The sequence below is a fragment of the Sphaerisporangium siamense genome (genome assembly GCF_014205275.1).
Classification (GTDB): Bacteria; Actinomycetota; Actinomycetes; order Streptosporangiales; family Streptosporangiaceae; genus Sphaerisporangium; species Sphaerisporangium siamense.
On the sequence record NZ_JACHND010000001.1, the window covers coordinates 2,441,178 to 2,498,469 of the forward strand.

48 protein-coding genes and 1 tRNA gene (2 of these 49 only partly in view) are annotated in these 57,292 nt (G+C 72.9%); 24 read left to right on the forward strand and 25 right to left on the reverse strand.

Going from position 1 to position 57,292, the window contains the following annotated elements; translation table 11 throughout:
• The 5 genes in view from BJ982_RS39245 to BJ982_RS11440 are tightly spaced (each overlapping or abutting the next) and all read right to left on the reverse strand, a layout consistent with a single transcriptional unit that may run on beyond the window.
• A protein-coding gene (locus tag BJ982_RS39245) for an ABC transporter ATP-binding protein (RefSeq protein WP_184879291.1) crosses the window boundary here: on the reverse strand, positions 1-233 show its start. 589 nt of this gene lie to the left of the window's left edge; only the first 233 of its 822 coding nucleotides appear in the window; its start codon is at positions 231-233; its stop codon lies off the left edge, out of view.
• Positions 230-1,249, reverse strand: coding sequence for a FecCD family ABC transporter permease (locus BJ982_RS39250; RefSeq protein ID WP_184879295.1), 1,020 nt, complete (start codon positions 1,247-1,249; stop codon positions 230-232). Before BJ982_RS39250 ends, BJ982_RS39245 begins: the two co-directional genes overlap by 4 nt.
• Positions 1,246-2,235 (reverse strand): FecCD family ABC transporter permease, encoded by a 990-nt coding sequence (locus BJ982_RS11430; protein WP_184879297.1) that lies wholly within the window; start codon positions 2,233-2,235, stop codon positions 1,246-1,248. The genes BJ982_RS39250 and BJ982_RS11430 overlap by 4 nt, the downstream gene beginning before the upstream one ends.
• Positions 2,225-3,040, reverse strand: a complete 816-nt coding sequence (locus tag BJ982_RS11435) for a siderophore-interacting protein (protein WP_184879300.1) — start codon at positions 3,038-3,040, stop codon at positions 2,225-2,227. The genes BJ982_RS11430 and BJ982_RS11435 overlap by 11 nt, the downstream gene beginning before the upstream one ends.
• Entirely contained in the window at positions 3,037-4,053 is a 1,017-nt protein-coding gene (locus BJ982_RS11440; RefSeq protein ID WP_184879303.1) for an ABC transporter substrate-binding protein, read from the reverse strand. Before BJ982_RS11440 ends, BJ982_RS11435 begins: the two co-directional genes overlap by 4 nt.
• A gap of 142 nt (positions 4,054-4,195) precedes the next feature.
• Between BJ982_RS11440 and BJ982_RS11445 the strand changes: the two genes are divergently transcribed.
• The 6 genes from BJ982_RS11445 to BJ982_RS11470 all read left to right on the forward strand — a co-directional run bounded on the left by BJ982_RS11445 (position 4,196) and on the right by BJ982_RS11470 (position 10,967).
• The gene (locus BJ982_RS11445) at positions 4,196-5,002 is read left to right on the forward strand and encodes a helix-turn-helix transcriptional regulator (RefSeq protein WP_203959422.1); all 807 of its coding nucleotides are present in this window, start codon (positions 4,196-4,198) and stop codon (positions 5,000-5,002) included.
• A 270-nt stretch (positions 5,003-5,272) separates the two neighbouring features.
• Positions 5,273-6,706: a rifampin monooxygenase gene (gene rox, locus BJ982_RS11450; protein ID WP_184879306.1), complete on the forward strand. Its 1,434-nt coding sequence runs from the start codon at positions 5,273-5,275 to the stop codon at positions 6,704-6,706.
• Positions 6,707-6,929: 223 nt separating this feature from the next.
• Positions 6,930-7,892 (forward strand): sulfotransferase, encoded by a 963-nt coding sequence (locus tag BJ982_RS11455; protein WP_239123673.1) that lies wholly within the window; start codon positions 6,930-6,932, stop codon positions 7,890-7,892.
• A gap of 170 nt (positions 7,893-8,062) precedes the next feature.
• Positions 8,063-9,007 carry a glycosyltransferase gene (locus tag BJ982_RS11460; protein WP_239123677.1) on the forward strand — a complete coding sequence of 315 codons (945 nt, stop codon included), beginning with the start codon at positions 8,063-8,065 and terminating at the stop codon, positions 9,005-9,007.
• A complete protein-coding gene (locus tag BJ982_RS11465) occupies positions 9,007-9,804 on the forward strand; it encodes a WecB/TagA/CpsF family glycosyltransferase (protein WP_184879315.1) in 798 nt (265 codons plus the stop codon). Before BJ982_RS11460 ends, BJ982_RS11465 begins: the two co-directional genes overlap by 1 nt.
• A 572-nt stretch (positions 9,805-10,376) precedes the next feature.
• Entirely contained in the window at positions 10,377-10,967 is a 591-nt protein-coding gene (locus BJ982_RS11470) for a DUF2306 domain-containing protein (RefSeq protein ID WP_239123678.1), read from the forward strand.
• Here BJ982_RS11470 and BJ982_RS11475 read toward each other — a convergent pair.
• The 3 genes from BJ982_RS11475 to BJ982_RS11485 form a co-directional block, all read right to left on the reverse strand.
• Positions 10,940-11,596 carry a response regulator gene (locus BJ982_RS11475; protein WP_184879318.1) on the reverse strand — a complete coding sequence of 219 codons (657 nt, stop codon included), beginning with the start codon at positions 11,594-11,596 and terminating at the stop codon, positions 10,940-10,942. The two genes, BJ982_RS11470 and BJ982_RS11475, sit on opposite strands and share 28 nt — an antisense overlap.
• Positions 11,593-12,732 carry a sensor histidine kinase gene (locus BJ982_RS11480; RefSeq protein WP_239123679.1) on the reverse strand — a complete coding sequence of 380 codons (1,140 nt, stop codon included), beginning with the start codon at positions 12,730-12,732 and terminating at the stop codon, positions 11,593-11,595. The genes BJ982_RS11475 and BJ982_RS11480 overlap by 4 nt, the downstream gene beginning before the upstream one ends.
• 262 nt (positions 12,733-12,994) lie before the next feature.
• The gene (locus tag BJ982_RS11485) at positions 12,995-13,873 is read right to left on the reverse strand and encodes an alpha/beta fold hydrolase (RefSeq protein WP_184879324.1); all 879 of its coding nucleotides are present in this window, start codon (positions 13,871-13,873) and stop codon (positions 12,995-12,997) included.
• 324 nt (positions 13,874-14,197) lie between these two features.
• On the opposite strand from BJ982_RS11485, the gene BJ982_RS11490 reads away from it, so the two are divergent.
• Positions 14,198-16,471 carry an AfsR/SARP family transcriptional regulator gene (locus tag BJ982_RS11490; RefSeq protein ID WP_184888695.1) on the forward strand — a complete coding sequence of 758 codons (2,274 nt, stop codon included), beginning with the start codon at positions 14,198-14,200 and terminating at the stop codon, positions 16,469-16,471.
• Here BJ982_RS11490 and BJ982_RS11495 read toward each other — a convergent pair.
• The 6 genes from BJ982_RS11495 to BJ982_RS11520 are packed head-to-tail and all read right to left on the reverse strand — an operon-like array spanning position 16,452 to position 23,619.
• Positions 16,452-17,435, reverse strand: coding sequence for a sulfotransferase (locus tag BJ982_RS11495; RefSeq protein WP_184889967.1), 984 nt, complete (start codon positions 17,433-17,435; stop codon positions 16,452-16,454). The genes BJ982_RS11490 and BJ982_RS11495 overlap by 20 nt on opposite strands.
• Positions 17,432-18,910: a lipopolysaccharide biosynthesis protein gene (locus BJ982_RS11500; RefSeq protein WP_184879326.1), complete on the reverse strand. Its 1,479-nt coding sequence runs from the start codon at positions 18,908-18,910 to the stop codon at positions 17,432-17,434. Before BJ982_RS11500 ends, BJ982_RS11495 begins: the two co-directional genes overlap by 4 nt.
• A 36-nt stretch (positions 18,911-18,946) precedes the next feature.
• Entirely contained in the window at positions 18,947-19,804 is an 858-nt protein-coding gene (locus BJ982_RS11505) for a sulfotransferase domain-containing protein (protein WP_184879329.1), read from the reverse strand.
• Complete coding sequence (locus BJ982_RS11510; RefSeq protein WP_184879331.1) at positions 19,801-20,883, reverse strand: hypothetical protein; 1,083 nt, start codon at positions 20,881-20,883, stop codon at positions 19,801-19,803. The genes BJ982_RS11505 and BJ982_RS11510 overlap by 4 nt, the downstream gene beginning before the upstream one ends.
• Positions 20,880-22,316: a hypothetical protein gene (locus tag BJ982_RS11515; RefSeq protein ID WP_184879334.1), complete on the reverse strand. Its 1,437-nt coding sequence runs from the start codon at positions 22,314-22,316 to the stop codon at positions 20,880-20,882. The genes BJ982_RS11510 and BJ982_RS11515 overlap by 4 nt, the downstream gene beginning before the upstream one ends.
• 7 nt (positions 22,317-22,323) lie before the next feature.
• Positions 22,324-23,619: a YveK family protein gene (locus tag BJ982_RS11520; RefSeq protein WP_184879338.1), complete on the reverse strand. Its 1,296-nt coding sequence runs from the start codon at positions 23,617-23,619 to the stop codon at positions 22,324-22,326.
• Positions 23,620-23,965: 346 nt separating this feature from the next.
• On the opposite strand from BJ982_RS11520, the gene BJ982_RS11525 reads away from it, so the two are divergent.
• Positions 23,966-25,030 carry a glycoside hydrolase family 26 protein gene (locus tag BJ982_RS11525; RefSeq protein WP_239123680.1) on the forward strand — a complete coding sequence of 355 codons (1,065 nt, stop codon included), beginning with the start codon at positions 23,966-23,968 and terminating at the stop codon, positions 25,028-25,030.
• A gap of 21 nt (positions 25,031-25,051) precedes the next feature.
• Here BJ982_RS11525 and cysC read toward each other — a convergent pair whose 3' ends face one another.
• Complete coding sequence (gene cysC, locus BJ982_RS11530) at positions 25,052-26,305, reverse strand: adenylyl-sulfate kinase (RefSeq protein WP_239123681.1); 1,254 nt, start codon at positions 26,303-26,305, stop codon at positions 25,052-25,054.
• Positions 26,306-26,409: 104 nt separating this feature from the next.
• On the opposite strand from cysC, the gene BJ982_RS11535 reads away from it, so the two are divergent.
• A complete protein-coding gene (locus tag BJ982_RS11535) occupies positions 26,410-26,949 on the forward strand; it encodes a SigE family RNA polymerase sigma factor (RefSeq protein WP_184879347.1) in 540 nt (179 codons plus the stop codon).
• A complete protein-coding gene (locus BJ982_RS11540) occupies positions 26,946-28,331 on the forward strand; it encodes a hypothetical protein (RefSeq protein WP_184879350.1) in 1,386 nt (461 codons plus the stop codon). The genes BJ982_RS11535 and BJ982_RS11540 overlap by 4 nt, the downstream gene beginning before the upstream one ends.
• Before the next feature lie 46 nt (positions 28,332-28,377).
• On the opposite strand, the gene BJ982_RS11545 is transcribed toward BJ982_RS11540, so the two are convergent.
• Positions 28,378-29,109 carry a class I SAM-dependent methyltransferase gene (locus BJ982_RS11545; protein WP_184879352.1) on the reverse strand — a complete coding sequence of 244 codons (732 nt, stop codon included), beginning with the start codon at positions 29,107-29,109 and terminating at the stop codon, positions 28,378-28,380.
• A gap of 376 nt (positions 29,110-29,485) precedes the next feature.
• Here BJ982_RS11545 and mfd point away from each other — a divergent pair, with 376 nt between their 5' ends.
• From mfd to BJ982_RS11580, 7 genes are all read left to right on the forward strand, one after another.
• Positions 29,486-33,058, forward strand: a complete 3,573-nt coding sequence (mfd, locus tag BJ982_RS11550) for a transcription-repair coupling factor (protein ID WP_184879354.1) — start codon at positions 29,486-29,488, stop codon at positions 33,056-33,058.
• A gap of 145 nt (positions 33,059-33,203) precedes the next feature.
• Positions 33,204-33,896 (forward strand): SurA N-terminal domain-containing protein, encoded by a 693-nt coding sequence (locus tag BJ982_RS11555; RefSeq protein WP_184879356.1) that lies wholly within the window; start codon positions 33,204-33,206, stop codon positions 33,894-33,896.
• 1 nt (position 33,897) lies between these two features.
• Positions 33,898-34,869 (forward strand): nucleoside triphosphate pyrophosphohydrolase, encoded by a 972-nt coding sequence (locus BJ982_RS11560; RefSeq protein WP_184879358.1) that lies wholly within the window; start codon positions 33,898-33,900, stop codon positions 34,867-34,869.
• Between the two features lie 145 nt (positions 34,870-35,014).
• Complete coding sequence (gene eno, locus BJ982_RS11565) at positions 35,015-36,292, forward strand: phosphopyruvate hydratase (RefSeq protein ID WP_184879360.1); 1,278 nt, start codon at positions 35,015-35,017, stop codon at positions 36,290-36,292.
• 56 nt (positions 36,293-36,348) lie between these two features.
• Positions 36,349-36,765: an FtsB family cell division protein gene (locus BJ982_RS11570; RefSeq protein WP_184879362.1), complete on the forward strand. Its 417-nt coding sequence runs from the start codon at positions 36,349-36,351 to the stop codon at positions 36,763-36,765.
• 53 nt (positions 36,766-36,818) lie between these two features.
• The gene (locus tag BJ982_RS11575; RefSeq protein WP_184888697.1) at positions 36,819-37,358 is read left to right on the forward strand and encodes a DUF501 domain-containing protein; all 540 of its coding nucleotides are present in this window, start codon (positions 36,819-36,821) and stop codon (positions 37,356-37,358) included.
• Complete coding sequence (locus BJ982_RS11580; RefSeq protein ID WP_184879364.1) at positions 37,355-38,278, forward strand: Ppx/GppA phosphatase family protein; 924 nt, start codon at positions 37,355-37,357, stop codon at positions 38,276-38,278. Before BJ982_RS11575 ends, BJ982_RS11580 begins: the two co-directional genes overlap by 4 nt.
• Positions 38,279-38,316: 38 nt before the next feature.
• Here the strand turns inward: BJ982_RS11580 and BJ982_RS11585 are convergent, their stop codons facing one another.
• Entirely contained in the window at positions 38,317-39,573 is a 1,257-nt protein-coding gene (locus tag BJ982_RS11585; RefSeq protein ID WP_184879366.1) for an RNA polymerase sigma factor, read from the reverse strand.
• A gap of 5 nt (positions 39,574-39,578) precedes the next feature.
• Entirely contained in the window at positions 39,579-39,923 is a 345-nt protein-coding gene (locus BJ982_RS11590; protein WP_184879370.1) for a YciI family protein, read from the reverse strand.
• Positions 39,924-40,089: 166 nt separating this feature from the next.
• Here BJ982_RS11590 and BJ982_RS11595 point away from each other — a divergent pair, with 166 nt between their 5' ends.
• Complete coding sequence (locus tag BJ982_RS11595) at positions 40,090-40,884, forward strand: uracil-DNA glycosylase (protein WP_184879373.1); 795 nt, start codon at positions 40,090-40,092, stop codon at positions 40,882-40,884.
• Positions 40,885-40,978: 94 nt separating this feature from the next.
• Here the strand turns inward: BJ982_RS11595 and BJ982_RS11600 are convergent, their stop codons facing one another.
• On the reverse strand, positions 40,979-44,122 hold the full coding sequence (locus BJ982_RS11600; protein ID WP_184879376.1) for an NACHT domain-containing protein: 3,144 nt from the start codon (positions 44,120-44,122) through the stop codon (positions 40,979-40,981).
• Between the two features lie 276 nt (positions 44,123-44,398).
• Here BJ982_RS11600 and BJ982_RS11605 point away from each other — a divergent pair, with 276 nt between their 5' ends.
• Together BJ982_RS11605 and BJ982_RS11610 are read left to right on the forward strand one after the other, a co-directional pair.
• Complete coding sequence (locus BJ982_RS11605) at positions 44,399-45,757, forward strand: NAD(P)/FAD-dependent oxidoreductase (RefSeq protein WP_184879378.1); 1,359 nt, start codon at positions 44,399-44,401, stop codon at positions 45,755-45,757.
• A 284-nt stretch (positions 45,758-46,041) separates the two neighbouring features.
• Positions 46,042-46,114, forward strand: a tRNA-Leu gene (locus tag BJ982_RS11610).
• A 169-nt stretch (positions 46,115-46,283) separates the two neighbouring features.
• On the opposite strand, the gene BJ982_RS11615 is transcribed toward BJ982_RS11610, so the two are convergent.
• Positions 46,284-47,078 carry a helix-turn-helix domain-containing protein gene (locus tag BJ982_RS11615; RefSeq protein ID WP_184879380.1) on the reverse strand — a complete coding sequence of 265 codons (795 nt, stop codon included), beginning with the start codon at positions 47,076-47,078 and terminating at the stop codon, positions 46,284-46,286.
• A gap of 639 nt (positions 47,079-47,717) precedes the next feature.
• Here BJ982_RS11615 and BJ982_RS11620 point away from each other — a divergent pair.
• From BJ982_RS11620 to BJ982_RS11630, 3 genes are all read left to right on the forward strand, one after another.
• Complete coding sequence (locus BJ982_RS11620; protein WP_184879382.1) at positions 47,718-48,509, forward strand: Bax inhibitor-1/YccA family protein; 792 nt, start codon at positions 47,718-47,720, stop codon at positions 48,507-48,509.
• Between the two features lie 198 nt (positions 48,510-48,707).
• Positions 48,708-48,941 (forward strand): DUF4287 domain-containing protein, encoded by a 234-nt coding sequence (locus BJ982_RS11625; RefSeq protein ID WP_184879384.1) that lies wholly within the window; start codon positions 48,708-48,710, stop codon positions 48,939-48,941.
• An 81-nt stretch (positions 48,942-49,022) separates the two neighbouring features.
• On the forward strand, positions 49,023-49,433 hold the full coding sequence (locus tag BJ982_RS11630; RefSeq protein ID WP_184879386.1) for a PPOX class F420-dependent oxidoreductase: 411 nt from the start codon (positions 49,023-49,025) through the stop codon (positions 49,431-49,433).
• Positions 49,434-49,529: 96 nt separating this feature from the next.
• On the opposite strand, the gene BJ982_RS11635 is transcribed toward BJ982_RS11630, so the two are convergent.
• Genes BJ982_RS11635 through BJ982_RS11645 form a run of 3 tightly spaced genes read right to left on the reverse strand, consistent with a single transcriptional unit; the run spans position 49,530 to position 53,219 of the window.
• Entirely contained in the window at positions 49,530-50,750 is a 1,221-nt protein-coding gene (locus BJ982_RS11635) for an acetyl-CoA C-acetyltransferase (protein WP_184879388.1), read from the reverse strand.
• Between the two features lie 56 nt (positions 50,751-50,806).
• The gene (locus BJ982_RS11640; protein WP_184879390.1) at positions 50,807-52,168 is read right to left on the reverse strand and encodes an outer membrane protein assembly factor BamB family protein; all 1,362 of its coding nucleotides are present in this window, start codon (positions 52,166-52,168) and stop codon (positions 50,807-50,809) included.
• Positions 52,169-52,226: 58 nt separating this feature from the next.
• The gene (locus tag BJ982_RS11645; RefSeq protein WP_184879393.1) at positions 52,227-53,219 is read right to left on the reverse strand and encodes an SGNH/GDSL hydrolase family protein; all 993 of its coding nucleotides are present in this window, start codon (positions 53,217-53,219) and stop codon (positions 52,227-52,229) included.
• A gap of 203 nt (positions 53,220-53,422) precedes the next feature.
• Here BJ982_RS11645 and BJ982_RS11650 point away from each other — a divergent pair, with 203 nt between their 5' ends.
• Positions 53,423-54,802: a cystathionine beta-synthase gene (locus BJ982_RS11650; RefSeq protein ID WP_184879396.1), complete on the forward strand. Its 1,380-nt coding sequence runs from the start codon at positions 53,423-53,425 to the stop codon at positions 54,800-54,802.
• A 7-nt stretch (positions 54,803-54,809) separates the two neighbouring features.
• Here BJ982_RS11650 and BJ982_RS11655 read toward each other — a convergent pair whose 3' ends face one another.
• Together BJ982_RS11655 and BJ982_RS11660 are read right to left on the reverse strand one after the other, a co-directional pair.
• On the reverse strand, positions 54,810-55,961 hold the full coding sequence (locus BJ982_RS11655) for a sensor histidine kinase (RefSeq protein ID WP_184879399.1): 1,152 nt from the start codon (positions 55,959-55,961) through the stop codon (positions 54,810-54,812).
• A gap of 159 nt (positions 55,962-56,120) precedes the next feature.
• Positions 56,121-57,292, reverse strand: the 3' portion of a protein-coding gene (locus tag BJ982_RS11660; RefSeq protein WP_184879402.1) for an MMPL family transporter. 271 nt of this gene lie beyond the right edge of the window; the window shows 1,172 of its 1,443 coding nt (coding positions 272-1,443); the start codon falls outside the window, past its right edge; the stop codon is at positions 56,121-56,123.

The window sequence follows — 57,292 nt, forward strand, 5'->3', positions numbered from 1 at the left end:
CGGGCGATCGCCTTCGGCCGGAAGCCGGTCACGTCCCGGCCGTCGAAGAGCACCGATCCGGCCGTCGGTTCGAGCAGGCGGACGAACGCCCGCAGCAGCGTCGACTTCCCGCACCCGTTGGCGCCGACGATGGCGGTGAACGCGCCGTCGGGGATGTCGAGGTTCACGCGCGTCGCCACCACCCGGTCGCCGTAGGCGAGGGTGATGTCCCTGGCGGTCAGGCGCGCTGTCACGGTCGCCTCACTTCCTTGACGAGCAGCCAGATGAGATAGCAGCCGCCGATCGCGGTCGTCACCACGCCGACCGGCAACGCGACCGGGGCCAGCAGGAGTTGCGCGATGAGGTCGGCGGCCAGCAGCAGCACCGCGCCGGTCAGCGCGGCGGCCACCAGCGGCACACCGCCCGCGCCGGCCAGCCTGCGGCCGATCTGGGGCGCGGCGAGCGCGATGAAGACTATGGGCCCCGCGACCGCCGTCACCGTGGCGGTGCAGCCGACGCCGGCCAGCACGAGCAGCAGCCGAAGGCGGTTCAGGGCGACGCCGGAGGTGACGGCGAGTTCGTCGCCGAGCGCCGATTGGTGCATCGCGTACGACAGCGTGACCAGCAGGAGGGTGAGCACGCCGATGACGAGGAACGGCAGGCGTACTCCCGCCCACTCGACGCCGTTCAGCGATCCCGAGCTCCACCCGGTCGCCGCCATGGCGATCTCCAGCTCGGCACGCAGGACGATCCATGAGTTGACCGCGGTCAGGATGGCGTTCATGGCGATGCCGATGACGATCAGCCGCAGGCCGCTGAGCCCGGAGCCGAGCGACAGGAAGTAGACGGCGGCCGCGGCCAGCAGTCCGCCCAGGATCGAGCCCACCGCGAGCTGCACCGCCGTACCGCCGAGCACGGTGATCGAGATCAGCGCGCCGGTGTACGCGCCCGCGTCGAGGCCGATGACGTCGGGGCTGCCGAGCGGGTTGCGGGTGATGTTCTGGAAGATCGCCCCGGCCAGGCCGAGCGAGGCGCCGAAGACCAGGGCGGCGGCGACCCGGGGCGCCCGCCATTCCCGGACCACGAACGCCGAGTCGCCGTGCCCGGCGAGCGCGGACAACGCGTCCGAGGGCGTGGTCCAGGAGGCGCCGTAGCAGAGGCCGAGCAGCGCGAGCAGCAGCGCGACGGCGACCAGCACCAGCGACACCACGGCCGTACGCCGTTCGATCCTGGCCGAGAACCGCCCGGCCCGCAGCACCAGGTCGCTCACAGGGTCGTCGCCCCGTAACGCCGTACCGCCCAGATGAGCACCGGGCCGCCGAGGAACGCGGTGACGACGGCCACCGGCACCTCGCCGGTCGTCAGCAGCACGCGTGCCCCGATGTCGGAGACCAGCAGCAGGATGGGCCCCAGCAGCATCGTGTACGCCATCAGCCACGGAACCGATCCGGCGGCCGGCCTGCGGGCCAGATGCGGGACCATGAGCCCCACGAAGGCGATCGGCCCGGCCACGGCGGTGGCGACCGCGGCGAGCAGGGTGACGAGCACCAGCACGGCCGCCCGGGTCCGTGCCACGTGACCACCGAGCACGTGGGCGACCTGCTCGCCCAGCACCAGGGCGTTCAACGGCCGGGTCACGGCCATGGCGCCGACCAGCGCGAGGACGAGCAGCGACAGAGGGACGCCGAGGGACGTCTGCTCGCGCCCGGCCAGTGATCCGATGGACCAGAACCGGAACCCGTCGAAGACGTCGGGGAGCATCAGGCGTATGCCGAGGGAGACGCCCGCCAGTACCGAGCTGAGAGCGACACCGGCGAGAATCAGCCGCAGCGGAGAGGTCCTGCCGACGGCGTACACCAGGAGGGCCGCGAGCACGGCGCCGGCGAACGCGAGCACGAGCTGCGCGGACTGCGCGTCGGCGAGGTGCAGCGCACCGCCCACGGTGATGGCGAATCCGGCTCCGGCGGTCACCCCGAGGATGCCGGGTTCGGCCAGCGGGTTGCGGGTCAGCGTCTGGATCAGCGTGCCGGAGGCGCCGAGTGCGGCGCCCACGCAGATGCCGAGAATCGTACGCGGGACGCGGATCTCCCGGATGATCACGTGATCGTCGGCGCCGGTGTGTTCCATGAAGGCACGCCAGATCTCGACCGGTGCGATGGTGTGCGCCCCGACGCTCACGCTGGCGCCCGCGGCGACCACGAGCAGCGCGACGCACACCACCAGGTACGCGGCCTTCCTGGGCAGGTCAGTCCTCAAGCCCGGCGACTCCGCGCTTCCAGTACCCGGTGATCAGCGAGTCGAGCCGTCCCGCGCTCCACCGGCGCAGCGGTTTGATGTCCTCCGCCTCCCCGGCCGCGAACAGGAAGATCCCCTCGTCCGGCAGAGTCAGCGCCTGTACCGTCTCCGCGAGGCGGGACCGGGTGTCGTCGCGGACGAGCCGGATCACCTCCACCCCGTCACGTGACGGCAGCGGGTAGGCGTGTTCGGCGGCGTCATCGGTCTCGACCACGATGACGGCGGACACGTCGGGCGGAGACTCCGCCAGCCAGCGTTCCACCGCCGGCAGGCCGGTGGAGTCGACCGCGAACACGTAGTGCCGGTAGTTGTGGGGGAACGCCTTGGCCCCGGGCGGACCGGCGATCGCGACCGGCTCGCCCACCGCGGCGGTGGTGGCCCAGGCCGAGGCGACCCCGCCGTCGTGCACGAAGAAGTCCAGGTCGAGCTCGCGGGCGTCGGCGTCGAACCGCCGCACGGTGTACTTCCGCCCCGTGGGCAGCGGCTTGGGCCAGTCGAGCGTCAGTTCCTCGTTGGCGACGGGGATGCGACGGGTGCCGTCCGGATCGGGAAATACGATCATGACGTGGTCGTCGGCCTGGTAGGTGTGGAACCCTTCCAGCTCCGGGCCCCCGAGGGTGAGCCGCAGCATGCGCGGGGTCACGTACTCACGGGCGAGCACCGAGACGGTGCGGATCCCGATCGGATAACCGATGCGGGTCATGCCGCTGCCGGTGCGGTGATGCCGGGCGACGCGCTCCCGTGGATTCCGCCGGTCCATGCTCATCGGTCCAGCAGCGGTGTGAGCGCCTGGTCGATCGCGTCCAGCGTCGTGAGCGCCGAGCCGTACGTCGCCGCTTCCGTGTACCGCAGCGGGAAGACCTTGCCGGCCTTGACCGCGGGCAGGTTCTTCCACAGCTTGGAGTCCAGCACGTACTGCACGGCGTCGCTCACCGAGCCGTCGGCCTCCAACGTGTACGTGATGGCGTCGGCCTCGCCGAGGCTCTCCGGCAGTTCCTCGATCGAGGGGTACTCGGTGACGTCGCCCGCGCCGCCCTCCTTCTTCTTGACCTCGCCGTAGTAGTTCACGCCGATGTCCTGGGCGATGTTGGTGCCCCACGAACCGGCGAACTCGCGGTGGAACGTTCCTTCCGCGACGTCGCCGTAGGCGCCCACGTGGCCGAACTTCACGCCGTCCAGAGCGGACTTGTACTTGGCGGCGAGCTCGGCCGCCTTCTTCTCGTACGTCGTCTTGGTGGCTTCGAAGTGGTCGAGGCGGCCGGCGGCGTCGGCCTGGAGCCGGGACCGTTCGCGCCACGCGGAGGGAATGGTGGGGCCGATCGCGACGACGGGGGCGATGGACTTCAGCCGGTCCAGGTTGATCTCGGCGAGTACCGGCTTCGGCACGCCGATGATGATCAGATCCGGTTTGGCGGCGGCGATGGCCTCGTAGTTGGTCTCGGCCGCCGTCTCGCCCGCGATCTTGGTGAGGCCGTCGTAGGTGGCGCGCTGCTGCGCGGTCATCATCGGCAGGCCGCGTCGCCACGTGGAGATGCCGGCCAGGGCGGCGCCGGCCTCGATGAGCGCGGGCACCGCGTAGCCGGTCGCGACGACCCGTTTGGGCGCGACCGGGATCGTGACGTCGCCGTTGTCGGCGGTGAACACCCGGGTCTGCGCCGCGCCGGACTGCGCGCCGGCGGAATCGCCGGAGCCCGTGGAGCCGGCGGAACCGCAGCCCACCACCAAGGCGAGTGAGAGAGCGAGAGCGCCGGCCAGGCGCCAGGGCCGTCGAGAAGACATGAACGTGGTCCTTAAACGACATGCTTGGACATACAGGACAGGAGGGCCCCATCCCATACAACAATGGTTAGTTAGGATAGCCTCACCAAACATGGTTGCAGTGTCGGCGAGAGGTCAGTCGATGTCGGCGGGAGGTCACTCGGTGACGGTCGTGCCCCCTTCCGGGACGGATCCGATGTCGTGCGAGGAGTACGGCTACGGTCTCGGCCGGCCCGACGGCATCCTGGTGCTCAAGTACCGCTCGGCGGCCGTGCTCGAATTCGGCCGGAGCCGGGAGGACTTCCTGCACCAGCTCTACTGGTCGCCCGAGGGCATGCTCTCCACCCGGTACGGCGCCGACACGCAGTTCATCGGACCACGGGAGGCGTTCTGGGCCCACCGTGCCGTGAGCCACGAGGTACAGGCCACGGACTGGCACACCGTGTACCGGATCTGCCTGCGCGAGGTGCCGCCGGCGCTCGCCGGGCTCCGGGCCGGACCGGTCTCCATCGACGACGAGGCGGCCCGGCTCGTCCTGGCGATCGCCCGTACCGGTCAGGACGAGGAGGAGGCGCTCGTCGCCCGCCGCCGCATCATGGCCGGACTCGGCGCGTCGACCCGCGAGTTCGTCAGCCACCACGCCACCGGCACCGGTTTCGCGATGCAGGTCGCCCGCGCGCTGTCGCACGACCCGGGCGACCCGGTCCGCCTGGACGAGTGGGCCGAACGGCTGCACATCAGCGTCAAGACCCTGCAACGCGACTTCGAGCGCGAGTTCGGCATGTCGTACTCGCAGTGGCGTACCCGCCTGCGCCTGCGCGCGGCACGGACCCTGCTGGAGATCCACCCGGTGGCCGAGGTCGCGCGGCGCGTCGGATACGCCACCCCGTCGGCCTTCATCGCCGCCTTCACCAAGGAGTACGGCTGCACCCCCGGCCGCTACGCCCTCCGCCGGCCCGAGTCGGCATGACGACCACGCCGACGTGGGACATCACGGGTAAGTCTGGATGAAGCCGGTCCCGCACAGCGGCTGCCGGCTGGGGTAGACGCGGGGCCGCTTCCAGCGAAGATCCCGCCACTTTCAACCTATAGCGCACCGGGGGCCTTGCGGCAAGGCCCCGGGTCTGCCGCAGAATGTCCGGCCGGGGCGCGAGCCCGTGGAATCAGGGATTCGCGACGCACATGTGCGCGCGGGTGCGCGCCGCCGACCCGAAACGGGATCTCATTGAACGGGGGGTTCATGTTCGACGTGGTCATCGCCGGTGCCGGGCCGACAGGCTTGATGCTGGCCAGTGAGCTGCGGCTGCACGGTGTGCACGTGCTCGTGCTGGAGAAGGACGCCGAGCCGGCCGGAATCGTCCGCGCGCTCGGCCTGCACGTGCGCAGCATCGAGGTGATGGACCAGCGCGGCCTGCTGGAGCGGTTCCTCGCCCACGGCCGGAAGTCCAGGCTCGGTGGATACTTCGCCGGCATCGACAAGCCGTGGCCGGACAGGCTGGACACCGCGCATTCGTACATCCTCGGCATCCCCCAGACCGTCACCGATCGCCTGCTGGCCGAGCGTGCCACCGAGCTCGGCGCCGAGATCCGGCGCGGCCATGAGCTGACCGGGCTGAGCCAGGACGACCAGGGAGTGACCGCCGAGCTGGCCGACGGCACGCGGCTGCGCGCGCGCTACCTCGTCGGGTGCGACGGCGGCCGCAGCACGGTGCGCAAGCTGCTCGGCGTCGGCTTCCCCGGTGAGCCCGCCAGGACCGAGTGGCTGCTGGGCGAGATGGAGGTGACCGAGGACTCGGCGACGGTCGCCGCCATCGTCGCGGAAGTCCGCGAGACCCATCGCGGGTTCGGCGCCGGGCCCCTCGGGGACGGGCTGTACCGCGTCGTGGTGCCCGCCGAAGGAGTCGCCGAGGACCGTACGGTCCCGCCGTCCCTTGAGGAGTTCAAGCGGCGGCTGCGGGTGTTCGCCGGCACGGACTTCGGCGTGCACTCGCCGCGCTGGCTGTCGCGGTTCGGCGACGGCACCCGGCAGGCCGAACGCTACCGGGTCGGCCGTGTGCTGATGGCCGGCGACGCGGCGCACGTCCACCCGCCGCTGGGCGGGCAGGGGCTCAACCTCGGCATCCAGGACGCGTTCAACCTCGGCTGGAAACTGGCCGCCGAGGTCGGCGGCTGGGCGCCGGAGGGGCTGCTGGACAGCTACCACGCCGAACGGCACCCGGTGGCCGCCGACGTGCTGAACAACACCCGCGTGCAGTCCGAGCTGATGTCCCTCGAACCAGGCCCCCGGGCGGTGCGCCGGCTGCTGGCGGAACTGATGGACTTCGAGGAGGTGCACCGGCACCTGATCGAGAAGATCACCGCGATCGGGGTCCGCTACGACTTCGGCGAGGGGCACGAACTGCTCGGCCGGAGGATGCGGGACGTGGCGCTGAAGCGGGGGCGCCTCTATGAGCTGACGCGCGACGGCCGTGGACTGCTGCTAGACCAGACCGGCCGGCTTTCGGTGGCGGGGTGGGCGGATCGGGTCGACCACGTCTTCGACGTCAGCGAGGAACTGGACGTGCCCGCCGTGCTGCTGCGCCCGGACGGCCACGTGGCGTGGGCCGGCGACGACCAGCGGGATCTGCTCGGCCACCTGCCTCGGTGGTTCGGCGCCGCCGTCGCCGCCGGCTGATCGATTCGGTCTTCGCGTCGGCGCCGTCGAGGACCGAGAACGGGGGAAGTCCCCGCCGTGGCGCTTCCGCGGGGGGTGAGCACTTCATCGGGCGCCTGGCGAGGAGGTGAACCGGTTCCTATGTAGATCCTTTACCATTCCGGCACCGGACGATTACTCTCCGCGCTAGCGTCGGCACGTTCCGTGTTGGGCGTTCTCGGGGGTCCGGGCCGTGGGTGTTCGAGTGATCTTCATAGGTGGGCTGGGGCGTAGCGGTACGACGCTGCTTGAGCGGTTGCTGGGGGAGGTGCCGGGGGTGGCGCCCCTGGGCGAGGTGATCCATCTGTGGGAACGCGGGATCATCGCCAGGGAGCCGTGCGGGTGCGGGGAGCCGTTCGGGGCGTGCGAGTTCTGGCGGCGGGTCGGCATCCGCGCGTTCGGCGGCTGGTCGTCGGGTCTCGCCGACCGCGTCCTGACGTTGCGACGCCGGGTCGACCGCACCCGGCGTATCCCCGCGCTGGCCTCCCAGCGCCTCCAGGTGGGCCTCAGCGGGTACACCCGGGCATACTCCCGGGTGTACGAGGCGGCGGCCAAGATCTCCGGCCGCCCGGTCGTGGTCGACTCCAGCAAGCACGCCTCCCTCGCCTTCTGCCTGCGCACCTCACCCGTGGTCGATCTCAGCGTCGTGCACGTCGTCCGCGATCCGCGCGCGGTCGCCTACTCCTGGCACAGACAGGTCACCAGGCCCGAGAGCGGCGGCGCCATGACCCGCTGGCCCCCCGTGCGGACGGCCGTCCACTGGCTCGTGCAGAACCTCGCCTACGAGCTGCTCGCCCGGCGCCGCGGCACCGTCATCCGCGTCCGGTACGAAGACCTGCTCGCCGACCCTCCGGCCGTCCTGGCGGCGCTGCTGGGCCGCCTCGGGCTCGGCGGGGTCGCGCTCGGCTTCCTGCGGCCAGGTGTGGCCGAGCTGTCCACCGCCCACACCTGCGCGGGCAACCCCATGCGCTTCACGGTCGGCGCCCTCGAACTCACCACGGACGACACCTGGCGCGAACGCCAGCCGCGCCTGCACCGCTGGCTGGTCACCGCGCTGACCTGGCCGCTCATGCTCCAGTACGGCTACCACCCCCGCGGCCGTCCCGCCCGGGACGAGGCCCGCGTCCCACGCATCCCCGCCGGAGTCGCCGCCCAGGAGTGCCGATGAAGCCGATGGAGCCCAAGGAGCCGCCGGCGCAGGAGAAGCGGACGGAAGCGACGGACCCGCCGGCGCACGGGAAGCCGATGGAACCGACGGACCCGCCCGCGCGGAGGAAGCCGATGGATCGCCGGAGGCTCCCGGAGCCGGCGAGCCCCGCGAACCCGCTCGTAGGAGTCGTGATCCCCACGCGCGGCGACCGCCCGCACCACCTGCGCGCCGCCCTCGCCGCGGTCCTGGCTCAGGACGTCCCCGGCGGGGTGGACGTCGTCGTGGTCGTGGACCGCGGGAACGTTGCCGCCGTCGCCCGCCAGGTGGACGCCATCGCGGTCGCGGGCCGCGGGGACGTGGCGGCCATGACCCGCCAGGTGAGCGACGCCTCCACGCGACGGTCCGGCCGGGTGCGCGTGATGGGCAACCACCTCACCCCCGGCCTGCCCGGGGCGCGCAACACGGGCATCGCCGCGCTCGGCACCCCGCTGGTGGCGTTCTGCGACGACGACGATCTGTGGCTGCCCGGCAAGCTGCCCGCGCAGCTCGCCGCGCTCGACGCCGACCCCGCGGCCGAGTTCGCCGGATGCGCCGTCGAGGTCGAGTACGGCACCCACCGCGTCACCCGCCTCGCCGGCACCGACCGCGTCACCGCCCGCCACCTCACGCGCTCGCGCATGATGATGGTCCACTCCTCGACGTTCCTGTTCCGGCGCGGCACCATCTGGCCCGACGAGAGCGCGCCCGGAGGGCACAACGAAGACTGGGACCTCGCGCTGCGCGCCGCCGGGCGGCATCCCATCGTCTACGTCGACCGCCCCCTGGTCCGCGTCCGCTGGGGCGGCTCGGCGTACGTCACCCGCTGGGCCGACCGCATCGCGGGCCTCGAATGGATGCTCGCCCGCCACCCCGCCCTCGCCGCCGACCGGCGCGGCGCCGCCCGCGTCTACGGGCAACTCGCCTTCCACAACGCCGCGCTCGGACGGCGCCGCGCGGCCGGGCGGTGGGCGTTACGCGCGTTCGCCGCCCGCTGGGGCGAGCCGAGGGCGCCCATCGCGCTGGCGGTCGCGCTCGGCCTGGTCTCCGCGCGCTCGGTGCTGAGCGTGCTGCACACCCGCGGGCACGGCATCTGATGCCGCCGCGCACGACGACCGGTGCCCCGCGGCTGACGATCGGCGGCCTTCCGGTGGACGCCCTCACCGAGGAGGAGGTGGTCGGCCACGTCGTCGCCGCCCTCCGGCGGGGGGAGGGCGGCCACGTGGTCACCCCGAACGTGGACATCTGCCGTGCCTGCGCCCGCGACCCCGAGGTGCGGGCCATCATCGCGGGCGCCGACCTCGCCGTCCCCGACGGCATGCCGCTGGTGTGGGCGTCCCGGCTGCTCGGCACGCCCGTCCCCGACCGCGTCACCGGCGCCGACCTGATCTGGTCGCTGTCGGAGGCGGCGGCGGCCAACGGCTTGTCGATCTACCTGCTCGGCGGGCCGCCGGGCGTCCCCTGCAAAGCCGCGCAGGTGCTGCGGGCCCGCTTCCCCGGCCTGCGGGTGGCCGGGGGGTCCGCGCCGCCGTACGGGTTCGAGAAGACGCCCGAGGGGTTCGGGGCCGTGCGCGAGGCGCTGGTGGCGGCCGATCCCGACGTGGTGTTCGTCGGGCTCGGGTTCCCCAAGCAGGACCGGCTGATCAGCATGGTCCGTCAGGATCTGCCGGGCGCCTGGTTCGTCGGCTGCGGGTCCGCCATCTCCTTCGCGGCGGGCACGGCGCGCAGGGCGCCCGAATGGATGCAGCGGTCCGGCCTGGAATGGCTGTTCCGCCTGGCCTCCGAGCCGGGCCGCCTCGCCCGCCGCTACCTGATCGACGATCTGCCGTTCGCGCTCCGCCTGCTCCTGGTGTGCCTGGTCAAGCGACTTCTCTGCGGGCGCCGCCCCTCCTGAGCCTGGAGGTCATGCGATCGACCTGCCCGGGAGGCTCGTCGGTCTTGACGTGACCGGCGGCGGGGTGGGCCGGTGCGAGCCCCTCGCCGGCCGAAAGTACGCCTGGTTCGTGGGCGATCGGCTGACCCAGGTCTGACCGTTCCATCGATGAAGCCCGGCCGCCTCCCCGCCACGATCGAACCATGACGAACGAAAGCATCGGGATCACCACCACGACAAGGCAGGTGACCCCAGGCGGCAGGGCGATCGGGGCACGGAACACCGGCATGCGCCCGACCGCCGGCGCGGACGCCTCCGCGTTCCCGCAGAACGCGGAAGGGGCTAGCCCGGCGGCGCGGAAGGGTAGCCCGGCGGCTGGAGAGGACGAACCGGCGGCTCGGGAGACGGGAGAGGGCGGGTCAGCGAGCGGGGGCAGTGCGGCGCGGACGGATGCCTTCCCTGCAGCAGGTGGGGGCAGCGCGGCGCGGACGGGTGCGTTCTCTGCGGTGGGTGGGGGCAATGCGGCGGGGACGGGGAAGTCGCGGGGACAGTGGCGGGTGCCTGTCGGGCTGGTCTTGCTTGCCGCTGTTCCGGTGATCGCGGGTGGGGTGCGGCTGGACGGGCTGATCAGCGGGGCGGCGGTGACTCCGGAGAACGCTCGGTTCTTCGCGGTGCCTCTGCCCGTGGTGTTGCACATCGTCGGCGCCACGATCTACAGCGTTCTCGGCGCCTTCCAGTTCGCCCGCGGGTTCCGCCGCCGCAGGCCGGCCTGGCACCGTGCGGCGGGTCGGCTCCTGATTCCGTGCGGGCTCCTCGCGGCGATCACGGGTCTGTGGATGACCGTGTTCTACCCCTGGCCCCCTGGCGACGGCGAACTCCTCGCGGGCTTCCGGCTCGTGTTCGGCGGGGCCATGGCCGCGTCCATTCTGCTCGGCCTCGCCGCGATCCGGCGGCGGGACATCGCCGGGCACCGCGCCTGGATGACGCGCGCGTACGCGATCGGGCTGGGCGCGGGCACGCAGGTCCTGACTCACCTGCCCTGGTTCATCTTCTTCGGCACGCCCGGCGAGCTGCCCAGGGCCCTGCTCGTGGCCGCGGGATGGGTGATCAACCTGGTGGTGGCCGAGTGGTTCCTCCGCCGGGACCGCCGCCCCGCTCAGGTCCGGACGCGGTTGGTCTCGTAAGCCCATATGGCGATCTCGACGCGGTTGCGGGCGCCCAGCTTGGCCATCAGGCTCGCGATGTGCGACTTCGCCGTGCTGAGAGAGATGTGCAGTTCGTGGGCGATCTCGCTGTTGGTCCGCCCCCGCGCCACGGCGGCCAGGATCTGCTCCTCTCGGAGCGTGAGCGCCTCGATGGGTTGCACGGGCGGCGAGGCGGGCCCCGTCCGGGCGAAGGCGCCGAGCAGCCGGGCCGTGATGCTCGGGGCGATCAGCGCGTCGCCGTCGGCGGCGGCGTGCACGGCCTGGGAGAGCAGGGCGGCGCCCGCGTTCTTGAGCAGGAATCCCCGGGCGCCGGCCCGCAGGGCGGCGTAGACGTACTCGTCGAGGTCGAACGTGGTGATGACGACGACCGCGAGGGGGTCCTCGACGCCCGGTCCGGCGAGGGTGCGCGTGGCCGCGATGCCATCCAGAACGGGCATGCGGATGTCGAACAGGCACACGTCGGGGCGCAGGCGCCGCGCCAGCTCGACCGCACGCCGTCCGTCCTCGGCCTGGCCGACGACCTCGATGTCCGGCTGGGCGTCCAGGATCATCGCGAGCCCGGTACGGACGATCTCCTGGTCGTCCGCGACGACCACCCGGACGCTCATGGGGCCGACCCGGAGCGGGGCAGGACGGCGGTCACGGTCCACCCCTGGGCGGGGCCGGGGGAGGCGACGCAGGTGCCGCCGAGCAGGCGGGCGCGCTCCATCATGCCGATGAGGCCGTACCCCGGCGACGTGGCCGGGCGTACGTGGCCGGTGTCGCCGTCGTCGCTCACCCGCAGGCGCACCGACGTGTCGTCGGCGGCGACGCGGACCTCGATGCGGGTGGCGCGCCGGGCATGCCGTCTGGCGTTCGTGACCGACTCCTGGGCGATGCGGTAGACCGCGGCCCCCACCGCCGGGGAGACGCCGTCCACCTCGCCGGAGATCTCCACTTCCACGGACGGCCCGACACGGGGACGGTCGGCCAGCTCTTTCACGTCGGCGATCCGCCGCCCGGGGGCCAGCTCCGCCGGTCGCGTCCGGCGGAGCACGCGGACCATGGCGTTCATCTCCGCGAGGGCGCGCGCCGCCTCGGCTTCGATCAGTTCCAGCGCCTCGGTCGCGGCGCCGGGGCGCGACGGCGACAAGGCCAGGCCCGCCTGGGCGCGGATCGCCATCGCCGAGATGTGGTGCGCGACCGTGTCGTGCAGGTCGCGCGCCAGCTGTTCGCGTTCGAGAAGCTTGACCTGGTCGAGTTCGCGCATCCTGGCCCGGGCCCGGTAGCGGAACGTCCCGCCGAGTGCCATGGCCGCGATGACGACGGCGAGCCCTTGGAACGCGTCGGAGAGGACGAGGCGGCCGGTGAGGACCGCGACGGCCAGCGCGGCGGTCATCAGCACGAACCCGATCACGGCCTCGCGTCCGGAACCCCAGCGGAACAACGCGTACATCACGATCACCAGGAAGGCCATCGTGTTCGTCTCCGCCGACTCGCCGCCCGTGAGCAGCGAGGCCAGGGTGGTGCCGGCGAAGATGACCGCGACCATCAGCAGGGGCCTGGTCCGGCGCCACAACAACGTGGGCACCAGCCCGATGGTGAGGAGCACCGAGAGGGTCCGCCACGGGAGATCCGGCCGCACCACGCCTTCGACCACGGCGAGCGGGACCAGTACGGCGACGAGAACCCAGTCGCGCCATACCCGGTGCGGAGGATTGGGGGAACGGGGCTCGTGCCAGACAGACCGGAAGAAACCCCTCACGCCATCATGGTACGAGCCACGCCGCCGCCGGGCCATGAGAAGTGATCAGGCGTCATGCGCCACGTGCTGGGGAGGTCGGCCCGGTCCGCCGGCGCACGCGCGTGAGAAGCCGTGCCGGCGAAGGTCTCCGGCGCCTGCGGCATGGACACGCGGTGCTGGGCCTTCCTCCCGCACTCCGTCCGTTGGTCTTCGGCCTGATCGGGCGACTTCTCCGAATTCGCCGTCCCGGCGGGAGCCACTGGCGGGCGGCCCCGGTCTCGGTTCAGCGGGTCATGAGGTCGCGGAGTCGCGCTGTGACCGTTTCTGGGGCCTCTTCGGCCATGAAGTGGCCGCAGGTCACGGTCGCGTGGGTCAGGTCGGGGGCCCAGGCGCGCCAGACGGCTGCCGCGTCGTAGCCGAGTGCGGCGCCCCAGTCCTGTTGCAGCACGGTCACCGGCATGCGCAACTGGTTGCCCGCCGCCCGGTCGGCGCGGTCGTGGTCGACGTCGACGGTCGCCGAGGCGCGGTAGTCCGCCACGATCGACGGCACCGCGTCGCGGCAGGCGTCCAGGTACGCGGCCCGGACCTCGGCGGGAACGGCCTCGGGGTTCTGCGCCCAGATGTCCAGGAAATGGGCGAAGAAGACGTCCGGGGCGGCGGCGATCATCCGCTCCGGCAGGTCCGGCGGCTGGGCCATCAGGTAGAGGTGGAAACCCACGGCGGCGCTCGTGCCGTGCATCACGTCCCACATGTCCAGGGTCGGCAGCACGTCCAGGCAGGCCAGATGGGTGACGGCGGCCGGGTGGTCCAGCCCGGCGCGGAAGGCGACCAGCGCGCCCCGGTCGTGCCCGGCCAGCGCGAACCGCTCGTGCCCGAGCGCGCGGGCCAGCGCCACGACGTCGGCCGCCATGGTCCGCTTGCCGTACGTGCCGCCGCCGTCGTCCACGGGCTTGTCACTGGCGCCGTAGCCGCGCAGGTCGGGGCAGATCACCGTGTGATCGGCCGCGAGGTCCGCGGCGACGTGCCGCCACATGAGATGCGTCTGCGGGAAGCCGTGCAGCAGCACGATCGGCGGGCCCGAGCCGCCGACGGCGACGCTCAGCGCCACGTCGTCGGCGACCTGAACGCGCCGGTAGTCGAAGCCGGGAATGGTCGGTGCCATGGTGAACCGCTTTCGTTCGCTCGCGGAGGAAACCGCCACCTGAAGGCGGCCACCCCCAGCCTGACTCCCGCCAATCAGCATCCACTCAGCACATACCGTGGTGACCGGACGCGACACCGGGGGAGAGGAAGCGGCCCACGTTCCGTGCGCTCGGGTCGCTGGTGTCCGGAGCGGGAGGTGAGATGGCGTCTGACGTGTCCAGAAGCGCGGGGATGAGATGGCGTCGGCGACCTGTGGAGTCTCCTGATCGGGGGTCCTCCCAAGGGTGAGCGGGATGGCGTCCGGCGGGCTCGGCGCGGTGGTGTTCCAAGGGGTGGGGGTGTGATGGAGAGGGTGACGTTCGGGGTGCTCGGGCCGGTGGCGGCTGAGCGGGGTGGCGGGGTGCTCGGGTTGAAGGGGCCGCGGCATCGGGCGGTGCTGGCGCGGCTCATCGTGGCCCGCCGTCGCGTGGTCCCTGTGTCCCGCCTGGTGGACGACCTGTGGGACGAGCCGAGGCCGGGGGCCGTCGGCGCCGTGCAGACCTTCGTGGGCGCGCTGCGCCGCGTCCTTGAACCCGGCCGCCCGCCCCGGACCCCGGCCCGCCTGCTGGTCACGGAGGGACCCGGGTACGCACTGCGGGCCGCCCCGGACGACGTGGACGCCTGGCGCTTCGAGGCCGGCGTCGACGCCGCCGCCACCCTGCCGCCCGCGCGGGCGCTCGAACGGCTGAAACAGGCCCTGGACCTGTGGCGCGGCCCGGCGTACGCCGAATTCGCCGACGAGGAGTGGACGCTGGCGGAGCGCTCCCGCCTCGGCGAGCTGCGCCTCCAGGCGGTGGAGCGGCTCGCGGAGGCACGGCTGGCCGTCGGGCTCGCCGCCGAGGCCGTACGCGACCTGGAGGCGCACCTGGCGGGGCAGCCCTGGCGGGAGAACGCCTGGCGTCTGCTCGCCCTGGCCCTGTACCGCACGGGCCGCCAGGGCGACGCGCTCGCCGTGCTGCGCCGGGCCCGGGCTGCGCTCGCGGACGAGCTCGGCGTGGACCCGGGTCCGGAGCTGCGCCGGTTGCAGGCCGACATCCTCGCGCACGATCCCCGCCTCGACCAGCCGTCCAGCGCGGTCACCGGGGCGCGGCTGTGGAGCCAGGCGGCCGAGGCGTACGACCGTGCGGTCGCCGCCGGGGCTCGCGCCCGGCTGGAGTCCACCGTCGGCCTGCTGCGCAACCTCGCGGTGACCGGGGGCAGCGGCCTGCGGGCGGCCCAGGAGCAGCGGCCGGCGATCATCGGCGCGGCCGAGGAGTTCGGCGACCCCGAGCTGACCGCCCGCGTCATCGGCGCCTACGACGTCCCCACCATCTGGACCCGCAGCGACGACCCCGAACAGTCCCAGCGCATCGTCACCACCGCCGAACACACCCTGGCGGCCCTGAAGCGGGAAGGGGCACGGCCGTCCAGCGGCGACGCTCACGAGGAGACAAGGCAGTCGGGGGACGAGAGGGAAGGGGCACGACCGGTCAGCGGTGACGCTCACGAGGCGGGGTTGTCGGGCGTGCTGGGGAGTGGGCGTGCGTCAGGTGGTGGGGGTGAGGGGGTGCGGGCGCGGTTGTTGGTGACGATCGCGTTGGAGATGCGAGGGGTGCGGTCCGCGCGTGGGCCGGAGGCGGCGCGGGAAGGGGTGGAGATCGCGCGCCGGTTGGGGGATCCGGCGCTGCTGGCGTTCGCGTTGAACGGGTTGTACGTGCAGTCGTGCACGCGGGCCGGTCTCGCGGCGCGGCGGGACGCGATCGGCGCGGAGCTGGTCGCCTTGGCGGGCCGGCACGGACTGGCGACCTACGAGATCCTCGGCCACCTGGTCCGCGTGCAGGCCCGCGCCGCCCTGGGGGACCTTCCCGGCGCCGACGAGCACGCCGCCGCCGTCGACCTGCTGGCCGAGCGCCACGAACGTCCGCTGGCGACCGTCTTCACGCAGTGGTACCGCGCGCTGCGGCTCGCCGTCCAGGGGCGGATCGAGCAGGCCGCGACCGCCTACCGCGAAGCCGCCGCACGGCTGGACGGCGCCGGCATGCCCGGCGTGGAACGCGGCCTGCCGGCGCTCACCCGCCTGAGCCTGAGCCTGAGCCTGTCGGACGGCACGGCGCCCGCCACGGAGCCCGCAGCGTCGGCCACGAAGGCCGCGCCGTCCGTCAGGGAGGCCAAGTCGTTCACCGGGTATGCCTTGCCGTTCGTCGCGGATGCCGCAGGGAAGGCCGCGCCGTCCGTCAGGGACGCCGTGCGGTCCGCTGCGGAGGTCGCCGGGCAGATCGACCTCGGCGCGGACTGGGGTCCGTATCGGCCCTGGGCCGAGCCGTTCGTGCTGCTCGGGGAAGGGCGGCGCGCCGACGCGCGGGCGGCGTTGCGTGCGGTGCCGGAACCGGCTCCGGATCTGCTCTATGAAGCCCTGTGCTGCCTGGAGGCCGCGGTCGCGCTTGAGCTGGGCGACCTGCCTGTGCTGGAACGGGTGCAGGCCCGGCTGCTGCCGGCGGCGGGTGAGATCGCGGGCGCGGGCAGCGGCCTCATCACCCTCGGCCCCGTGGACCGGTGGCTCAGCCGCATCGCCACCGCTCTCAACCGTCCCCCGTCGTGACCGACCCCGGCGACGCCTCGTGGTGAGGGGCGTCCGGGCGGGTCAGGGCGAGGATGTGGGCGATCTCGTCGGGAGTGAGGCGGTCGCGGTGGCCGGCGAGGGCCTGGCGTGGGTCCATGGGGCGGTACGCGGTGCGTGACAGGCCGTGCCAGCGGAAAGCGGTGGCGCGCGCGCGTGGGGATCGTGCTTGCCGGGAGGCGTGGATGATCGCTTTCTCCGCTCGGCAGGACCAGGTGAGGCCGCACCAGGCGTACAGGTCGCGGTAGCCGTTGACGGGGTCGGTGACCAGGTCCTCGTAGCGGACGACGCGGACGCCGGGGTGCCGTCCGGCCAGCGTCTCGGTGACCGTCCCGGCGACGCGCCACAGCGCCGCGGTCGTCGTCAGGCCGTCCCGCGAACCGGCCAGCGGGGACAGCTCCCGCAGGCATGGGTGGTCGCGGACCAGCAGGGGCTGCCCGAGCAGTTCGCGGACGTCCACCGTCCAGCCGAGCCGCCGCCAGCTCGCCACGAGGGACACCGGGTCGCGCACCAGCAGGACGACCCGGCAGTCGAGCCGCTCGGCGAACCATCCCGCCGAGAACAGCGCGAACGGGTCGTCCAGCAGCGCCCGGTGTCCGAGCATCCTGCCGGCCGTGAACGAGGACGCGTTCCTGACCAGCCGGGCGAGGTCGCCGGGACGGCGGTTGCGGCGCAGCTCGGCCGCGTACCCGTAGCGGAGGCCCACGGTGCCGGAGAAGGCGCGCAGCCACGGCTCCTCGCCGTCGGCGCAGATGTACTGGAACCGGTGGGACACGGTGGCGTCGAGCACGCCGGGGGAGCGGCCGGGCGGGCGCAGCGGGTTGAGCGGCTCGTTCACGTACACCGCCTCGCCGCTCGCCGCGAGCATCTTGCCCGCCCAGCTCGTCCCGCTGCGGGGCAGCCCGGTCACCAGGATGGGCGGGCCGCCCGCACGCCGGCCGTTCACGAGGTCACGCGCCCGGCGCTCCGGCCGCTCGTAGGCGCAGGCTCCGGGGAGGGTCTGAGGGCCGGGAGGGAGGGGGGGAGACGGAGGGAGGGGAGGCTGTGGCGGCCGAAGGGGTGCAGGCCGTAGCGGCGGGAGACGCGCACCAGGGGGAGCGCGTTCTTGACGAGGACGCCGGCCGACCATCCGAGGGCGGCGCCGAGCGTGCCGTAGGCGGGGACCAGGACCACGTCCAGGGCCACGGTCACCACGATCGCGGTGAGCATGTTGAGCGTGCTGGACACGGTGTGCCCGGCGGCGATCAGCACCACGTCCACCATGCCGCAGGCCGTCGCGGCCATCATCGTGACCGCCAGGACCACGGCGACCGCCGCCCCGCCCTCGTACCCCTCGCCGAACACCCGCAGTAGCCACGGCGCGAGCAGCGCGTACCCCAGCCAGATCGGCCAGGTGAGGACGACCAGCCACATCGTGGTCGCCTGGTAGAGCACGCGGGCCAGGGGCAGGTCGCCGTCCGCCAGCGCGCGGACGAGGCGGGGCTGCACCGCCTGGGTCAGGCCCTGGTTCGCGAGCTGGCCGACCACCTTGAACCGGGTGGCGGCGGTGTAGACGGCGGCCTCGGCGGGCCCGGCGAGCGCGGCCACGATGACGACGTCCAGCCGCTGGAACACGGCCTGCGTCGCGGCCCCGAAGGCACGCGGCGCCGTGTACCGCCAGAAACGCGGTGTGACGTTCGGCGTCCCGCCCGGCGGGGGGACGCGGCGGCGTAACCAGAGGGCGGCGAGGAGGACGACGGGCAGGTACGGGGCCGCCCAGGCCGCGGGGATCGCCCACGCCGGGGCTGCTCCGGCCGCCAGCAGGGCGCCGACGAGGACGAGCTGCCCGCCGGGCTGGAGCACGCCGCCGAGCAGGATGGTCGGGCGCATCGCGCCGAAGCCGCGGGTCGCGGCGAGCAGGATGTCCGCGCAGACGACGAAGGGGAGGGCGACGGCCAGCGTGCGCACGACCGTCGCCGTCGCGTCGGCCGTCACGAGCGAGGCCGCGACGGCGACCGTCCCGGTGCCTCCCGTGGAGGTGCCCGTTGGGGGAGACGGTGACCACCCGCTCCCGGATCCGTGGTTCAGCGCCGCGACAACGGTGTCCGCGCCGATGTACGCGAGGGTCGCCGCCGCGACGGACAGGACGAGGACGGGGAGCAGGGCCGACCGAACGAGTCTGGAAATATCGGGATGTGCCCCGTCGCGGTGGCGGGCGATGAAATAGATCAGCCCATTGCCGGTGTCCAGCCGGAGGACGCCCGCGGCCATCAGGCACAGCGACGTGGCGGTGAGCACCGTCCCCGCCGAGGCCGCGTCCAGCCCGCGGGTCAGCGCGACGACGATCAGCATCTGTGCCGCGGCGCCGGCCACCGCTCCGGCCAGTCCCGCGGCGCCGCCTCGGACCAGGGAGGCCACCGCGCGCCCATCGGAGGACGACATGGCCGTGAGAGGAGTCAAGGACGGAGGGGCGAGAGGTCAGCGGCACCAGGAGGGGACGTCGCCGAGCCAGTCGCACAGCTTGAGGTCCCAGGGGACGAAGTGCTCGGAAAGCTCGTCGCGCAGCGACCGGGGCATCTCGGCCGGGCGGGGACGGGCGTTGTGCCGCTCGAACACCGGGTCGCCGAGGCGCGGCAGGCCGAGGAACTCCAGCACCTGGTCGTACACGGGCTCGGGGGTCGCGAAGAACCGCCCGCTGTCGATCACGAGGATGCGGCGGCGCGCGACCACGGACTCCAGGCGCGCGAGCTGTTCGGCGTACTGCCCGCGGGCGACGTAGGCGTGGTGCCGGTGGGCGTGGCTGTGGCCGTACGGCTCCTCGCACAGCCGCTCGATCTCTCCGGCCAGCCGCGCGGGTTCCAGCCCGACGGCACGCGCGAACGACCGCTCGGTCTCGAACCCGCGCGCGACCTCGTGGGCGTGGGCGGAGTACGCCCGCTCGACCGGGTCGCGCACCAGCACGATCATCTTGGCGCCGGGCAGGTCACGGGCCATGCGGTACGGCGACAGCGGGTGGAACATGTAGTAGGGCGAGGACTCGAAGGCCAGCGGGCGCGTGCCGTACCGGCGGTGCAGGCGGGCCGCCGTGGCCCGCAGCGGGAAGTGCGCGCGGTACCACGACAGCCCCTTGTCGTAGGCCGTGTCGAAATAGTGGACGCCCTTGCGCAGGACGGGTTTGAGCACGAGAGGGTGCTGGGCGAGGGCACGGTACAGCGAGGTCGTGCCGCAGCGTTGCGCGCCGACGATCAGGAAGGACGGCAGCAGGCGCCCGCCGACGGTGAGCCGCCCGGCCGTGTGCGACACGGCGTGGGCGGATCGTTTGACCGTGGGGTTCACGTGATGACCTCCTGATGGTCGACGAGGGGCGCGAGCCACCGCTCGGGCGGCCCGAGCGGCTGGAGACCGTCCCGCTCGTGACGGTCGGCCAGGGCGATCAGGTACCGGACGGCCGTGTGGCGCGCCTGCCCCGCGGACAGGCCGAAGGGGGCGAGCGTGGGCAGGGCCTGGGCCAGGCAGGCGGCGGCGGCCACCTCGGGAGACATGCGCTTCAGCGCGCGCTGGAAGAAGTGGTGCAGCGCGTCGAACCCCAGGGGGACACCGGTCTCGAACCGCTCCCAGTCCCACACCAGCAGCCGCCCGTCAGGCCCGGGCGCCATGTTCCACGGCGCGAAGTCCCCGTGCCAGGCGTGCCCGCCGGCGGGACGTCCCGCCCCGGCTGTCTCGGTGACGGCGTGGCCCAGGGTGGCGATCTCGGCGATGGCGCGTTCGAGGAGGGGGGTGGGGACGCGGCCGCGGCGGGCGGGGAGCGGGGACAGCGCGAGGACGTCCAGGCCGTTCCAGGTGCCGTGGTGGAGGACGGTGGGGGCGACCACCGTGCTCAGCGGGCTCGTGGCGAGCGTGCGCAGGGTGGCGCTCTCGTGCCGGACCAGCGCCCGTGAGCGGTCCGTGTCGCCGATCTTGACGAACGCCAGCGGCCGGCCGGAGGGCGTGCGGACCTCCAGGATGGGCTTGCGGTTGGCGCGCCGGGCCGGGCGGACGTGCAGCAGGACGGTGACCGGGCGCCCGAGGACCTCGGCGAGGTGGGCGTCGATCGTGCCGGGGCCGCTCGGCAGCCGGCGGCGTCCGGGCAGCCACAGGGACCGGGGGACGAGCCGCCGCGGCAGGAACCGGCTCGGCACGAGCGCGTAGGGGGCCTCCCGCCGGACCGGTGCCCGCCTGTCTTCCGGTCCGGTCGTGTGCCCGTCCGCCGGCGCGGTCGTGTGCCCGTTCACTCGTTCGGTGGCGCGGCGGGCCGGTCTGTCGGGTGTGCGGGTGCGGGTGTCCGGGCGGGTGTCTTCGCGGGTGAGGTCTTCGGGCGGGTAGAGCAAGAGGATCACCTCGTCGAGATAGCGCAGCCGCGCGCGGAAGTCCCTCATGAAGGGCGCTCCACGCCCGTCATGGGGGTCGTCACGGGAGCGGACATCGGAGCCGTCGGCCGGGTGCTGTCCCCGTCCGTCTGCCCCGCGAAGCCGGGGTGAATCGGGGAGGCGGGCAGAAGGACGTCGGCGCCGTTCCTCCAGAGAAGGGCGAACGAGATCATGTACAGGGTGAGCGCGGTGATCAGGCCGTCGTAGACGACCATGTAGAGCAGCGCGAGGATCATGACGAGCGTGCCCGCCCGCCCGACGGGGGTGCGGTCGCGCCAGTGGCGGCGGACGGCCCCGGCGAAGAACGCGACGTACAGCGCGGCCCCGGTGAAGCCCTGAGTGATGAGCAGGAGCCAGAGCTGCCCGTCGCTGCCGAGCGGCGGATGCCCGCACTCGGCGCACCAGTCGGTCTTGCCGGTGGTGATCGTCTGGTAGTTGCCGTAGGCGTTGCGGGTGTTGCCGTACCCGATGACCGGCGAGTGGGCGGCGGCCTCCAGGGTGGCGGCGACGGTGAAGGCCCGGATGCGGTTGCTGTGCGGGCTGTCCAGGCGCTGGGCCACGATGCCGGCGAGCGGCCCGGCGGCGAGGAGGAGCCCCGCGACGGCCACGGCGGCGCCGATCACCAGCCCGGTGCGGGGACGCGCGCGGGCCAGCGTGTAGGCCAGCGACACGGCGAGGCCGATCCACAGGCCGCGGTTGAGCGAGTAGACGATGGGGATCGCCGCCAGGGCGACCACCGCCGCGCACAGCGCCCGCCGCACCGGCCCGCCGTACACCCACCAGCCGACGACGAACCAGACCAGCAGCACCGACAGGTTGCCGCCCCAGGCGTTGGCCCACTCGAAGGGCGCCTCCGGGCGCGGCGCGGCGTGCCCGAGGACGTGCTGGATCTGCGCCGCCGTGGGGTGGATCAGGTTGCGGACGTAGGAGTTCTCGCTGATCCAGGACGGCAGCACCATCTCGGCCGGCGAGGTGAACGTGAACCGCGGCGCGACGACGCCGAGCAGCCCCCCGGCCACGGTGGTGAGGAACAGCACGCCGAGCATGCCCACGAGCGCGCGCCGCGGCAGCTCGCGCTCGGTGAGGTTGACCAGGTAGAGCACCATGACGACCAGCGCCACGTACAACGCGAGACGCATGGCGTACCCGAGGACGCGGCCGGTGCCGAACTCGCCGTACGTGCCGGGGGGCGACTCGCCGAGCATGACCGCGCTGACGAGGTATCCGGCGACGAGCAGGGCCCACAGCCCCATGCCCTTCGGCACGCGGACCGGCCTGCGCCGCCACAGCACGACCGCCATGGGCACGGCGGCGACGACGATCGAGAGGCCGCCGAGGCCGAGCGCCCACCAGACCGGGTAGCCGACGAGGTAGCCGGCGATCGGCCAGGCCGCGGGCGCGGGCAGGCGCGCGCGGGACGGCCAGGGGGGAGAGAGGCTCATGGTGGGCTCACGAGGCCCGGGCGCCGGGGTCGGCGGATGGCCGGCCGATCTCGCGGCGGGTGCCGCCGGGCGCGGCCGAGGACGTCAGCAGGATCACGCCGAGGGGCGAGATCTCGGTGCGCCGGAGCTGGCGTACGGCCCGGGCGAGCTGTTTGGACCTGGCCGCGCGGCTCTCGACGACGAGGAGGGCGGCGTCGGCGCGGGCCTCCTGGTCGGTGCGCACCCAGATGGGGGCGAGGCCGGTGAGGGCGAGGCGGAGGTCGTCGGCGATGGGCTCGGGGTCGACGCCGGGGGTGACGCCGCGTACGAGCAGCTCGCCGCCGTCGCGCAGGTGGCGGGCCACGGCCATGGCGAGTTCGCGCAGCTCGCGGGCGTTGCCGCCCTTGCACAGGACGGGCAGGCCGGTGAGGCGCTCGATGTCGGCGGCGGTCCTGAGGCGGGTGTCGAGGCGGTCGCGCAGCATGGCGGCGCCGGTGCCGGCGAGCAGGCCGAGGAACAGCCCGCTGCCCAGGTACAGCGGCGGGCGCGGCCGGGCGGGGGAGCCGGGCGGCCGGGCGTCGCTGATCACGCTGCCGGGGGTGACCGCGACGGTCTTGAGCGCGTCGTGCTTGAGGGTGAGCGCGTAGACCTGCCGGGTGAGGACGTTCTGCCGCTGGACGGCGATGGTGCGCTGGGCCGAGCCGCGGGGGGCGCGGGGAAGGGCGGCGACGACGGCGCCGAGGGCGGAGTCGACCTGGCGCAGCTTGCCGGACAGGGCCTTGAGCTGGGCGTCGATGGCGTGTCTCGCCGTCGACTCGCGCTGGGCGAGGTAGCCCTTGGCGAACGCCTGCGCCCCGGCGGCGGCGCTCGCCGGGTCGCCGGCGGTGTAGGACACGGCCAGGACGGCGGAGTTGGGCGGCACGTTGACGGTGACGCGTTCGCGCAGCGCCTCGGCGTCTTGGACCTTGAGGATGCGGGCGGCGCGGGCGGCGACGACGGCGGAGTGGGCGATCTGGGCCTCGGTGTCGAGGTTGAGCGGTTCGCGCTGGCGCTGGGTGGTGGGGTTGGTCTGCTCCTGGACGCCGGTCGGCGAGACGAGGACCTCGGCCGTGGCGGTGTAGGAGGCCGGGGTCAGGACGAGCGCGAGGACGCCGAGAGTGAGGCCGCCGAGCAGGAACCAGGCGAGCGTGACGCGCCGCCGCAGCAGCACCGCGCCGAACCTGGCGAACTCCGCGGGCTCGCGCCCGGCGACCAGGCGGCGCGGGCCGTCCGTGCCGCCGGGGCCGCCGGGGCCGCCGGGAGGTGAGGACGCCGGGTGGCTCATGGCAGCGGCAGGCCTCTCGGTGCGGGGGTGGTCCATCGGGGTTCGCGCTGATCGGTGCTGATCGGTGCTCGTTCGTGCCGTTCGGGCGGGACGCGAAAAGCGCGGGCCGTCGGGAACCGGCCTTGAGAACTATAGGCACAACCCAAGATTTCTCGATCGCATACGAGCGTTTTCGTGGACGGTGAACGGCCTGGCCGGACCGCGATATCGGGATATTTCATTCTCCATGACATCGCAGCTCAGCGTGGAGGGGCGAGTTTCCGGCCGTTCGGTGCGCTTTAGTGGGAAGGTGAATACCGGCCTTCTGAGGAAACGACTAAAGGGAGGTTTGGTCGCCTTGCGTAGAGTGGCGGGAATATGGTTTTTCGGTATCGGGCTCGCCGCCGGATGCGGGCTGATCGTCTACGCCGTCGCGTCGGTGAAGCCGCCGGAGCGCGCCGTCGCCACCGGCCGCCCGGGCGCCGACCTGCCCGTCCCGAGCGGCGCGCCCGGCTGCGTGGCCACGGCCAAGCTGATCCCGAGCTGCGGCGCCTGGTGGGGCATGGCCCCGGACGTCTTCGGCGGACGGCCGCCGTCCCAGGCCATCGCCTTCGCCGAGCAGCGCATGGGGCGCAGGGCCGACATCGTCCACGTGTACCACCGCGGCTGGGAGCCGTTCCCCACCCCCGAGGAGCTCCACCTCGCCAAGAAACGGCTGCTGCTGATCAACTGGAAGCCCTCGATCCGGCGCACCTGGGCCGAGATCGCCGCCGGGGCCATCGACGACCGCATCGACCGCGTCGCCGCGACGATCCGGCACAGGCTCCCGCGCCGCTTCTTCCTCACCATCCACCACGAGCCGGAGAACGACGTGCGCGAGCGGCCCGGCTCCGGCATGACCGCCGAGGACTACGCCGCCATGTACCGGCACGTTGTGCTGCGCCTGCGCGACCAGGGGGTGCGCAACGCCGTCACGGTCATGACGTACATGGGCGCGCCCAACTGGGCGGCGAAGCCGTGGTTCGAGCGGCTCTACCCCGGCGACGACGTGGTCGACTGGATCGGCCTGGACCCTTACGCCGACCACCGGGTCAACGACTTCGCCGGCCTGGTCGACAAGCGGCGCGCCGACCAGGGCGACTGGCCCGGCTTCTACCGCTGGACCCAGCAGCGCTTCCCCGGCAAGCCGCTCATGATCGCTGAGTGGGGGGCCTTCGAGCGGCACGACGACCCCGCGTTCAAGGTGTCGTTCTTCAACTCGGTCCGCCGCCAGATCCGGGGCTACCCGCAGATCAAGGCGCTGGTCTACTTCGACTCGCCGATCGCGCCGCGCGGCGACACCCGCTTCGACTCCAGCGTCCCCGCCGGGCGCGCGTTCGCCGAGCTGGCCCGCGCCCCCTACTTCAGCTCCACGCCCGTCCCCGACCACTGACAGGGCCGGGGACGCGGCGCGTCAGCGCACCCAGCCGCCCGAGGTGAGCAGGCCCAGCACCGTGCCGACGGCCCGGTCCACCGGCATGCCTGTGGTGTCCAGGGTCAGGTCGGCGTCCTCCGGCTCCTCGTAGGGGTCGGAGATGCCGGTGAACGCCGGGATCACCCCCGCGCGGGCCTTGGCGTACAGCCCCTTGCGGTCGCGCCGCTCGCACTCGGCGAGCGGCGTGGCGACGTGGACGAGCAGGAAGTCGGCGCCGACGGCCTCCACCATGTGGCGCACCTCGTCGCGGATCGCGGCGTACGGGGCGATCGGCGCGCAGATCGCGAGCCCGCCGTGCCGGGCGACCTCGGCGGCGACGAAGCCGATCCTGCGGATGTTGAGGTCGCGGTCCTGCTTGGAGAAGGTGAGGCCCGCCGACAGCAGCCGCCGCACCACGTCGCCGTCCAGGTACGTCACCGTGCGGCCGCCGCGTTCGAGCAGGGCGTCGTGCAGGCCGCGGGCGATCGTCGACTTGCCCGAGCCCGACAGGCCCGTGAAGAACACCACCAGGCCGCGCCGGTGCGGCGGCCCGGGCAGCGTGACCGGCTCGGGCGCGGCGAGGTGCTCCTCGGCGCCGAACGCGGACGCGACGTGCTCGCGCAGCTCCAGGTCGATCTCGGGGTCGCGCGGGGCCAGCGGCACCACGGCCACCTCCGTGCCGCCGGGCAGGGCGTCGCGGGCCTTGAGCGCGGCGCGCACCACGGCGGGGCCGCCCTCGCCGAAGGCCAGCGGGAGCAGCAGGACCGCCGCGTCCAGCTCGCGGGCGGTGGCGGTGATCTCGTCCAGCGAGTCGAGCGGGCCGCGCATGGTGACGGCCAGCACCGGACGCCCGCCCATGGCGGCGCGCACCTCGGCGGGAGGACGGCGCAGCCGCGCGAAGGGGCCGTGCTCGGGCGCGCCCACGGAGGTCACCGGGCCCGCCACCAGCCCGTCGGCCGTCCGCTCCGTCACCTTCATCACGGCCACGGCCGCGCCCTCGGGGTCGCGCAGCGTCAGTTCCTGACCGGCGGACACCGGATGATCGTGCGGTACCGTCAGCGTGACCGGGTCGGGCCAGGGGGTGCCGTCGGCGAGGCGGCCGCTCTCGACCACCGAGGCCAGGTCGGCCGAGCCGAGGAACCCGGTCAGCGGGGTGAAGGCCCCGGACAGCAGCAATTCGAGGTCGGCGAGCTCGTGGGCGTCGGGCACCCAGTCGAGGACGGGGCCGGCGGCGGTCTCCTCTGCGTTTCCCACCGGCCCAGGATATTGGCGCGCCGCCCCGGCCACGGCCAGGGGAAGGCATAGCGGGAGACCCTCCGCCGCGTCCATGGGCCGACATTCGACCCCCGGAGGTGATCGTGGACGTTGCCGAGGAGCGACGGTTCCGCGAGTTCGTGTCCGCGCGCTCGCCCGCGCTGATGCGTTTCGGCTACCTGCTGACCGGCGGTGACCAGCACGCCGCGGAGGACCTGCTGCAGACGGTGCTGGTCAAGACGGCGGCCAGGTGGAGCCGCGTCGACGACCCCGAGCCGTACGTGCGGCGCGCGATGTACCGGCAGCAGGTGAGCTGGTGGCGCCTGGCCTCGCACCGGCGCGAGACCACCGTCGCCGACGCCCCCGACGCGCCCGACCCGTCGGGGCGCGACCACGCGGACGCGGCCGAGGTGAAGCTCGTGCTGCGGCACGCGCTGGCCCGCCTGACGTCCCGCCAGCGCGCCGCGCTGGTGCTGCGGTACTTCGAGGACCTGCCCGAGGCCGAGGTCGCCCAGATCATGGGCTGCTCGGTCGGCACCGTGCGCAGCACCGTCCACCGCTCCCTCGCCCGCCTGCGCGCCGCCGCGCCCGAGCTCGCCGACCTGCGCTCCCCGCGCGACTCCTTCGAGGAGGTTCCCCGATGACTCCCGAATCGCTGCTTCCCGACACGCTCCGCGAGTGGGCGGGGGAGGCCCAGGTGCCCCACGACCTGACCGACCGCGTCCTGCGGCGGCGCGGCCGGCGGCGTCTCGCCACGGTCGTGCTGGCCACGGGGGCCACGGCCGCGGTGGTCGCCGCGGGAGTGCTGGTGCCGGTGATCGTGCGCGGCGCGGGCGGAGGGGAGGACAGGACCGCGACGGCGGCCACGCCGACCGCGTCGGCGTCCGTCTCGCCCACCGCGTCCCCGTTCTCGCTCGTCACGCCGCCGCCCGACCCGCTGCCCGAGGGGCCGGCGCCCCGGCCGTCCCCCGTGGAGGCCGGCGCGCTGCCCGCCTCCCTGGACGTGCGCGCGGACCCGGGGCAGGCGCCGCCGCGCGGCCTGATCGCCGCGGGCCGGATGGCCGTCTCGTCGTACTTCGTGTCGGGGTACGAGAAGACGGGCGCGCGGTCCGACCGCCGCCACGACACCTGGTACCTCTACGACCCCCGGACGGGCGGGTACGAGCGGACGGACTGGTCGACGGTGGACGTGGCCCCCGGCATGCGGCTCGCCGCCGTGCTGGAACGGGACCTGCCCGCCTCCAGGGTCGGCATCCTCGACATGGCCACGCGCCAGGTCAGGTGGGTCCCGCTGGACCACCCGGTGGCGCGGATCGCCTGGTCGCCCGACGGCACGAAACTGCTGGCCACCGCGTACGAGAAGAACCCCGACGCCCGCGAGAAGGTGTCGGAGGACGGGTCGAGCTGGGAGGAGTCCGACCCGGTCCGCACCGGGTTCCACATCGTGGAGGCGGCGTCGGGGACGGCCGCGTTCCACGCCGTGGACGAGCCGTCCGAGGTGCTTCCCGGGCCGCCGGACGCCGCCTTCCAGTGGTCCTCCGACGGCACGCTGATCTGGGAGCCCAACGACCGGAGGCTCCGCGATGAGGACCCCCAGCGGCTGTACTACGGCCTCGACGGACGCCGGGTCGAGGGGCCCGCGGTCGAGGAGCTCGACATCGAGCAGGCGGGGACGTCGCCGGACGGCAGGCTGTACGCCGGTCGCCGCATCTACCCGCGCGGACCGAAGACGATGACGCCGGAGCAGGCCGTGGATCTCGTGGCCCAGCGGGTCGAGGGGCCCGAGACCGTCGTGCGGGACACCGCCACCGGGAAGATCGTCGGACGGCAGTGGATGCTCCAGCTCCTGGCGTGGGCGGACAACGATCATCTGATCGCGCTGCAGTGCCTCGGCGGGTGCGAGGACGAGTTCGACTCCTACCTGGCGCTGGTCACCGTGGACGGACGGCAGAGCGTCCGGCTCTCCGGCGACATGAAGGACAGCCAGCGGCCGGGAAGCTGGCACCCCGTGCTGACCTCGCGCTGACCGCGCCGGCCTCGCGCCGGCCTCGCGCCGGCGCCCGCGGCCGGGGTCAGATCAGCCGGGCGAAGTGGTTCTGAGGCTTGCGGATCACCAGCGTGATCTCGTCCCGCGTGGCGGGCAGGCGGTCGCCGGACAGGCGCGCGACCGCCTTGCACGCCACGCGGGCGAGCCGCGCGTGCGGCCCGCGTAGCGCGGGACCCGACGTGCCCGAATAGTCCTCGGCGATCATGAGCCCGCGCATCAGGCAGTAGGAATGGATGCCCTCGCGGGAGGCGACCTGCTCGTAGATCGCCGGCAGGGGGCCGACCGTGCCCTCGGGGGCGAACCGCGGCCACAGCAGCCTGCGGAACCAGCCGGGCAGGAGGCGGTCGCAGAAGCCGTACGCCGAGGCGCGGTCGCGCATGCGGATCAGCAGCAGCCCGCCGGGGCGCAGGGCGTTTACCATGCGGTCCAGCACGAGTTCGGTGTGGCGCACCCGCTCCAGCAGGAACGCCGCGTGCACGACGTCGAACGTGCGGGGCAGCAGCGGCGCGTCGCGCAGGTCGCCGAGGAAGCGGGCGTCCAGGTCGGCGCGGTGCTCCAGGGCGGCGCGCAGCACGGGGAGGTCCTCGTCGATGCCGGTGACCCGGGTCTCGACGCGCTCCAGATCGATCCGGCCGCCGCGGCCGCATCCGGCGATCAGGATGTCGAGCCTGCGGCCGAGCTGCTCGGTTCTCAGCTCGCGGATCCGGAGGCTGAACACGTCGCCTTGGGTGGCGGGCCACCATCGAACCTCTGACATGTGACTCAGGGTAGTCATTGAACCCCCTTCTGTAGTGGATTTACTTTGCGAAAGGGCGCTACGGGAAGGAGGGCGCGTCACCAGAGGGCCGCCCGTGCCCGGAAGGGACGTACACCGCGAGATCGGCCGTAGCGGGCGGACAGGTGGTTCCCGGCATGCCGGCCCCTCAAGGGAAGTAGCCTTGAGGGTGACCCCGGACGCGACGAACCGGGGTCGCGCGCGTCGTCGTATAGTGCGCAAGGCACCCGCGAGGCCCGTCCACGGGTGCCGCCTGTACCGGTGCGGTGCGCGAGGTGGGTCGCCGCGTGGGGTGTTCGAACGAGCAGGGCCCCGAGGCGAACGAGAAGCCGGACCTGACCACGTGGGGGCATTTCTTATGAGTCTTTCCGGACTGCTCGACCTTGTCATCGCCGAACCGCGCCTGGCCGGGGTCCTGGAGCGGTCCGCCCAGGACGTCGACCTGATCGCCGCCCCCGCCCTGAGGCCCTTCGTGGTGGGGGCGCTGGCCCGCGAGCGTCCCGTGCTGGCCGTCACCGCCACCGGGCGCGAGGCCGAAGACCTGGCCGCGGCGCTGACGGGTCTCGTCGGGAACGACGCCGTCGCCGTCTTCCCCGCCTGGGAGACCCTGCCGCACGAGCGCCTGTCGCCGCGCAGCGACACCGTCGGCCAGCGCCTGGCCGTGCTGCGCCGGCTCGCCCACCCCGTCGCCGGGGACACCGCCGCCGGCCCGCTGTCGGTCGTCGTGGCGCCGGTGCGCGCCGTGCTCCAGCCGCTGGTCACCGGCCTCGGCGACCTCACGCCCGTACGCCTGCGCGCCGGCGACGACGCCGACCTGGAGGAGGTCGTCGAGCGCCTGGTCGCGGGCGGCTACCACCGGGTGGACATGGTGGAGAAGCGCGGCGAGGTCGCCGTGCGCGGCGGCCTGCTGGACGTCTTCCCGCCCACCGAGGAACACCCGCTGCGCCTGGAGTTCTGGGGCGACACCGTCGAGGAGATCCGCTGGTTCAAGGTCGCCGACCAGCGTTCGCTGGAGGTCGCGCAGGACGGCCTGTTCGCCGCGCCCTGCCGCGAGCTGCTGCTCACCGACGAGGTCAGGCGGCGCGCCCGCGACCTCGGCGAGCTGCACCCGGCGCTGAAGGAGACCCTCGACCAGCTCGCCGACGGCATCCCCGTCGAGGGCATGGAGGCGTTCGCGCCCGCGCTCGTCGACGGCATGGACCTGTTGCTGGACCACCTGCCCGCCCGCGCCGCCGTCCTGGTCTGCGACCCCGAGCGCATCCGCGGCCGCGCCGTCGAGCTCGTCCACACCAGCCAGGAGTTCCTGGAGGCGTCCTGGATCAACGCCGCCGCCGGGGGCGCGGCGCCGATCGACCTCGGGGCCGCGGCGTTCCGCGGCCTCGCCGAGGTCCGCGACCACGCCCGTGAGCTCGGCCGGCCCTGGTGGACGGTCGCGCCGTTCGCGGCCACCGACCAGGCCGGCGAGGGGGGCACGTCCCTGCCCGGCGACGACGAGCTGTACGGCGCGGGCGAGGCCGTCGAGCTGGCCGCCCGCGAGGCCGAGTCCTACCGGGGCGACACCCAGCGCGCGCTCGCCGACATCAAGGGATGGCTCGGCGACGGCCGCGCCGTCGTGCTGCTGAGCGAGGGGCACGGCCCGGCCGAGCGCATCGTCGAGCTGCTCAAGGGCGTGGACGTCGCCGCCAGGCTCGTGCCCTCGCTGGACGAGCCCCCGGGCAGGGACGTCGTCCACGTCACCACCGGCCGCGTCGAGCACGGCTTCGTCACCGACACGGTCGCCGTTCTCACCCACCTGGACCTGGTCGGCCAGAAGGCGTCCACCAAGGACATGCGCCGCCTGCCCTCCCGCCGCAGGAACATGGTCGACCCCCTGCAGCTCAAGGTCGGCGACCACGTCGTGCACGCCCAGCACGGCGTGGGGCGGTACGTCGAGATGGTGCAGCGCACCGTCCAGGGCGCCACCCGCGAGTACTTGGTGATCGAGTACGCCAAGGGCGACCGGCTGTACGTCCCCACCGACCAGCTCGACGAGGTCACCCGCTACGTCGGCGGCGAGTCCCCCACGCTGAACCGCATGGGCGGAGCCGACTGGGCCAAGGCCAAGTCCCGGGCGCGCAAGGCCGTCAAGGAGATCGCCGGCGAGCTGATCCGCCTCTACAGCGCCCGCATGGCCTCGCCCGGTTACGCCTTCGCCGCCGACACCCCCTGGCAGCGCGAGATGGAGGACGCCTTCCCCTACGCCGAGACCGGCGACCAGCTCGCCGCCATCGACGAGGTCAAGCGCGACATGGAGCGCGCCGTCCCGATGGACCGCCTGATCTGCGGCGACGTCGGCTACGGCAAGACCGAGATCGCGGTGCGCGCGGCGTTCAAGGCCGTGCAGGACGGCAAGCAGGTCGCCGTGCTCGTCCCCACCACCCTGCTCGTCCAGCAGCACCTGTCGACCTTCGGCGAGCGCTTCGCGAGCTTCCCCGTCGTCGTGAAGCCGGTGTCGCGTTTCCAGTCCGACGGCGAGGTGAAGGCGACCCTGGACGGGCTCAGGGACGGCGCCGTCGACATCGTGATCGGCACGCACCGCCTGCTCAACCCCGACATCCGGTTCAAGCAGCTCGGCCTCATCATCGTCGACGAGGAGCAGCGCTTCGGCGTCGAGCACAAAGAGGCCATGAAGCACATGCGCACGCAGGTCGACGTGCTGGCCATGTCCGCGACGCCGATCCCCCGCACGCTGGAGATGGGCCTCACCGGCATCCGCGAGATGTCCACCATCCTGACGCCCCCGGAGGAGCGCCACCCGATCCTCACCTTCGTCGGGCCCTACGACGAGAAGCAGATCGCGGCGGCCGTCCGGCGCGAGCTGATGCGCGACGGCCAGGTGTTCTTCGTCCACAACCGGGTGTCCTCGATCAACCGGGTGGCCGGGCGCCTGCGCGAGCTGGTCCCCGAGGCCCGGGTCGCCGTGGCGCACGGGCAGATGAACGAGCAGCAGCTTGAGAAGATCATGGTCGGCTTCTGGGAGCGCGACTTCGACGTGCTCGTCAGCACGACGATCGTCGAGTCCGGCCTCGACATCCCCAACGCCAACACCCTCATCGTGGACCGCGCGGACAACTACGGCCTGTCCCAGCTCCACCAGCTCCGCGGGCGGGTCGGCCGGGGCCGCGAGCGCGGCTACGCCTACTTCCTGTACCCGCCGGAGGCCCCGCTCACCGAGACCGCCCACGAGCGCCTCGCGACGATCGCCCAGCACACCGAGATGGGCGCGGGCATGTACGTCGCGATGAAGGACCTGGAGATCCGCGGCGCCGGCAACATCCTCGGCGCCGAGCAGTCCGGCCACATCGCCGGCGTCGGCTTCGACCTGTACGTCCGCATGATGGCCGAGGCCGTGCAGGAGCAGAAGGCCAAGCTGTCCGGAGAGGCGGTCGCGGAGGACCACGCCGACGTCAAGGTCGAGCTGCCGGTCAACGCCCACATCCCGCACGACTACGTCACCTCCGAGCGGCTGCGGCTGGAGGCGTACAAGCGCCTGGCGGCGGTCGGCTCGCCCGAGGACATCGCCGCGGTCCGCGAGGAGCTGGTCGACCGGTACGGACGCCCGCCGCAGGAGGTGGACAACCTGCTGGAGGTCGCGCGGTTCCGCGTCCACGCCCGCAAGGCCGGGCTGACCGACGTCGCCCTGCAGGGCCAGCACATCAGGTTCGCCCCGGCGCGGCTGAAGGAGTCCCAGCAGGTCCGCCTGGACCGGCTCTACCCCAAGTCGGTGTACAAGTCGGCCGCAGAGACCCTGCTGGTGCCGCTGCCGAAGACCAAGCCCCTGGGCGGGCGTCCCCTGCGCGACCTGGAACTGCTCACCTGGTGCACCGACCTGGTGGAGGCCATGTTCCCTGCCCATGGCCTCGCTCCGCTCGGCGGCGAGGGGCGCTCTTGAGGCGGCGGTCTTCGTCGTCGTCCGGGTTCGTTCCTCACCCTCCCTCCTCCTCAGACCACCGCCGCGCCCCTCGCGCGCAGAGTCCATGACGAGACGGCCGCCAGGTTTGAGTAGAGTAGGCCCGCCTCTGTTGAAGGGACCGCTAGTGAAGTCGATACGTGTGCGCGCGCCGCAGGCCGTCGCGGCCGCCGTGCTGGCGTGCCTCGCCATGACCGCCTGCTCCTCGCCCGTCCGGGTCGGCGAGGCCGCCACCGTCGGGGGCGAGCGCATCAGCACCGGCGAGCTGAACGAGAAGATCGCCGAGTTCCAGGCGGCGCTGAAGAAGTCGAACGTCGACGAGTCGCAGCTCCAGATCCCGTCGATCCCGCGCGCGATCCTGCTCCAGCTCATCGCGACCCGCCAGTTCGACGGGTTCGCCCGGCGGAACAACATCACCGTCAGCGACGGCGACATCGACAAGCTGATCTCCGAGCAGGGCGGCTCCCAGCAGCTCGGCATGGCCGCGCTCGGCAAGGGCGTCGCCCCGTCGATGGCCCGCGCGTGGGTCCGCGGCGGCGTCATCTACCAGAAGGCGCTGGAGCGCTTCGGCGCCAACCTGACCGACCAGGCGTCGGTGCAGGCCGCCCAGATCAAGCTCGTCGAGCAGCTTGAGGCGGTTCCGGTCAAGGTCTCGCCGCGCTACGGCACCTGGGACAACCGGCAGGGCGGCATGGTCGACGAGGCCCGGTTCGGCAAGCCCGTCCCGAGCCCGAGCGCTCAGCTCCAGCAGGACCCCTCCCAGGGTGGCGAGCTCCAGCAGGACCCGGCCCAGCAGCAGGATCCCGCCGCCGGCCAGTGACATGACCCTCGTCGTCGTCACGACCTCGCCCCGGGTGGCGCCGGGGCTGCTGAGCGGGCGCGCGTGGGCGGCCCTCGGCTCCGGCCGGGTGCTCACCGGCTCCGCCGGCCACCCGCTGCTGCCCTACCTCGCAGAAGAGGACATCCCCGTCGAGGTCGTGACGCCCGACCCGGTGGCGCTGGCCCGCGAGAGCGTCGGCGAGACCATCGTGTGGGTCGCCGCCCAGGACGGCGACGAGCCGTTCATGCGCGCCGTCGGCCGTGCCGCGCTCGACCTGCCGGAGCCTCCGGTCATCGAGCTGATCCCCGGCTCCTACGACCTGCCGGGCGCCCGCTTCCTCGACCTGGTCACCGTCATGGACCGCCTGCGGCGCACCTGCCCGTGGGACGCCGAGCAGACCCACGAGTCGCTGGTGCCGTACCTGCTGGAGGAGTCCTACGAGGTCCTGGAGACGATCGAGGAGGGCGACCACGCCTCCCTGCGCGAGGAGCTCGGCGACCTGATCTTCCAGGTCGTCTTCCACTCCCGGGTCGCCCAGGAGCGCGAGGAGGCCGACGGCGGGTTCGACGTGGACGACGTCGTGCAGGGCGTCGTCGACAAGCTGGTCCGCCGCCACCCGCACGTGTTCGCGGGCGTCGAGGTGAGCGGCGCCGACGAGGTCAACGCCAACTGGGACGCGATCAAGGCCGCCGAGCGCGCCGCCAAGGGCCGCGCGTCGCTGCTGGACGGCGTCCCGATGGGCCAGCCCGCGCTGTCCCTGGCGCACGGCCTGCAGAGCCGCGCCGAACGCGCCGGCGCCCCCGAGAGCCTGTCGCGCGCCGTCGGCCAGGGCATCGGCCGCGAGCTGTTCGACCTGGTGCGCCGGGCCCGCGCGGCGGGCCTGGACCCGGAGGCCGAGCTGCGCGCCGCCGCCCGCGACTACCGCGACCGGGTGCGAGCCTGGGAGCGTTCGCGCGAGGCCCCGGGGAGCTGAGCCGCCGGGCGGGAGGGCGCGGCGTGCCGGCGAGCGGGGCCCGATAGGCTCGGGAGGCAAACCGTCCGCAAGCCGCGCCGCGCACGACGCCGCGGTGCCGGGTTCCGGGGGGTCCACCCCGGGCTGACAGACCTAGGAGCGCTTGGTGGCTGCCATCGAGGCCATTACCGCCCGCGAGATCCTCGACTCCCGGGGCAACCCGACGGTCGAGGTCGAGATCCTGCTCGACGACTACAGCACCGGCCGCGCGGCGGTCCCGAGCGGTGCCTCCACCGGCCAGTTCGAGGCCGCGGAGCTGCGGGACGGCGACGAACGGTACAACGGCAAGGGCGTCGAGAAGGCCGTGCTGAACGTCACCGACGAGATCGCCGAAGAGCTCGTCGGCTACGACGCCGAGGAGCAGCGCCTGGTCGACCAGGCCATGATCGACCTGGACGGCACGCCGAACAAGAGCCGCCTCGGCGCCAACGCCATCCTCGGCGTCTCCCTCGCCCTGGCCAAGGCCGCCGCCGACAGCGCCGACCTGCCCCTGTTCCGCTACGTCGGCGGCCCGAACGCGCACGTGCTGCCGGTGCCGATGATGAACATCCTGAACGGCGGCGCCCACGCCGACAGCAACGTCGACATCCAGGAGTTCATGATCGCGCCGATCGGCGCGGCCACGTTCACCGAGGCCGTGCGCGTCGGCGCCGAGACCTACCACGCGCTCAAGAGCGTGCTCAAGCAGAAGGGCTACTCCACCGGCCTCGGCGACGAGGGCGGCTTCGCTCCCAACCTGCCGAGCAACCGCGACGCCCTGGACCTGATCCTCGTCGCCATCGAGAAGGCCGGGTACACCCCGGGCGAGGACGTCGCCCTGGCCCTGGACGTGGCCGCCACCGAGTTCCACTCCGGCGGCGTCTACACCCTCGACGGCAAGGGCCACGGCTCCCAGGAGCTGATCGCCTTCTACGAGGACCTGGTCCGCTCCTACCCGCTGGTCTCCATCGAGGACCCGCTGGACGAGGAGGACTGGGAGGGCTGGAAGGCCATCACCTCCGCCCTGGGGAGCAAGGTGCAGCTCGTCGGCGACGACCTGTTCGTCACCAACCCCGAGCGGCTGGAGCGGGGCATCCGCGAGGGCGCGGCCAACGCCCTGCTGGTCAAGGTCAACCAGATCGGCACCCTGTCGGAGACCCTCGACGCCGTCGACCTGGCCCACCGCAACGGCTACCGGTGCATGATGAGCCACCGTTCCGGCGAGACCGAGGACACCACCATCGCCGACCTCGCCGTCGCCACCAACTGCGGCCAGATCAAGACCGGCGCCCCCGCGCGCTCGGACCGCGTCGCCAAGTACAACCAGCTCCTGCGCATCGAGGAACTCCTCGACGACGTCGCCCGCTACGCGGGTCGCGCCGCCTTCCCGCGCTTCCAGAGCTAGTTTTTCCGTATGGCTTGCCCGTATTCGCGGGCAAGCCATACGGACCTGGGAGGAGCATGAAAAAGAGACCGCAGCTCACCGGCAGGGCGGCGATTCTCGCGGTCGTGGTGTGCGCGATCGCGATGAGCCTCGCCTATCCTGTGCGGGAGTTCGTCGCACAGCGGCGCCTGATCGCCCAGCTCGAACACCAGCAGGCCCAGGCGCTGAAGGACCTTCAGGAGCTCGGCGAGCGCGGCAGGCAGCTCTCCGACCGCGAGTACCTCGCGCGGCTGGCCAAGAGCAGGCTGCACTTCTGCGAGGCCGGCGAGAAGTGCATCGTCGTGCGGGACACCTCCAAGAAGGCGGCGCGCCCCCAGGCGGGCGCGACCCCGTCGCCCAGCCCTCCCTGGTACCAGACGCTGTGGGAGTCGGTCGAGGCCGCCGACCGGGGCACCGGCCGCCGCGCCGAGCCGGCCCGCACCCCGGCGCCGTGACGGCGGGTACGGGGCGCGCGGACATCGAGCCGACAGGCAGGGAGTGGACGACGATGGTGGATCCGGCCGACCTGGCCGTGGTGGAACAGCAGCTCGGCAGGCCGCCGAGGGGAGTGCGCGCCGTGGCGCACCGCTGCCCGTGCGGGCTGCCGGACGTCGTCGAGACCACGCCCCGGCTGGCCGACGGCTCGCCGTTCCCCACGCTCTTCTACCTCACCTGCCCGAAGGCGGCATCGGCGATCGGCACGCTGGAGTCGTCCGGGGTGATGAAGCGCATGCAGGCCCGCCTCGCGGACGACCCCGCCCTGGCCGCCGCCTACGCCCGCGCCCACGAGGGCTACGTCGAGGCGCGGGACAAGGCGGCCACCGAGGACGGCGTCGAGCCGCTGCCGCGCGGCATGCAGAGCGCGGGCGGCATGCCGGACCGTGTCAAGTGCCTGCACGCGCTCGTCGGCCACGAGCTGGCCGTGCCCGGCGCGAACCCCTTCGGCCGCGAGGCCCTCGACGCGCTGCCCGCGTGGTGGTGCGACGGCCCCTGCGTGGCCGCGGAAGAATCACAGCCTCACCCCGAACCCCCTCAGGAGGACGCATGACGCGGGTCGCCGCCATCGACTGCGGGACGAACTCGGTCCGCCTCCTCATCGCCGACGTCACCGGCGGCGGGCTCACCGACGTCGAGCGCCGCCTGGAGATCGTCCGGCTCGGCCAGGGCGTCGACAGGACCGGCAGGCTCGCCCCCGAGGCCCTGGAGCGCACCTTCGGCGCCATGCGCGGCTACGCCAAGCTGATCAAGGAGCACGGCGCCTCGCCGGTGCGCGTGGTCGCCACGAGCGCCACCCGGGACGCCGCCAACCGCGCCGACTTCGTCACGGGCGTCCGCGAGATCTTCGGCGTCGAGCCCGAGGTCGTCACCGGCGCGGAGGAGGCCCGCCTGTCCTTCGTCGGCGCGACCGCCGGGCTGAGCGGCGTCGAGCCGCCCGTGCTGGTCTTCGACATCGGCGGCGGCTCCACCGAGTTCGTCCTCGGCTCCGAGACCGTCGAGAACGTGCTCTCGGTGGACATCGGCTGCGTGCGCCTCACCGAACGCCACCTGGCCTCCGGCGTCACCCCGCAGGCCGTCGCGGCGGCGGGCGCCGACATCGACGCCGCCCTCGACCGGGTCGCGGCCGAGGTGCCGGTGGAGCGGGCGCGCACCGTCATCGGCCTGGCCGGCACGGTCACCACCATCGCCGGCATCGCCCTGGACGCCCCCGCCTACGACCCCGAGCGCAACCACGGCGCCCGTATCGAGGCGGCGCGCGTCCACGAGATCTCCCGGCGGCTGCTCGCCATGAGCCACGACGAGCGCGCCGCGATCCCGGTCATGCACCCCGGGCGCGTCGACGTGATCGGCGCCGGCGGGCTGATCCTCGACCGCATCCTCGCCCGCTTCGGCTTCCCCGAGGTCCTCGTCAGCGAGCACGACATCCTCGACGGCCTGGCGTACTCCCTGGACGAGTCCTCGTCGGGCTGATCGCGCCGGGCCGCACGGCTCCTGCGCGCCGGCGGCCCTCAGGAGCCCTCCGCCTCCCGCAGGCGGCGGCGCAGGTGGGCGCGGTCCGGCTCGGTTCCGGCCAGCTTCAGGGCCTCCCGGTAGGCCGCCGCCGCCTCGGCGGACCGGCCGAGCCGGCACAGCAGGTCCGCCCGCGCGGCCTGGTAGGGATGGTGGCCGCGCAGCCGCGGGTCCTCCGCCAGGCCGTCGAGCAGGGCCAGCCCCGCCTCCGGCCCGTCGCGCATGGCCACCGCCACCGCACGGTTCATCGCGACGACCGGCGACGGCGCGATGGCGAGCAGCACGTCGTAGAGCGCCACGACCTGCGGCCAGTCGGTGGCCGCGACGCCGGGGGCCTCGTCGTGCAGGGCGGCGATCGCGGCCTGGACCCCGTACAGGCCGGGTGGTCCGCCCGTCAGCGCGACGACCACCAGCTCGCGCCCCTCCTCGATCATCGGACCGTCCCACAGGCGGCGGTCCTGGTCGTCGAGCAGCACGACCCCGCCGTCCGGGCCGGTCCTGGCCGCGCGGCGCGCGTAGGTCAGCAGCATCAGCGCGAGCAGGCCCGTCACCTCCCGCTCGGCGGGTAGCAGGCGGCGCAGGATCCGTGCCAGCCGGATGGCCTCCTCGGCGAGGTCCGGACGTTGCAGGTCGGGGCCCGCGCTGGCCGCGTACCCCTCGGTGAAGATCGAATAGAGCACCTGGAGCACACCCGGCAGCCGCCCGGGCAGCTCGTCCGCGCCCGGCACCCGGAACGGGACGCGCGCCTCACGGATCTTGTTCTTGGCCCGCACGATCCGCTTGGCCATCGTCGCCGGGGGGACCAGGAACGCCCGCGCCACCTCCGGCGTCGCCAGCCCGGCCAGGCAGCGCAGGGTCAGCGCCGCGCGGTCCTCGGCGGGCAGCGCCGGGTGGGCGCAGGTGAAGAACAGCAGCAACCGCTCGTCCGGCAGGTCCCCGCCGGCGTCCGCGGGCGCCGCCGGGCCCGCGCGGTCCGCCTCGACCTGAAGGACGGCGAGCCGCGCCGCGTAGACCTGGTCGCGCCGCAGCCGGTCGACGGCCCGGCGCCGCGCCGTGGTCATCAGCCACGCCCCCGGCTTGGGCGGCACGCCGTCGACCGGCCAGCGCACCAGGGCCGCCTCGATCGCCTCGGAGGCGACCTCCTCGGCCAGGTCCAGGTCGCCGAAGCGGCGGACGAGCGCCGCCAGCAGCCGGCCGCGCTCCTCGCGGAACATCGCCTCCACCGAGGCCGCGGCGCCGGCGGCCCGCTCGTCCATCGCGGTCAGACCTCGAACTCGGCGACCGGGCGCACCACGACCGACCCGCCGTCCCGCGAGCCGGGGCAGCGCGCCGCCCATTCGAGCGCGGCGTCCAGGTCGGGCACGTCGATCACGTCGTAGCCGCCGAGGACCTCGCGGGTCTCGGCGAACGGCCCGTCGGTGGTGATCGTCGGCTCGCCGCCGGGGCCGACCCGCACCGTGGTGGCGGTGGTCAGGTCCTTCAGCGAGTGCCCGGACACCAGGACCCCCGCGTCCCGCAGCGCCTTGTCGTAGGCCACCCACTCCTCGTAGTCGCACCGGTCCGCCGCGTCGGCCGCGCCGGCGTAGATCAGCAGCATGTACTTCATGGTCGGGCTCCTTGTCCTGTTCTCACGGCGGGGTCGCCGTACGGAACTACTACGAACGGGACGCGGGCTCATGGACACGGCCCCGGAGACGTCTTCCCAAATTACGGTCCCCGGCGGAGCCGCGGGAACGTCCCTGGCATCGCCGCGGAGCTGGCACGATCGAGGTATGAGTCACGTTCCCCCAGGTAGTGGATGGCCGGAGGACCCCGCGGAGCCGGGCACGCCGGTGGCGTCGAGCCCGGAGGAGGTGCGGGCGCTCGCGCGGGCGAGCCGCGACCTCGGGGAGCTCACCGCCCGCGAGTCCGTGTGCCGCGCCTGCCCGAGGCTGGTGGAATGGCGCGAGGAGGTCGCGCGGGTCAAGCGGCGCGCGTTCATGGACGAGACGTACTGGGGCAGGCCGATCGCGGGCTGGGGCGAGGAGAAGCCGCGCGTGCTGATCGTCGGGCTGGCCCCGGCCGCGCACGGCGGCAACCGCACCGGGCGCATCTTCACCGGGGACCGCAGCGGCGACTGGCTGTTCGCCTCGCTCCACCGCACCGGGCTCGCGGCGCGGCCGACCAGCACGCACGCGGGGGACGGGCAGCGGCTGATCGGCGCGCGCATGGTCGCCGCGGTCCGCTGCGCCCCGCCCGCCAACAAGCCTGCCGTCGAGGAGCGCGCCACCTGCTTCCCCTGGCTGGCCCGCGAGCTCGAAATGGTCGCCGAGCCGCTGCGCGTGATCGTCGCGCTCGGCGGGTACGCCTGGCAGGCCGTCTGGCCCGCCCTGAAGGAGGCCGGCTACACGCTGCCGCGCGCCAGGCCGCCGTTCGGACACGGCCGCGAGGCGGAGATCGCCTACGCGGGGACGCCGATCCACCTGCTGGGCTGTTACCACCCCAGCCAGCAGAACACCTTCACCGGCCGCGTCACCGAACAGATGCTGGACGACGTCTTCACCCGCGCCGTCGAGCTGAGCGACTGACCCACCCCGGGCGAGGCCGCCGGGCCCCGTTCCCGAACGGGGCCCGGGTCGCCTCGGGACGAGGGCCCGGACCGCCTCGGGACGATGCGGGGGTTCACATGCGGACGAGCACGATCGCCTCGTTCGGCGGAGGCTCTCCCTCCGCCCGCCGCTGCATCGCCGTCACCGCGGCCGCGATCTCGCGGTACGTCGTCGCGATGTCCCTGCCCCCGGGCACCCGGCCGAACCTGCTCGCGAGCGCCAGCGCTCCGAGGCGCACGCAGGCGGCGAAATCCGTGCCGAACGGTTCGCGCCCGTCGAGGACGGCTTCTCCGAGGCACATGAGGTCCGTGGCCAGTTCCTGTACGTGGCGCAGCTTCCGGTCCTCCAGGGTCGCGGCCGAGATCGACCGCACGGCCGCGTAGCTCTCGCCGAGCGCCGCGACGAGGGCGTCCAATGTGGCGGGGCCGGGCGAGTAGGGCATGCGTGCGAAGCCGGCCCCCATGAGCCATTCGAGGATGACGGTCAGGGACACGTCGCGAGTGCGCCGTCCGGGCCATGGGGGGTCGGGCCGGTGCCCCAGCAGGATCGCCATGCTCCGCAGCAGGCAGTGCTTGCGCAGCCGGCCGGCGGCTCTGTCGAGGGGGTGCCGGTGGTGGACGGACGTCTTCTTCCCGTCCTGGAGAGCGCGGGAGAGGGCGTGGTCGAGCGTGAGGTTCAGCTTCCTGGTGGAGCTGAGCGGACGGTCCAGGGTGAGCGCCAGCGCGGTGTCCATGTCCAGGTGGGGCGACTCGTGGACGAGCTGCAGGTATTCCTTCACGACGCTCTCGATGCGGCCCGTGACGGGGGTGTCCTGTCCGGCGGACTTGTTCCGCCCGGGTCGGCGGCGCGGGCCGGCGTGGTCGACGGCCAGGTGCGTCACCACGAACGCCGCGCTCGCGATCGTGGGGTCGCGCCAGTCCTCGGCCACATGGTGAAGGATCATGTCGCGGGTCGCCAGGAACGGGGCCGGCGCCCCGGGCGGCACCCAGGGCGCCGGGCGGCGGCCATGGGCCGTCTCCTGGTGGATCCCGGCGTACCAGACGCCGCGCGTGCCGGTGTCGAGGACCAGGCGGAACGCGGGATCCTCGACTTCCTTCCTGGTCGGCAGCCGGTACACCCGGTCGTCACTGACGAGGTCGTTCACCCATGCCACGAAACCGGCCACGTCGTCCGGCCACAGAGCGCCGGTGACGTCGCCGGCCTCCTTCTCCTCCCAGGCGTCGGGGGCGGTTCGAACTCCGCCTCCGGTGGGCGACACGAAGAAGATGTCACGGGCATGGTGCTCATGTACTCGGCCGTCATCGGATGGGGGGCGGCGTGCCCAGGGCCGTACCCGTGAGGCGGGGGAGGCCAGGTACAGGCGATAGATCGACGGGGTGACCGGGCGCGTGCAGACCCAGGTGTACTCGCCGAGCCGTACCGCGTCGCGCAGGTGCCGTGTCACGGCGATGGCGTTGAACAGGCGGGTCCGCAGGATGTTGGGGGAGTCGGTGTCCAGCGAGCGCAGGAGCAGCTTGTCGAGTTCCTGGCGGGTGGCGGGGGAGATCGAGCGGCCCTCCTCCGCGCAGTCGAAGGCGAGGGCGAGCGCGGGCACGTTCCCGAGGGCCAGGCAGGCGTCCACGATGGCCGTGCAGTCGGCGCGCGCGGCGTACAGCAGGGTCGTCTCGCGCCACCAGGGCTCGTCCACCGCGGCGATGAGGATCTGCTGGATGCGGGGATGGTCGTGGATGTACGCCGCGGCGAGGTACTCCTGGAAGGTCTGGTGGGAGAAGGCGTAGAGGCCGGCCTCGTGCTCGTGCAGCAGGCCGCCGTTGCGCACGTCGGCCAGGAAGTCCGGGGGCTGGACGGCGTCCCCGGCGACCCGGCGCAGGGCGGGTCCCACCACCGCCGCCGCCTCGGCCTCCAGCAGGTCCCGGACGTTGCGCTCCATCATCGTGAAGGCCAGCTCGCGCAGCACCTGCTCCTTGCGGTCCCCGCGCAGCGTCTCCTGCTGCGCCGCCCGGCCCTTGGCCTCGGCGCGGCGCCAGAGCAGCACCTGGCAGATCTCGGCGTAGAGCTCGGCCCGCGAGCCGGGCAGCGCGCCCCGGTGCCGGTGCACGTTGGCGATCATCGTGAGCAGCAGTGGGTTGGCGGCGAGGTCGTAGAGCTGCGGGCTCTCCCTGAGCTTGTCCAGCAGGGCGTCGGCCTGGCGGGCGGCCAGGCGTTCGACGTCGGCGTCGGGCTCCCCGCCGGTGGCGAGGCGTTCCTCGGCCAGGTACCAGCCGCGGACGAACTCGGCGATCTGCTCACCGGTGAAGCGGCGCACCTGCAGCGTAGTCGCGCTGTTCAGGGGATAGGCGTGGTAGCCGTGCGGGCGCGAGGTGATGATGAAGTCGTTGGCCGGGTACTGGGCGATCTGCCGCTCGACCCAGTCGACGACGTTCTCGCGGTCCTGCTCGCGGGCGACCTCGTCCAGGCCGTCCAGCATCACCGTGCAGCGCCCGGCGGCGAGCTGCCGGTCGAACCATCCGGGGGGCTCCTGCCCGCGTAATCGGTCCAGCCGGGAGGCGATCAGGGCGGGCAGCCCGATCGACGGGTCCGCGTCGATCGCGGCGGCGTGGTCGCGCAGGTAGAGCAGGACGGGCAGGTCGCGGCGCCGGGCGCGTTCCCCGCCCAGGCTGAGCGCGACGTGCCGGAGCAGGGTGGTCTTGCCGGTGCCCGGCGGTCCGATGACGGCGAGGACCACGGACGCCTCGCCGCCGAGGAAGCTCCACAGCGAGCGGCGCTCGACGTACATCTCGGTGCGGCCGGCCAGCGGCGCGCGGGCGGTCTCGTGCGGAACCTGCGGCTCCAGGCTCACGTCGACGTAGATCTTCGCCAGCTCCGGGGTGCGGTCGCTGCGGGTCGCCAGCCCTTTCTGGTCGACGAAACGGACGGCCCCGCGCACCTGGTCGCGGTAGGCGCGCTCGAAGCGGGCGGAGGTGCGGCGCAGGACGGCGTCCACGCCGTCGGCGGCGGCCTTGGCCCAGCGGTCCTGCAGGTCGCCGAAGACCTTGCCGGCGAATCCGACCGCCGCGAGCAGCAGCTCGTACCCGACGAAGGCCGCGAGTGCGAGCCAGGGCTGCCGTTGCACGTCGGGCCAGAGTTTCGCCGCCATGAGAGGGGGTGGGACGACCGCGAGGGTCAGCAGCGCGACGCGTCCGACGAGGGAGGCGGAACTCGAACCAGGGGGAGTCACACGAGCCTCTCAGTGGCGACATGTATTCAGATGGTTACATCCGTATTATCCAGAGCCGCCGGGCGCGGGGCCGGGGTTCCGCGCGGTTCGGTCCGGCCGGCATGGGTCACGAGGGGTGGTGTGGCCGGTCCGCAGGGGAGTGAAGTCGGTCACGTGGGAGAAGAAATGCGGATCTTCCCCGGGAAGGACGGCCCAGGCTGCACGTAGTAAGAAAAATCTTGCTGTTGCGCACATATCCGGTTGGCGCTGATACCTCGTCGTGACGTAAGATTGTGAATGGTTTCACAAGCGACCATGCCACGAAGGGGCACTGACGTGAACCACAAGGCCAAGCACATCCTCATCGTCGGCGGAGGGTACGTCGGCCTCTACACGGGCCTGCGGCTCCAGCGCGCCCTGCGCAGGGAGCTCGCGTCCGGCAAGGTGCGGATCACCATCGTCGACCCGCAGTCCTACATGACCTACCAGCCCTTCCTGCCCGAGGCCGCCGCGGGCAACCTGTCCCCGCGCCACGTCGTCACGCCGCTTCGCCGCGTCCTGCCGAAGGTCCGCATCCTCAACGGCAAGGTCACCAAGGTGCACCACGAGGCCAAGACCGTCACGTTCGTGCCCAACGCCGGCCCCAGCGAGGAGATCGGCTACGACGTGATCGTCATGGCCGCGGGCTCGATCTCCCGCACGCTGCCCATCCCGGGCCTGGCCGACGCCGCGATCGGCTTCAAGACGGTCGGCGAGGCCATCGCGTTGCGCAACCGCGTGCTCGCCCTGTTCGACCGCGCCGACTCCACCGAGGACGAGCAGGTCCGCCGCAGGGCGCTGACGTTCGTCGTGGTCGGCGCCGGCTTCGCGGGCGTGGAGGCGCTGGCCGAGCTTGAGGACATGGGTAGGGACGCGGTGAAGTACTACGACTCCCTGCGCGAGGAGGACCTGCGCTGGGTCCTGGTCGAGGCGAGCGACCGCATCCTGCCCGAGGTCGGCCCCGAGATGGGCCGCTGGACGCTGGAGGAACTGCGCGAGCGCGGCATCGAGGTCAAGATGAAGACCTTGCTGAAGTCGTGCGAGGGCGGCCACGTCGTGCTGTCCGACGGCGAGGAATTCGAGTCGGCCACGATCGTCTGGACCGCCGGGGTGAAGCCGAGCCCCGTCGTGAACTCCGGCGACCTGCCGCTGGACGAGCGCGGGCGGGTCAAGACCACGACCAGGCTGACGGTCGTGGGGGTCAAGGACGCCTTCGCGGCCGGCGACGTCGCCGGCGTCCCGGACGTGACCAATCCCGGACAGTACTGCGCGCCGAACGCCCAGCACGCCGTGCGCCAGGCCAGGGCGCTCGCCGACAACATCGTCCGCCACCTGCGGGGTCTTCCCCTGAAGGAGTACCGGCACAAGTACGCGGGGTCGGTGGCGGGCCTCGGCCTGCACAAGGGCGTGGCCAACGTGTACGGGGTCAAGCTTCACGGATTGCCTGCGTGGTTCATGCACCGGACCTACCATCTGTCCCGGGTGCCTACGTTGAACCGCAAGGTCCGCGTGGTCGCCGACTGGACACTCGCTCTCTTCTTCAAGCGGGAGACGGTCTCGCTCGGCGAGATCGAGTCGCCCCGTGACCAGTTCAGGGCGGCCGCCGCCACAGGCTGACGGCCCGACACCGGCGCGCCGGACGCATCACCGCGTCCGGGACGGCGTCGCACGGTGTTCCGGTACGGCTCGCGCTCGACGTCTCGGGCGCGGGCCGTACTGTTCTGTGGAGGGATAACAAGGGTGACGAGGTGAATTCTGCTGAGTTGAGCGGTCTGTTGTTCACTGCCCGAGTCGGGGGGCCGCGGGGCGTATACCGTTATCTTGCGTACTACGGAAGGAAGAGCAGAGACGTGGGCTCTGACCCGTTACGCAAGTGTGGTCCGTTACGTATGATTTACGGCGCCCCCGTAGCCCAATGGCAGAGGCAAACCCCTTAAAAGGGTTCCAGTGTGGGTTCGAGTCCCACCGGGGGCACCCCTGCCGACTATATGAAACGACCCGATGGCAGTAACGCTCCCGAAGAGCTATATCATTGTCGGTTTGGCGCTCCTCACGGGACATTCTCGGTAAGCCCTGAAACCCGCCAAGGGACGGACCGCTTCCCCCGCCCGAGCAATCGTTACCATCCTGTGCCATATTGCGGTTATCCGCCCTCCGGCCCGCCCAGGGGCGTCCCGGCCAGGCTCGCGGTCAGCGCCGCCGCAGTCGCCGCGTCCGCCGGAAGGAACGCCTCCAGCTTGAGCTCGGCGATCGTGACGTCGACCGCGGTCGCGAAGGTCGTGACGGTCGTGATGAGCCGCAGCTCGCCGCGCGGGGAACGCAGGCGCAGCGGCACCGCGAAGCCCAGGTGCCCTGGGGACGCCGGCTCGGGCGGCACGTACGTCTCCAGCTCGGCGCGCAGCTCGGCCAGGCGGGCGTCGGGATGGCGCTCGGTCTCCTGCCGGAGGCGCTCCAGGATGTGCGTGGCCCACTCGCCGAAGTTCACGATGCGGGGCGCGACGCCGCGCGGGTGCAGCGCCAGCCGGTAGACGTTCGCGGGCGGCGCGAGGAGCCCGGCGTCCACGTCCCCGAAGAGCGCGGTGAACGCCGCGTTGGAGCCCGCCAGATCGCCGTGCCGGTCCACCACCACGGCGGGGTAGGGCAGGTGCCCGGTGAGGATGCCGTCCAGCGCGGTGCGGATCGGCGCCAGCGCGGGGTCTTTCAGGTCCGTCTCCGGATACACCGGGGCGAAACCGGCCGACAGCAGCAGGCCGTTGCGCTCCCGCAGGGGCAGCTCCAGCGACTCGGCCAGCCGGACGACCATGCCGCGCCCCGGGGCCGAGCGCCCGCTCTCCATGAAGCTGATGTGCCGCTGCGTCGTGCCCGCGCGGATCGCCAGGTCGAGCTGGCTGAGGCGGCTGCGGATCCTGCGCTCGCGAAGGACCTGGGCGAACTCCACGCTTCGGATGTTAATGAAAGGCGTGGAGGATCGTGTCAATCGCCCCCCGCACCGGCAAAGCACATCACATGCGCGCGACTGGGCATGTCGGTGTCGCGGAACCCGCCGCGAAAGGGGCGGCGCGGAGGGCAAAGGCCCGTGCGCGGGGGCGGTCATCCGATTGGGGCCGTCGGGCGGCCGATGCCGGCATCTGTTTTTCGCCGGACCAGGAGGCCGTGGGAGCGTGGGCGGGCAAGGCCCGAAATTTCTGGTATGGAAAGACCGTAAAGATGGTTTACTTTGCGACATTACACGAAAAGACCTTCTCTTAACCCCGAATGCCACCGGACATAACACGCGGGACCGCAGGCCAGGAGGAGGGCGCCCCCGGCCGGAGTCCCGGTCAGGGGGCCCGGGCGCCCCGCCGCCCCTGGTAGGTGATCGAAACGCAATCTTCGCGGCGGAACTCGGGTGCGGGGCCGCTCGTTGTACCCGTTGCCGCTGGGGGTCGGTCTTCCGCGCTCCGGCGGCGCATTACGGGCAGGGCCCTCGTCCGCCCGCCATGACAGATGTGAAGCCACGTGAAGCTATGCGGTACAGGCGGCACTCCCTGTGAGGCTCGACCGAACAGGCTGATCGCAGGTCGCAGTGGAGGCAGTGATGCAGAGCAGGAACCCGGTCCTGAGCAGACTGGGGCAGAACAACCGCCGGTCCGGGGGTGCGGGCCCCAACGTGAGCCCGCAGTACCTGCAGGACATGTACAACGCCCCTTCGTACGCTCCGCCCGTCGCGGCACGGCCGATGACGATCGACGATGTCGTCGTCCGCGGGTTCATCACCCTGGGCACCCTCGTGGTGTCGGCCGCCGTCGCCTGGTACTTCAACTTCGGCTGGGGCATCGCCGCCCCCGCGATCCTCGTGGGGTTCGTCCTCGGCCTGATCGTCTCGTTCCGCCAGAGCACCAACCCGGCGCTGATCCTGGGCTACTCCCTCGCCTACGGCATCGGCATCGGCGTGATCAGCAAGATGTACAACGAGGCGTCGGAAGGCATCGTCTTCCAGGCGGTGCTCGGCACGATGGTGGCCTTCGCGGGCGTGCTGGCGGTCTACGCGCTCAAGGTGTTCCGGCCGACTCCCAAGTTCACCAAGTTCGTGGTCGCGGCCGGCTTCGCCGCCGTCGGCCTCATGCTGCTCAACTGGATCGTCAGCATCTTCACCGACGGCGGTCTCGGCCTGCGCGGCGACAGCCCCATCGGCTGGATCTTCAGCGTCGCGATGATCCTCCTCGGCTGCTTCTTCCTGCTGCTCGACTTCGACGAGATCGATCGGGGGGTGCGCGCCGGGGTCCCCGAGAAGTACTCGTGGCTGATGGCCTTCAGCCTCACGCTGAGCCTGGTCTGGCTGTACCTGGAGATCCTGCGCTTCATCAGCTATTTCTTCAACAACGACTAGGTATTTCGTCCGGGAACGCCCCGCCGGAGCCCGGCGGGGCGTCATCGGTCCGGCATGCCCGCCCGAGCTTTGGGTAAGCCCCACGCACTGCTACTAACGATCTACCTCGTGTAAGCGAAGCCTGGCCATTAGGGTCTTGCCATCACGGGGCGGGTGATGCAGTGTCTAGCAAAAGAGGCTTCACTCATGGAGGTGCCCATGTCGTTGAACCACTCACTGGAGATGCAGAACAAGCTGATAGCCAGGGTTCCGGACATCACCGGACGCGCACTCCCCGAGTGGTTCCAAGCCATCGACAACGGCCCGTCGTTCCTCCGATGTGACGAGCGGGCCAACTGGCTCGCCGACGAGCACGGGCTGACTCATGGCTACGCGGCCGCCATCGTCATCGAGCACGAGCGGCAGCGCCGTTCTCGTATGGGGTTCATGTAGGCCCCTACGCCCACCCCAGTGCGCCCACGTCATCGCTTGGCGTGGGCGCACCTGTCGCGAGGGCTGGGTCATCATGAGGGCATGGATCTCGACAAAGCCCGTGATTTCATCCGAAAGAACCACCGCGCGGTGATTCAAACCTGGCGCGCCGACGGCCACCCGCAGATGTCGCCGGTCCTGGTGGGCATCGACTCCGAGGGGCGCGCCCTCGTCAGCACCCGCGAGGCCGCCGCCAAGACGCGCCAGCTCCGCAACAACTCCGACGTCTCGCTGTGCGTCATGGTCGACGAGTACCTCGGCGAGTGGGTCCAGATCGAGGGGACCGCCGAGGTCGTGGCCGGGTCCGACGCGCTGGATCCCCTGGTCGAGTACTACCGGAGCGTCTCCGGCGAGCACCCCGACTGGGACGAGTACCGCTCGGCCATGCGGGAGCAGAAGAACGTCCTCGTCCGCATCGACCTCAAGCGCGCCGGCCCCGACTACATGGGCTGACGCCTTCCGGCCGCGCCCGCCGCGCGGGGCGGGCGAGATCGGCCGGGGTCACCCCCGCCGCCGTGACCGGCGGCGCCTTCGATCTTCACGGCTCCGTCAGCTCAGCCGTTCCAGCAGCATGGCCATGCCCTGGCCGCCGCCCACGCACATCGTCTCCAGGCCCATCGCCTTGTCGTGGAAGCGCAGGCTGTTGATCAGCGTCGAGGTGATGCGCGCGCCCGTCATGCCGAACGGGTGCCCCACGGCGATCGCGCCCCCGTTGACGTTGAGCCGGTCGAGGTCGATCCCGAGCTCCTGGTACGACGGGATGACCTGCGCGGCGAACGCCTCGTTGATCTCGACGAGATCGACGTCCCCGATGGCCATGCCGGCCCGGGACAGCGCCTGCCGGGACGCCTCGACGGGGCCGAGGCCCATGATCTCGGGCGAGAGGCCGCTCACGCCGGTCGAGACGATGCGCGCCAGCGGCGTGACGCCCAGTTCCGCGGCCTTCACGTCGCTCATCACGACCACCGCGGCCGCGCCGTCGTTCAGCGGGCAGCAGTTGCCCGCCGTCACCGTGCCGTCGGGACGGAACACCGGCTTGAGCTGCGCGACCGCCTCGTAGGTGGTGCCGGGCCGCGGGCCGTCGTCCCTGCTCACCACCGAGCCGTCGGGCAGCGTCGCCGGGGTGATGTCCGTCTCCCAGAACCCGTCGGCGAGGGCCTTCTCCGCCAGGTTCTGCGACCGGACGCCGAACTCGTCCTGCTCCCTGCGGCTGACGCCCTTCAGCTCGGCGACGTTCTCGGCGGTCTGCCCCATCGCGAGGTACACGTCGGGCAGCCGGCCGGTCTGGCGGGGGTCCTGCCATTCGAGGGCGCCGCCCTCGGCCCGCCGGTCGGTGCGCTCCTTGGCGTCGAGGAACAGGGGGTTGGCGGTGTCGGGCAGGGAGTCGGAGCTGCCCTTGGCGAAGCGGGACACGCACTCGACGCCCGCCGAGACGAAGACGTCGCCCTCGCCGGCCTTGATGGCGTGGAAGGCCATGCGCGTCGTCTGGAGCGAGGAGGAGCAGTAGCGGGTGACGGTCGTGCCGGGGACGCCGTCCAGGCCGAGCAGCACCGCGACCACCCGGGCCATGTTGAACCCCTGCTCGCCGCCCGGCAGGCCGCAGCCGAGCATCAGGTCGTCGATGTCGTTCGGGTCGAGCTGGGGCACCTTGTCGAGCGCGGCCCTGACCATCTGGACGGTCAGATCGTCGGGGCGGATGTCCTTGAGCGACCCCTTGAAGGCCCGGCCGATGGGCGAGCGCGCGGTCGCGACGATGACTGCCTCGGGCATGTGGCTCTCCTGTTCTGGCAGGCGGGACAGGTCCCTCTGCGGAGATTACCGCGCGGTCAGCCGTACATGCCGGGCGCGCTGCCCGTGGTGTCCTGGACGGCGTTGACGGCGCCGTTCTCGTCCCGCCAGAGACGCCAGCCGTCCTGGCTGCCGGTGAACCAGGCGGGCGGGGGGCCGGCGGCGGGCGCCCGCTTGCCCGTGGCCAGGTCGAACTCGCACAGCGAGGCCACCGAGTAGAAGCCGCGGGCGCCCCCGGCCAGGGGCAGGGGCTTGGGGTCGGTGACGCAGAAGGACCAGCCGCGCCGGCCCTGGACCGGCGTCGCGCGGCCCGAGGGCAGCTCGAAGGCGGCGCCGGCCCCGCCGGGCTTGAGGAAGTCGAGCCGCGCCATGTCGCCGGGGAAGGCCAGCCACCACCCGGCGCCGGGCACCTGGCCGGCGGTGATCTGGCCGACCACCCGCCCCGAGCCGGGGTCGAGCCGGGCGAACCCGCCGTACTGCCCGCGCTCGTCCACCGGCCGCACCACCGGCGCGTACCCGGGGCTGCCGCTGGGGTAGACGCGGACGACGGACGGCCGCAGCCAGTTGACGGCGCCGTCGGCGAGCTTGATGGAGAACAGGCCGAACGAGGAGGTCTTGTTCTGCTTGGGGCTGGTGTACGGGGCGACGTACCCGACGAGATCGCCGCCGGACGCGCCGAACGCCCAGCCGCCCGACAGGTCGACGCCCGGGGCGAGCGCCTGCTCGACCGGGAGCCGCCAGACCGGCCGGCCCGAGGCGAGGTCGTGCGCGGCGAGCACGGGATGCCGGGCCAGGTGCAGCATGACGACCCGGCCGGCGTCGGACCACTCGACCTCGGCGATGCCCGGCTCCTTCCACAGCACCTTGCCGGTCAGGGGGTCGAGCACGACCACCCGTGCCGAGGCCAGCGCGGTGTTCTCCGACAGGCACAGCAGGCGGCCGCACCGCTGCGGCCCGAACGTCGAGTGGACGGGACGGCTCCACAGCGGCCGGCCGGTGCGGGCGTCGTGGGCGACGAGGGCGGCGTTCCCGGCGCCGTGCCCGCCCCGCTTCGGGGCGACGGCGGCGACGATCGCGTGGCCGGGGGAGGTCTCGACGGCGGCGGGGGACTGCACGCCCATGCCGGGCAGCCGCCCGGCGATGGCCGCCGGGTGGGCCCAGAGCCTCTTCCCGCCGGCCAGGTCGAGGGCGGCGGTCTCCAGGGAGCCGTCCGGCCGCAGCGAGGTCACGGTGGCCACCCCCGCGGCCACGGTGGCCCGGCTGACGGCGTTGACCTCGGCATTGCGCCAGGTGGCGTGGTGGGCCTGCTCGGTGGCCGCCCTGCTGGTGGAGCACGCCGCCAGGGCGAGCACCCCGGCGAGCGCCAAGGCCGGTTTCGTGAGGGGCCGGAACACGGGCATTGCACTCCAATGTGGGCAGAGTGACGACTCTGCCGCGGAGGGTGACCGCCGTCGGCCGCTACGAGGCGACGGCCCCCGGCCGGCGGCGAAGGATCGCGGCCCAACGTCCGGGCAGGCCGGTCGCGCGGCCGGCGACGCGGGTCGCGGTGACCTCGGTGCCGGGCTCCTCCGCGGCGATGGCCGCCGCGAGGTAAATCGATTGCGATGCCTCGCCACGCTCGGATTCGGGTTCGGGCCACAATCCCAACGCAGCGCATACAGACGGTAGCACTACGTTAGCGGCCTGTTGGTAACCTCGGACAGATGGGTGGTATCGGTCGGGTCCGAACATCTCGCCCGGATATGTCGCGAATTCCGGGCCGAGGACGTCGGCGAACGCCACCGTCCTGCCGCCCTCGGCCACCACGCCGACCGTCTGCGCGGCGGCGAGCTGGCGGCTCCAGCGCCGCGTCATCCAGCGCAGCGGCTGCCCGATCGGCCGGACCGTCCCGAGGTCGGGACAGGTGCCGACCACGACCTCCGCGCCGTACTCACGGAGCCGCCGCACCGCGTCCCGCAGGTGCCCCACGGCCTGGGCCGGCTTGGTCTGGGTCGTGACGTCGTTGGCGCCGACGAAGATCACCGCGAGGTCGGGCCGGGTCCGCAGCGCGCGGTCCACCTGGAAGGGCAGGTCCGCCGAGACCGCCCCGGACCGCCCGAAGACGTGCAGGCGCACCGGCCGCTCGGCCACCGCCGCGAGGCCGGTCGCCAGCATCACGGCGGGCGTCGCCGCCGGGTCGGTCATGCCGAGGCCCACCGACGTGGAGTCCCCCAGCATGACCATCGTGACCGGCTCGGCGTCCCCCTCGCCCGCCCAGGCCCCGTAGAGGCCGTCGGACGACGGCCCGTCCATGCCGTACGGCCGGCCGACGGCCTTGCGCGCCAGCATGGCCTCGGTCAGCAGCAGGCCGTACACGGCGCCCCCCAGCACCGTGGCGCCTCCGCCCCCGAGAGCCGCCGCGGTGGCGATGCGGCGGGCCGCCCGTGCGGTCCCCGGCGTCCAGATCACCATCCCCGTGCATCCCCTTTTCTGCTGTTGTCCTTCGTCCCGGCCCTCTGTTCCGGTTTCAGTTACGCGACTCGCGGATGCCTGTCCGTGTCGTCAACATGTCGCCGTCATCGTGACGGTACGGTGAGGAAAGGACCCGCTGGATCTCCTCGGAACTCCGGCATTGGTAAGGGTGACAAAGCACGGCAGATGAGGTGTTATTCCCGGTGCGCGTACATGACTCTCTGATCGAGCTCATGGGCAACACCCCGCTCGTCCGGCTCCGCAAGGTCACGGCGGGTGTGCGGGCCCAGGTGCTCGCCAAGGTGGAATATTTCAACCCCGGCGGCTCGGTGAAGGACCGCATCGCGCTGCGCATGGTGGAGGCCGCGGAGCGGTCGGGGGCGTTGCGTCCCGGCGGGGTGATCGTCGAGCCGACCTCGGGCAACACCGGCGTGGGGTTGGCCATCGTGGCCCAGGACAGGGGCTACCGCTGCCTGTTCGTCGTGCCCGACAAGGTGGCGCAGGACAAGATCGCCGTACTGCGGGCGTACGGCGCCGAGGTCGTCGTCTGCCCGACGGCGGTCTCGCCCGACCACCCCGAGTCCTACTACTCGGTGTCCGACCGCCTGGCCCGCGAGATCCCGAACGCCTGGAAGCCCGACCAGTACTCCAACCCCGAGAACCCGGCCAGCCACTACCACTCGACGGGGCCGGAGATCTGGGAGCAGACCGAGGGACGGATCACCCACTTCGTGGCGGGCGTCGGCACGGGCGGCACGATCAGCGGCACTGGCCGCTACCTAAAGGAGGTCTCCGGCGGGCGGGTGCGGGTCATCGGCGCCGACCCGGAGGGCTCGGTGTACTCCGGCGGCTCGGGACGTCCGTACCTGGTCGAGGGCGTGGGCGAGGACATCTGGCCCGCCACCTACGACACCACGGTCGCCGACCGCGTGATCGCCGTCTCCGACAAGGACTCCTTCGGCATGACCCGCCGCCTGGCCCGCGAGGAGGCCCTGCTCGTCGGCGGCTCGTGCGGCATGGCCGTCGTGGCGGCGCTCAAGGTGGCCGCGGAGGCCGGCCCCGACGACGTGATCGTCGTCCTGCTGCCGGACGGCGGGCGCGGCTACCTGTCGAAGATCTTCAACGACGACTGGATGGCCGACTACGGCTTCCTGACCACCTCGACCGAGGAGAACCTGGTCCGCGACGTGCTCGGCCGCAAATCGCCGGGCATGCCGGAGTTCGTCCACACCCACCCGCACGAGTCGGTGAACACGGCGATCTCGATCATGCGCGAGTACGGCGTCTCGCAGCTCCCCGTGATGAAGGAGGAGCCCCCGGTCATGGCGGCCGAGGTGGTCGGTTCGATCGTCGAGCGCGACCTGCTGGAGGCCCTGTACCGGGGCAAGGTCTCCGGCGGCGACCCCATCCAGGACCACATGTCGGCTCCGCTGCCCATGGTCGGCGCGGGCGAGCCGCTCTCGGTGGCCATCGAGGCGCTGGAGAAGGCCGACGCCACGGTCGTCCTGGACGACGGCAAGCCCGTGGGCCTGGTGACCCGGCAGGACCTGCTCGCGTTCCTGGCCGGCGCCAACGGGGCCTGACCGGCGGTCAGGCGGTCCGCGCCGGAGGGAACCAGGCGCGGACCTCCCAGGCCCCCTCGGGGGTGGGCCCGGCGAACAGGTGGCCGCCGACCGCGGTGACCCGTTCGGTCATGCCCACCAGCCCGTACCCGCCGCCGAGCCGCGAGACGCGCGGGTCGGTGGCCGAGCGGTGGTTGCGGACGCGCAGCACCACGCCGCCGTCGCCGTGCTTCAGGTCGGCCTGCACCCAGCCGGTGCCCGGGGCGTGCCTGCGGATGTTGGTCAGCGACTCCTGCAGCACGCGGTGCAGGGTGGTGAGCACCTCGGGCGCCAGCGACGCCTCGGTGATCCCCTGACCGATGTCGAAGGCCACCGGCGGCCCCCCGGCCGCGAAGCGCTCGACCAGCACCCGCATGTCGTGGAACGTCACCCCGGGGTTGCGTGCCGCGTCGTCCTCGGCGCGCAGCACGCCCACCAGCCGGCGCATGGAGGTCAGCGCCTCCGTGCCGGCCCCGGCGATCGCGTCCAGGGCGGGCATGACGGTGTCGGGCCGCTGCGCGGCGACGGTCCTGGCCGCCTGCGCCTGCACGACGATGCCGGTGATGTGGTGGGCGACGAGGTCGTGCAGCTCCCGGGCGAGTTCGAGCCGTTCGGCCCGGCGCACGGCGTGCACGGTGCGCTCGCGCCGGTCGATCTGGTAGCGCAGGTAGCTGCCGATGCCGACCGCGGTGGCCCAGGCGACGAACAGCAGGAAGCCGATCGGCAGGGCCGGGCCCCCCTGGACGCGCATGCCGCTCGCCATCTGCAGGGTGAGCATGGACAGCAGCGAGAGCACGACGGCGGTGTGCAGCGGGCGCACCCAGCGCAGCACGCCGATGGTGAGCAGGAGCAGCGACCCGGTCTCGGCGAGGCCGGGGAAGCCGTGCCACCCCACCGCGACGAGCGTGATGGACACCGCCCCCGAGGCGGCCATGACGAGGACGAAGCCCTCGACGCGGAACCGGCGCCGCAGCAGATAGGCGATGATGCCGAGCAGTCCGATGGCGGCGACGGCCACGCCCCTGGAGCCGGTCGAGGCGCTGAACACGAGGTCGCCGATGAGGCACAGGCCGAGACAGCCGACCAGTGCTATCTCACTGAGCCGCTGAATCCACCAGATGACTCGGGGGCCGTCTCTCACAGACATCGAGCGTAAACCGGAAGGCCGACCACAGGATCGGCCATTCGGACGACCGGGGGGCCGGCGGATCGGACTTCCTGGCGAGGCGCGGCCGGGGCGCCGTGGGCGACGCTGGTATCACGAATGGAGGGGAAATGACGTTCCTCACAGTGTTCCTGCTCATCCTGGCCGTGTCCGCGTTCGCGCTCCTGGCCCTCGCCGATCCGCTGCTGCTGTCCCGGATCCGAGGGAAGGATCGTACGGCTCACCCATCTCCCGCCGAGTAGCCCCCCAGGGCTCCTCCGGAAGGCCCCGGAGCTCACCGGCGTCCTCGACGCCGTGATCCTCGTGGTCCCGGTGTTCCCCGTGGTGCCCATGGTCCCGAGGGTTTCCCTGGTCCCTGGCCTGGCCCGGCCCGAGTGGCGGAGGGCCGTCCCCGGAGGCGACGTCCGGCCACCAGGCGCGGCCGCCCAGGATCGCGGCGAGCCCCGGCACGACGACCAGCGCCAGCGCCGCGCCCCCGGCCACCAGGTACACCCCGGCGAGCACCTCGTGGGCGCCCCCGGCGAGCGTGCCCGCCGCCAGCAGGGCGGCCACCGCCGGCGGGCCCGCGTACTTGACCGCCAGGGCCGAGCAGGTCCTCGGGTCGCGGCCCGTGCGTGCCGCCCCGCGCACCCGGGCCAGCACGAGCAGCGCGGCCGACACGGTCGCGACCAGCGTGAACAGGAACACGGTGATCTGCTCGCCCGGCCGCGTGGCCGCCGTCCCCGCCGCCCACGCGATCAGCACGCCGCCCGCCGTGAGGTAGACGGGGGCGATCAGGCTGCGCAGGACGAGCGCGACCACCAGCGCGACCAGCACCCCGGCCACCGCCATCACCGTGAACGGCGGCGGCTCCCGCGTCTGGAGGGGCCCGGCCGCCCCCATCGCGGCGATGAGCGCCGCCGCTCCGGCGGTCCAGGCGCGCGGGCGGGCGGCGACGGCCCGGCCCAGGCGGTTCAGCACCGTCCGCCGTCCCGCGCGGCGCCGCCGCCCCGGCCACCCGACCAGGCGCGGCAGCGCCGCCGTCAGGCACGGCACGAAGGCGAGGACGACGAGCATCTCCACCGCGGAGGTGAGCGCCAGGGCGGGGCCGAGGCCCGCGGGGAAGGCGCCGAGCGGCAGCGCGGCGCAGGCGGCCATCCACGCGGCCCCCGAGGTCGCGACGACTCCCCCCACCTGCTCCAGGGCGGTGACGATCGCCTGCGCGGCGGGCTCCCCGGCGTTGCGGCGCTCTCGGAAGCGGTGGAGCAGCATCGCCGTGGACGCGAGCGTCGTGCCGTAGGCGAAGACCGCGGGCGCCTCGGGAAGGC

Bases quoted from the DNA above. Each gene is read 5' to 3' on its own strand.
- BJ982_RS11605 (WP_184879378.1), top strand. From the start codon at position 44,399: ATGGTTTCACAAGCGACCATGCCACGAAGGGGCACTGACGTGAACCAC.
- BJ982_RS11485 (WP_184879324.1), bottom strand. From the start codon at position 13,873: ATGGCACCGACCATTCCCGGCTTCGACTACCGGCGCGTTCAGGTCGCC.
- BJ982_RS11520 (WP_184879338.1), bottom strand. From the start codon at position 23,619: ATGAGCCACCCGGCGTCCTCACCTCCCGGCGGCCCCGGCGGCCCCGGC.
- BJ982_RS11570 (WP_184879362.1), top strand. From the start codon at position 36,349: ATGAAAAAGAGACCGCAGCTCACCGGCAGGGCGGCGATTCTCGCGGTC.
- BJ982_RS11515 (WP_184879334.1), bottom strand. From the start codon at position 22,316: ATGAGCCTCTCTCCCCCCTGGCCGTCCCGCGCGCGCCTGCCCGCGCCC.
- BJ982_RS11625 (WP_184879384.1), top strand. From the start codon at position 48,708: ATGTCGTTGAACCACTCACTGGAGATGCAGAACAAGCTGATAGCCAGG.
- BJ982_RS11590 (WP_184879370.1), bottom strand. From the start codon at position 39,923: ATGAAGTACATGCTGCTGATCTACGCCGGCGCGGCCGACGCGGCGGAC.
- BJ982_RS11630 (WP_184879386.1), top strand. From the start codon at position 49,023: ATGGATCTCGACAAAGCCCGTGATTTCATCCGAAAGAACCACCGCGCG.
- BJ982_RS11560 (WP_184879358.1), top strand. From the start codon at position 33,898: ATGACCCTCGTCGTCGTCACGACCTCGCCCCGGGTGGCGCCGGGGCTG.
- BJ982_RS11575 (WP_184888697.1), top strand. From the start codon at position 36,819: ATGGTGGATCCGGCCGACCTGGCCGTGGTGGAACAGCAGCTCGGCAGG.
- BJ982_RS11595 (WP_184879373.1), top strand. From the start codon at position 40,090: ATGAGTCACGTTCCCCCAGGTAGTGGATGGCCGGAGGACCCCGCGGAG.
- BJ982_RS11585 (WP_184879366.1), bottom strand. From the start codon at position 39,573: ATGGACGAGCGGGCCGCCGGCGCCGCGGCCTCGGTGGAGGCGATGTTC.
- BJ982_RS11640 (WP_184879390.1), bottom strand. From the start codon at position 52,168: ATGCCCGTGTTCCGGCCCCTCACGAAACCGGCCTTGGCGCTCGCCGGG.
- BJ982_RS11465 (WP_184879315.1), top strand. From the start codon at position 9,007: ATGCCGCCGCGCACGACGACCGGTGCCCCGCGGCTGACGATCGGCGGC.
- BJ982_RS11620 (WP_184879382.1), top strand. From the start codon at position 47,718: ATGCAGAGCAGGAACCCGGTCCTGAGCAGACTGGGGCAGAACAACCGC.
- BJ982_RS11645 (WP_184879393.1), bottom strand. From the start codon at position 53,219: ATGGTGATCTGGACGCCGGGGACCGCACGGGCGGCCCGCCGCATCGCC.
- BJ982_RS11635 (WP_184879388.1), bottom strand. From the start codon at position 50,750: ATGCCCGAGGCAGTCATCGTCGCGACCGCGCGCTCGCCCATCGGCCGG.
- BJ982_RS11510 (WP_184879331.1), bottom strand. From the start codon at position 20,883: ATGAGGGACTTCCGCGCGCGGCTGCGCTATCTCGACGAGGTGATCCTC.
- BJ982_RS11545 (WP_184879352.1), bottom strand. From the start codon at position 29,109: ATGTCAGAGGTTCGATGGTGGCCCGCCACCCAAGGCGACGTGTTCAGC.
- BJ982_RS11500 (WP_184879326.1), bottom strand. From the start codon at position 18,910: ATGTCGTCCTCCGATGGGCGCGCGGTGGCCTCCCTGGTCCGAGGCGGC.
- BJ982_RS11440 (WP_184879303.1), bottom strand. From the start codon at position 4,053: ATGTCTTCTCGACGGCCCTGGCGCCTGGCCGGCGCTCTCGCTCTCTCA.
- BJ982_RS11475 (WP_184879318.1), bottom strand. From the start codon at position 11,596: ATGAGCGTCCGGGTGGTCGTCGCGGACGACCAGGAGATCGTCCGTACC.
- rox (WP_184879306.1), top strand. From the start codon at position 5,273: ATGTTCGACGTGGTCATCGCCGGTGCCGGGCCGACAGGCTTGATGCTG.
- BJ982_RS11580 (WP_184879364.1), top strand. From the start codon at position 37,355: ATGACGCGGGTCGCCGCCATCGACTGCGGGACGAACTCGGTCCGCCTC.
- BJ982_RS11490 (WP_184888695.1), top strand. From the start codon at position 14,198: ATGGAGAGGGTGACGTTCGGGGTGCTCGGGCCGGTGGCGGCTGAGCGG.
- BJ982_RS11540 (WP_184879350.1), top strand. From the start codon at position 26,946: ATGACTCCCGAATCGCTGCTTCCCGACACGCTCCGCGAGTGGGCGGGG.
- mfd (WP_184879354.1), top strand. From the start codon at position 29,486: ATGAGTCTTTCCGGACTGCTCGACCTTGTCATCGCCGAACCGCGCCTG.
- BJ982_RS11435 (WP_184879300.1), bottom strand. From the start codon at position 3,040: ATGAGCATGGACCGGCGGAATCCACGGGAGCGCGTCGCCCGGCATCAC.